Annotated in this window: 47 protein-coding genes and 1 pseudogene; 29 read left to right on the forward strand and 19 right to left on the reverse strand. The window is 62.9% G+C overall.

Features of this window, described 5'->3' with window-relative positions; genetic code table 11:
• Window positions 1-295 precede the first annotated feature (295 nt).
• Window positions 296-3,340: an excinuclease ABC subunit UvrB gene (uvrB, locus tag AC1Q6J_RS20690; RefSeq protein WP_492281029.1), complete on the reverse strand. Its 3,045-nt coding sequence runs from the start codon at window positions 3,338-3,340 to the stop codon at window positions 296-298.
• A 143-nt stretch (window positions 3,341-3,483) separates the two neighbouring features.
• Between uvrB and AC1Q6J_RS20695 the strand changes: the two genes are divergently transcribed.
• Entirely contained in the window at window positions 3,484-5,466 is a 1,983-nt protein-coding gene (locus tag AC1Q6J_RS20695) for an alkyl/aryl-sulfatase (protein ID WP_492281030.1), read from the forward strand.
• A 19-nt stretch (window positions 5,467-5,485) separates the two neighbouring features.
• Window positions 5,486-5,881: a SecDF P1 head subdomain-containing protein gene (locus AC1Q6J_RS20700; protein ID WP_492281031.1), complete on the forward strand. Its 396-nt coding sequence runs from the start codon at window positions 5,486-5,488 to the stop codon at window positions 5,879-5,881.
• Window positions 5,882-5,931: 50 nt separating this feature from the next.
• Here AC1Q6J_RS20700 and AC1Q6J_RS20705 read toward each other — a convergent pair whose 3' ends face one another.
• Complete coding sequence (locus tag AC1Q6J_RS20705; RefSeq protein WP_492281032.1) at window positions 5,932-6,534, reverse strand: SCO family protein; 603 nt, start codon at window positions 6,532-6,534, stop codon at window positions 5,932-5,934.
• Window positions 6,535-6,581: 47 nt separating this feature from the next.
• Window positions 6,582-7,694, reverse strand: coding sequence for an MBL fold metallo-hydrolase (locus AC1Q6J_RS20710; protein ID WP_492281075.1), 1,113 nt, complete (start codon window positions 7,692-7,694; stop codon window positions 6,582-6,584).
• 239 nt (window positions 7,695-7,933) lie between these two features.
• Here AC1Q6J_RS20710 and AC1Q6J_RS20715 point away from each other — a divergent pair, with 239 nt between their 5' ends.
• Together AC1Q6J_RS20715 and AC1Q6J_RS20720 are read left to right on the forward strand one after the other, a co-directional pair.
• Window positions 7,934-8,638, forward strand: a complete 705-nt coding sequence (locus AC1Q6J_RS20715) for a glutathione binding-like protein (RefSeq protein WP_492281033.1) — start codon at window positions 7,934-7,936, stop codon at window positions 8,636-8,638.
• 4 nt (window positions 8,639-8,642) lie between these two features.
• Window positions 8,643-9,344: a glutathione S-transferase family protein gene (locus AC1Q6J_RS20720; protein ID WP_492281034.1), complete on the forward strand. Its 702-nt coding sequence runs from the start codon at window positions 8,643-8,645 to the stop codon at window positions 9,342-9,344.
• Window positions 9,345-9,347: 3 nt separating this feature from the next.
• Here AC1Q6J_RS20720 and AC1Q6J_RS20725 read toward each other — a convergent pair whose 3' ends face one another.
• The 3 genes from AC1Q6J_RS20725 to AC1Q6J_RS20735 form a co-directional block, all read right to left on the reverse strand.
• Complete coding sequence (locus AC1Q6J_RS20725; RefSeq protein ID WP_492281035.1) at window positions 9,348-9,866, reverse strand: hypothetical protein; 519 nt, start codon at window positions 9,864-9,866, stop codon at window positions 9,348-9,350.
• Window positions 9,827-10,417, reverse strand: coding sequence for a hypothetical protein (locus AC1Q6J_RS20730; RefSeq protein WP_492281036.1), 591 nt, complete (start codon window positions 10,415-10,417; stop codon window positions 9,827-9,829). The genes AC1Q6J_RS20725 and AC1Q6J_RS20730 overlap by 40 nt, the downstream gene beginning before the upstream one ends.
• A gap of 127 nt (window positions 10,418-10,544) precedes the next feature.
• Window positions 10,545-10,751, reverse strand: a complete 207-nt coding sequence (locus tag AC1Q6J_RS20735) for a cysteine-rich CWC family protein (RefSeq protein WP_492281037.1) — start codon at window positions 10,749-10,751, stop codon at window positions 10,545-10,547.
• A gap of 108 nt (window positions 10,752-10,859) precedes the next feature.
• On the opposite strand from AC1Q6J_RS20735, the gene AC1Q6J_RS20740 reads away from it, so the two are divergent.
• Together AC1Q6J_RS20740 and AC1Q6J_RS20745 are read left to right on the forward strand one after the other, a co-directional pair.
• The gene (locus AC1Q6J_RS20740; protein WP_492281038.1) at window positions 10,860-12,407 is read left to right on the forward strand and encodes a DUF1800 domain-containing protein; all 1,548 of its coding nucleotides are present in this window, start codon (window positions 10,860-10,862) and stop codon (window positions 12,405-12,407) included.
• A gap of 2 nt (window positions 12,408-12,409) precedes the next feature.
• The gene (locus AC1Q6J_RS20745; protein WP_492281039.1) at window positions 12,410-13,651 is read left to right on the forward strand and encodes a DUF1501 domain-containing protein; all 1,242 of its coding nucleotides are present in this window, start codon (window positions 12,410-12,412) and stop codon (window positions 13,649-13,651) included.
• Between the two features lie 10 nt (window positions 13,652-13,661).
• Here AC1Q6J_RS20745 and AC1Q6J_RS20750 read toward each other — a convergent pair whose 3' ends face one another.
• From AC1Q6J_RS20750 to olsA, 3 genes are all read right to left on the reverse strand, one after another.
• Complete coding sequence (locus AC1Q6J_RS20750; protein WP_492281040.1) at window positions 13,662-14,048, reverse strand: endonuclease domain-containing protein; 387 nt, start codon at window positions 14,046-14,048, stop codon at window positions 13,662-13,664.
• An 89-nt stretch (window positions 14,049-14,137) separates the two neighbouring features.
• Window positions 14,138-15,079, reverse strand: a complete 942-nt coding sequence (locus AC1Q6J_RS20755; protein WP_492281041.1) for an aldo/keto reductase — start codon at window positions 15,077-15,079, stop codon at window positions 14,138-14,140.
• An 11-nt stretch (window positions 15,080-15,090) separates the two neighbouring features.
• A complete protein-coding gene (gene olsA / locus AC1Q6J_RS20760; RefSeq protein ID WP_492281042.1) occupies window positions 15,091-15,936 on the reverse strand; it encodes a lyso-ornithine lipid O-acyltransferase in 846 nt (281 codons plus the stop codon).
• Window positions 15,937-16,292: 356 nt separating this feature from the next.
• Between olsA and AC1Q6J_RS20765 the strand changes: the two genes are divergently transcribed.
• A complete protein-coding gene (locus AC1Q6J_RS20765) occupies window positions 16,293-16,649 on the forward strand; it encodes a DMT family protein (RefSeq protein WP_492281043.1) in 357 nt (118 codons plus the stop codon).
• 181 nt (window positions 16,650-16,830) lie between these two features.
• On the opposite strand, the gene AC1Q6J_RS20770 is transcribed toward AC1Q6J_RS20765, so the two are convergent.
• The 4 genes from AC1Q6J_RS20770 to AC1Q6J_RS20785 all read right to left on the reverse strand — a co-directional run bounded on the left by AC1Q6J_RS20770 (window position 16,831) and on the right by AC1Q6J_RS20785 (window position 20,446).
• Window positions 16,831-17,010 carry a hypothetical protein gene (locus AC1Q6J_RS20770; protein ID WP_492281044.1) on the reverse strand — a complete coding sequence of 60 codons (180 nt, stop codon included), beginning with the start codon at window positions 17,008-17,010 and terminating at the stop codon, window positions 16,831-16,833.
• A gap of 323 nt (window positions 17,011-17,333) precedes the next feature.
• On the reverse strand, window positions 17,334-18,005 hold the full coding sequence (locus tag AC1Q6J_RS20775) for a glutathione S-transferase family protein (protein ID WP_492281045.1): 672 nt from the start codon (window positions 18,003-18,005) through the stop codon (window positions 17,334-17,336).
• Between the two features lie 235 nt (window positions 18,006-18,240).
• On the reverse strand, window positions 18,241-19,230 hold the full coding sequence (locus tag AC1Q6J_RS20780; RefSeq protein WP_492281046.1) for a glycosyltransferase family 2 protein: 990 nt from the start codon (window positions 19,228-19,230) through the stop codon (window positions 18,241-18,243).
• Window positions 19,217-20,446, reverse strand: coding sequence for a glycosyltransferase family 87 protein (locus tag AC1Q6J_RS20785; protein ID WP_492281047.1), 1,230 nt, complete (start codon window positions 20,444-20,446; stop codon window positions 19,217-19,219). Before AC1Q6J_RS20785 ends, AC1Q6J_RS20780 begins: the two co-directional genes overlap by 14 nt.
• Before the next feature lie 211 nt (window positions 20,447-20,657).
• On the opposite strand from AC1Q6J_RS20785, the gene AC1Q6J_RS20790 reads away from it, so the two are divergent.
• The 8 genes from AC1Q6J_RS20790 to AC1Q6J_RS20825 all read left to right on the forward strand — a co-directional run bounded on the left by AC1Q6J_RS20790 (window position 20,658) and on the right by AC1Q6J_RS20825 (window position 29,152).
• Window positions 20,658-21,860, forward strand: coding sequence for a pyridoxal phosphate-dependent aminotransferase (locus tag AC1Q6J_RS20790; RefSeq protein WP_492281048.1), 1,203 nt, complete (start codon window positions 20,658-20,660; stop codon window positions 21,858-21,860).
• A gap of 122 nt (window positions 21,861-21,982) precedes the next feature.
• The gene (locus tag AC1Q6J_RS20795) at window positions 21,983-22,492 is read left to right on the forward strand and encodes a DUF992 domain-containing protein (RefSeq protein WP_492281049.1); all 510 of its coding nucleotides are present in this window, start codon (window positions 21,983-21,985) and stop codon (window positions 22,490-22,492) included.
• Window positions 22,493-22,660: 168 nt separating this feature from the next.
• Window positions 22,661-23,143 (forward strand): DUF992 domain-containing protein, encoded by a 483-nt coding sequence (locus AC1Q6J_RS20800; RefSeq protein WP_492281050.1) that lies wholly within the window; start codon window positions 22,661-22,663, stop codon window positions 23,141-23,143.
• A gap of 307 nt (window positions 23,144-23,450) precedes the next feature.
• Window positions 23,451-25,502, forward strand: coding sequence for an elongation factor G (locus tag AC1Q6J_RS20805; protein WP_492281051.1), 2,052 nt, complete (start codon window positions 23,451-23,453; stop codon window positions 25,500-25,502).
• Window positions 25,503-25,669: 167 nt separating this feature from the next.
• Window positions 25,670-25,927, forward strand: coding sequence for a helix-turn-helix domain-containing protein (locus tag AC1Q6J_RS20810; RefSeq protein ID WP_492281052.1), 258 nt, complete (start codon window positions 25,670-25,672; stop codon window positions 25,925-25,927).
• Window positions 25,928-26,132: 205 nt separating this feature from the next.
• On the forward strand, window positions 26,133-27,854 hold the full coding sequence (locus AC1Q6J_RS20815; RefSeq protein WP_492281053.1) for a SulP family inorganic anion transporter: 1,722 nt from the start codon (window positions 26,133-26,135) through the stop codon (window positions 27,852-27,854).
• A gap of 80 nt (window positions 27,855-27,934) precedes the next feature.
• On the forward strand, window positions 27,935-28,765 hold the full coding sequence (locus tag AC1Q6J_RS20820) for a shikimate dehydrogenase (protein ID WP_492281054.1): 831 nt from the start codon (window positions 27,935-27,937) through the stop codon (window positions 28,763-28,765).
• Between the two features lie 81 nt (window positions 28,766-28,846).
• A complete protein-coding gene (locus tag AC1Q6J_RS20825; protein WP_492281055.1) occupies window positions 28,847-29,152 on the forward strand; it encodes a hypothetical protein in 306 nt (101 codons plus the stop codon).
• Between the two features lie 207 nt (window positions 29,153-29,359).
• Here the strand turns inward: AC1Q6J_RS20825 and AC1Q6J_RS20830 are convergent, their stop codons facing one another.
• Window positions 29,360-30,517: an alpha-hydroxy acid oxidase gene (locus AC1Q6J_RS20830; RefSeq protein ID WP_492281056.1), complete on the reverse strand. Its 1,158-nt coding sequence runs from the start codon at window positions 30,515-30,517 to the stop codon at window positions 29,360-29,362.
• 336 nt (window positions 30,518-30,853) lie between these two features.
• On the opposite strand from AC1Q6J_RS20830, the gene AC1Q6J_RS20835 reads away from it, so the two are divergent.
• The 11 genes from AC1Q6J_RS20835 to AC1Q6J_RS20885 all read left to right on the forward strand — a co-directional run bounded on the left by AC1Q6J_RS20835 (window position 30,854) and on the right by AC1Q6J_RS20885 (window position 42,953).
• Window positions 30,854-31,021: a hypothetical protein gene (locus AC1Q6J_RS20835; protein WP_492281057.1), complete on the forward strand. Its 168-nt coding sequence runs from the start codon at window positions 30,854-30,856 to the stop codon at window positions 31,019-31,021.
• 59 nt (window positions 31,022-31,080) lie between these two features.
• Window positions 31,081-31,257: a hypothetical protein gene (locus AC1Q6J_RS20840; protein ID WP_492281058.1), complete on the forward strand. Its 177-nt coding sequence runs from the start codon at window positions 31,081-31,083 to the stop codon at window positions 31,255-31,257.
• Window positions 31,258-31,486: 229 nt separating this feature from the next.
• Window positions 31,487-32,836, forward strand: coding sequence for a phosphoglucosamine mutase (gene glmM, locus AC1Q6J_RS20845; protein WP_492281059.1), 1,350 nt, complete (start codon window positions 31,487-31,489; stop codon window positions 32,834-32,836).
• A 294-nt stretch (window positions 32,837-33,130) separates the two neighbouring features.
• A complete protein-coding gene (locus tag AC1Q6J_RS20850; RefSeq protein WP_492281060.1) occupies window positions 33,131-34,378 on the forward strand; it encodes an MFS transporter in 1,248 nt (415 codons plus the stop codon).
• 352 nt (window positions 34,379-34,730) lie between these two features.
• Entirely contained in the window at window positions 34,731-35,555 is an 825-nt protein-coding gene (locus tag AC1Q6J_RS20855; RefSeq protein ID WP_492281061.1) for an outer membrane protein, read from the forward strand.
• A 157-nt stretch (window positions 35,556-35,712) separates the two neighbouring features.
• Window positions 35,713-36,540, forward strand: coding sequence for an outer membrane protein (locus tag AC1Q6J_RS20860; protein ID WP_492281062.1), 828 nt, complete (start codon window positions 35,713-35,715; stop codon window positions 36,538-36,540).
• 114 nt (window positions 36,541-36,654) lie between these two features.
• Window positions 36,655-37,233 carry a glutathione S-transferase family protein gene (locus tag AC1Q6J_RS20865; protein ID WP_492281063.1) on the forward strand — a complete coding sequence of 193 codons (579 nt, stop codon included), beginning with the start codon at window positions 36,655-36,657 and terminating at the stop codon, window positions 37,231-37,233.
• A gap of 161 nt (window positions 37,234-37,394) precedes the next feature.
• Complete coding sequence (locus AC1Q6J_RS20870; protein ID WP_492281064.1) at window positions 37,395-38,021, forward strand: flavin reductase family protein; 627 nt, start codon at window positions 37,395-37,397, stop codon at window positions 38,019-38,021.
• 140 nt (window positions 38,022-38,161) lie between these two features.
• Window positions 38,162-39,334 carry a phosphoserine transaminase gene (locus AC1Q6J_RS20875; RefSeq protein WP_492281065.1) on the forward strand — a complete coding sequence of 391 codons (1,173 nt, stop codon included), beginning with the start codon at window positions 38,162-38,164 and terminating at the stop codon, window positions 39,332-39,334.
• 125 nt (window positions 39,335-39,459) lie between these two features.
• Window positions 39,460-41,049 carry a phosphoglycerate dehydrogenase gene (gene serA, locus AC1Q6J_RS20880; protein WP_492281066.1) on the forward strand — a complete coding sequence of 530 codons (1,590 nt, stop codon included), beginning with the start codon at window positions 39,460-39,462 and terminating at the stop codon, window positions 41,047-41,049.
• Between the two features lie 215 nt (window positions 41,050-41,264).
• A complete protein-coding gene (locus AC1Q6J_RS20885) occupies window positions 41,265-42,953 on the forward strand; it encodes a methyl-accepting chemotaxis protein (RefSeq protein ID WP_492281067.1) in 1,689 nt (562 codons plus the stop codon).
• A 66-nt stretch (window positions 42,954-43,019) separates the two neighbouring features.
• On the opposite strand, the gene AC1Q6J_RS20890 is transcribed toward AC1Q6J_RS20885, so the two are convergent.
• The 4 genes from AC1Q6J_RS20890 to AC1Q6J_RS20905 form a co-directional block, all read right to left on the reverse strand.
• Window positions 43,020-43,316, reverse strand: a complete 297-nt coding sequence (locus AC1Q6J_RS20890; protein WP_492281068.1) for a GIY-YIG nuclease family protein — start codon at window positions 43,314-43,316, stop codon at window positions 43,020-43,022.
• A gap of 88 nt (window positions 43,317-43,404) precedes the next feature.
• Entirely contained in the window at window positions 43,405-44,397 is a 993-nt protein-coding gene (locus AC1Q6J_RS20895; RefSeq protein ID WP_492281069.1) for a Bug family tripartite tricarboxylate transporter substrate binding protein, read from the reverse strand.
• 135 nt (window positions 44,398-44,532) lie between these two features.
• Window positions 44,533-45,480: a DMT family transporter gene (locus AC1Q6J_RS20900; RefSeq protein WP_492281070.1), complete on the reverse strand. Its 948-nt coding sequence runs from the start codon at window positions 45,478-45,480 to the stop codon at window positions 44,533-44,535.
• A gap of 311 nt (window positions 45,481-45,791) precedes the next feature.
• Window positions 45,792-46,253 (reverse strand): ester cyclase, encoded by a 462-nt coding sequence (locus AC1Q6J_RS20905; protein WP_492281071.1) that lies wholly within the window; start codon window positions 46,251-46,253, stop codon window positions 45,792-45,794.
• 50 nt (window positions 46,254-46,303) lie between these two features.
• Between AC1Q6J_RS20905 and AC1Q6J_RS20910 the strand changes: the two genes are divergently transcribed.
• The gene (locus AC1Q6J_RS20910) at window positions 46,304-46,792 is read left to right on the forward strand and encodes a MarR family winged helix-turn-helix transcriptional regulator (RefSeq protein ID WP_492281072.1); all 489 of its coding nucleotides are present in this window, start codon (window positions 46,304-46,306) and stop codon (window positions 46,790-46,792) included.
• A 19-nt stretch (window positions 46,793-46,811) separates the two neighbouring features.
• Here the strand turns inward: AC1Q6J_RS20910 and AC1Q6J_RS20915 are convergent, their stop codons facing one another.
• A complete protein-coding gene (locus AC1Q6J_RS20915) occupies window positions 46,812-47,741 on the reverse strand; it encodes a DMT family transporter (protein WP_492281073.1) in 930 nt (309 codons plus the stop codon).
• Window positions 47,742-47,962: 221 nt separating this feature from the next.
• Between AC1Q6J_RS20915 and AC1Q6J_RS20920 the strand changes: the two genes are divergently transcribed.
• On the forward strand, window positions 47,963-49,255 hold the full coding sequence (locus tag AC1Q6J_RS20920) for an adenylosuccinate synthase (RefSeq protein WP_492281074.1): 1,293 nt from the start codon (window positions 47,963-47,965) through the stop codon (window positions 49,253-49,255).
• Window positions 49,256-49,346: 91 nt separating this feature from the next.
• Window positions 49,347-49,615: pseudogene (locus AC1Q6J_RS20925) on the forward strand (hypothetical protein); the annotation flags it as partial.

Consider the following 49,615-nt stretch of genomic DNA (forward strand, 5'->3'; position numbering starts at 1 on the left):
TTACGCATCGTCCGTCTCCTCGATTGGAGAACAGAACCCTAACTTATAATCGGGGGCGTTTCAGGGGAGCAGGTCAGGATGACCGAGCGCTTGCGATGAATGGCAGAATAACTAGCGGAAAAATCGAGACGAGCGCGACGACTAAAACTTCTTCGAATGCGCGTCTATGAAATCCGCCATTCGAGAAAAACTGTCCAAACCAAAATCGCATCTGTCAAATTAGCCCGCCCCAGATGAGCGTATTCTAGGTAGAAATTTGCAATAGTAAATGGTGTAGGTTGCGTGCTTCCGGTATTCACCTCTTCTTCCATCCGCCGCGCTTGCCCGGCGCGCCGCCGGTGGAGCGGCCCGAGAACTCCGGGCCGGACTGGCGCGAGTTGGTCGGCTGGAAAATCTTGCTTTCCGGGCCCGGGCCCATTTCATCGAGAGTGGGTTTACGAACACGAGATGATGCACCCGTGGTCCCCCCACCCCGACCCTCCCCCGCAAGGGGGGAGGGAGAAGAAGAGTCCAGCGTCGGCTTGCGTGCGCGGGATTTGTTGCGCGCGGCGGCCTTGTCCAGTTGCGCCGGGAGGTTCGCGGCGTCGCCGTACTTCTTCTTGCCTGCGTAAGCGCCGGCTTTCGCCGCGACGCCCCGCTGCTTGATGGTCGGATCGTCCACCACGGCCAGTTCGGTGGCGCGCAGACGCTTCACCTCGTCGCGCAGCCGTGCGGCTTCCTCGAAGTTGAGATCGGCGGCGGCCTCGCGCATCCGGGTTTCGAGATCGGCCAGCACCGCCTCGAAATTGTGCCCGATGGCGACCGCGTCGTCGGCCATGCCGCCGTCGCCGATTTCCACCAGCACATGGTCGCGCTCATAGACGCTGCCGAGAATGTCGCCGATGTCGCGCTTGATGCTTTCCGGCGTGATGCCGTGGGCGGTGTTGTATTCGACCTGCTTCTCGCGGCGGCGGTCGGTTTCGGCGATGGCGCGCTCCATCGAGCCGGTGATCTGGTCGGCATAGAGAATGACTTTGCCGTCGACGTTGCGCGCGGCGCGGCCGATGGTCTGGATCAGCGATGTCTCCGAACGCAGGAAACCTTCCTTGTCGGCGTCGAGAATGGCAACCAGCGCGCATTCGGGAATGTCGAGGCCTTCGCGCAGCAGGTTGATGCCGACCAGTGCATCGAATGCGCCAAGCCGCAGGTCACGAATGATCTCGATGCGTTCGATGGTGTCGATGTCCGAATGCATGTAGCGCACGCGGATGCCCTGCTCGTGCAGGTATTCGGTGAGGTCTTCCGCCATCCGTTTGGTGAGCACCGTGATGAGCGAGCGATAGCCGTTGCGCGCGGTCTCGCGGACCTCGCCGACCAGATCGTCGACCTGGGTGCGGGCCGGGCGGATGTTCACCGGCGGATCAATCAGTCCTGTCGGGCGGATGACCTGCTCGACGAATACGCCGCCGCTCTCGTTCAACTCCCAGCCGCCCGGCGTCGCCGACACCGCGACCGATTGCGGGCGCATCATGTCCCACTCTTCAAAGCGCAGCGGACGGTTGTCCATGCAGGACGGCAGGCGGAAACCGTATTCCGCCAGCGTCGCCTTGCGGCGGAAGTCGCCTTTGAACATCGCGCCGATCTGCGGCACGCTGACGTGGCTTTCGTCCGCGAACACCAGCGCATTGTCGGGGACATATTCGAACAGCGTCGGGGGCGGTTCGCCCGGCTTGCGGCCGGTGAGATAGCGCGAATAGTTCTCGATGCCGGCGCAGCTTCCGGTCGCTTCCATCATTTCGAGATCGAAGGTGGTGCGCTGTTCGAGGCGCTGCGCTTCGAGCAGGCGGCCCTGCGCGTTCAGCTGGTCGAGCCGCCACTTCAACTCGCTCTTGATGCCCTTGATGGCCTGGATCAGCGTCGGCCGGGGCGTCACATAGTGCGAGTTGGCGTAGATCTTGATGAATTCAAGCTCGTCCTGCTTGTGGCCGGTGAGCGGATCGAACTCCTCGATGGTCTCGATGGTGTCGCCGAACATGTTGACTCGCCAGGCGCGGTCTTCATAGTGCGCCGGGAAGATATCGATGACGTCGCCGCGCACGCGGAAGGTGCCGCGGGTGAAGTCCGCCGAGGTGCGCTTGTATTGCAGCGCGACCAGGTCGGCGATCAGCTGGCGCTGGTCGATGCGTTCGCCGCGCTTCATCGCGAATGTCATCGCGGTATAGGTTTCCACCGAGCCGATACCGTAGATGCACGATACCGAGGCCACGATGATGACGTCGTCGCGCTCCAAGAGCGCACGCGTCGCCGAGTGGCGCATCCGGTCGATCTGCTCGTTGATCGAGGAATCCTTCTCGATATAGGTGTCGGTGCGCGGCACGTAGGCTTCGGGCTGGTAGTAGTCGTAATACGAGACGAAATACTCCACCGCGTTGTCGGGGAAGAAATTCTTGAACTCGCCGTAGAGCTGCGCCGCCAAGGTCTTGTTCGGCGCGAGAATGATCGCGGGTCTTTGGGTGGCCTCGATCACCTGCGCCATGGTGTAGGTCTTGCCGGAGCCGGTGACGCCGAGCAGCACCTGGGTGCGGTCGTTGCGCTGGATGCCCTCGACAAGCTCCTTGATCGCCGTCGGCTGGTCGCCCTTTGGCTCGTAATCGGATTTCAGTTCAAAGCGCACGCCGCCTTCGGACTTCTCCGGGCGGGGCGGGCGGTGCGGCGCCCAGACCTTGACCTCGCCGCCTTCGCCGCGGAATTCCGGACGGCCATCGCGGATCAGGTTTTCCAGCGCGTCAGCGGTCGCCTGCACGCCCAGCGATTCCATCCTGTTGCGCGCGGGACGGAATGAGTCGTCATCGTCGACATCATAGCCGAGCTGTTTCGCCAGTTCCGGATCGAGCGTCGGGATCGGTGCGCTGGTGCCGTAGTTGGCTTGATAGTTTCCTTGCGGCGCTTCGGCGAAGCCCTCTTGCTTCACCTCCCCCTTGAGGGGGGAGGCGGTGCTTTCTACTCCCTCCCCCCTTGCGGGGGAGGGTTGGGGAGGGGGGTAAGCTGCGTTTTCAGATTTCGCATTTCCCCCCACCCCCGACCCCTCCCCGCGAGGGGGAGGGGAGGAAGAAGCATCGAATTTCTTCGGCGTCGATTTTCGCGCGCGATGGATCGCGGCCTCGCCGCCGGAGCGGCGGTCCTTCGAATTGTCCGGCGGCTGCTGCAGGCCGGTACCAGAGCCCATGCCTGCATCGCCGCGATTGATCGCCGGATTCAAAAGCTCCGCCAGCGCGGGGCCGATCGGCTGCACATCGGGACGATGTGCTTTCGATTTCGGAGTTTTGGGAGGCTTCTTCGGGGAATCGGGGTTCTTCGCCATGGCCGGAATATGGGGCGCGGAGTGCGGAGAGAAAAGGGCATTTTCTCAGTGAAGTTTGCTGTGAAGTTTACGCATTTGTCCTGATAGGCTGGAACCAACGCGTGGCGATTGCCGAGGACCACGCGGCAGTCCGGGAGTGTTTCATGTCGTCATTGCGCATCGCCAGCCTGCTGGCTGCCAGTCTTTTTGCCATCGCGCCATTTTCGTCCGCATTTGCTCAATCGAAGGACGCCGAGCCCGCCAGCCGCGCGGTCAACGACGCCTTTCTCAAGACACTGCCGTTCAACGACCGCGCCGATTTCGAAGATGCGAGGCGCGGCTTCATCGCCACGCTGCCGGATGGAATCGTCCCCGGCCTGGATGACAAACCGGCGTTCGATACCAGGCAATACGACTTCCTGAAGAACGATCAGGTGCCGGCGACGGTGAATCCCAGCTTGTGGCGGCAGGCGCAGCTCAATGCCATCAACGGCCTCTTCAAGGTCACTGAGCGCGTCTATCAGGTGCGCGGCATAGATCTCTCGAACCTCACCATCATCGAGGGCGACAGTGGCCTGATCCTGATCGATCCGCTGCTGTCCAACGAGACGGCGAAGGCGGCGCTCGATCTGTATCTCAAGAACCGGCCCGCCAGACCCGTTGCCGCGGTAATCTACACCCACAGCCATGCGGATCATTTCGGCGGCGCCAAGGGTGTCATCACCGAAGACGACGCCAGGCAAGGCAAAGTGAAAGTGATCGCGCCGGACGGCTTCATGGAGCATGCGGTGGCCGAGAACGTCATCGCAGGTAACGCGATGTCACGCCGTGCGCAGTATCAGTTCGGTAGCGCGCTGCCGGTCGGCGACCGGGCGCAGATCGACACTGGCCTGGGCAAGGCGCTGGCGCGGGGCTCCATCTCGCTGATTCCGCCGAACGACGTGATCAAGCAGTCCTACGAGACGCGCAATGTCGACGGCGTCGAGATCGAGTTTCATCTGGTGCCGGGCTCCGAAGCGCCCTCCGAGATGATCATGTACTTCCCGCAGTTCAAACTGCTGAACATGGCGGAAGACGCCACTCACAACATGCACAATCTTTACACGCTGCGCGGAGCGGAGATCCGCGATGGCCGTCTCTGGTCGAAATACATCGGCGAGGCGATCGAACGCTACGGCGACAGGACCGACGCCGTGATCGCGCAGCATCACTGGCCGATCTGGGGCAACGCGCGCATCGTTTCGTTTCTGAAGAAGCAGCGCGATCTCTACAAGTTCATCCACGACCAGACCGTGCGGCTGCTCAACCATGGCCTGACATCGACCGAAATCGCCGAGCGGCTGAAGCTGCCGCCGTCGCTGGCCAATGACTGGGCCGCGCGCGGCTATTACGGAACGCTGAGCCATAACGCCAAGGCGGTCTATCAGTTCTATCTCGGCTGGTACGACGCCAATCCAGCCGATCTCAACCCGCTGCCGCGCACGGAATATGCGAAGAAGCAGGTCGAGTACATGGGCGGCGCGGACGCCACGATCAAGCGCGCGCGCGACGACTTCAAGGCCGGGCAGTATCGCTGGGTCGCCAGTGTGATGAGCCAGGTGGTGTTTGCCGATCCGGCAAATAAAGAGGCGCGCGAGCTTGGCGCCGATGCGCTCGAACAGCTCGGCTATCAGAGCGAGGCCGCGACATGGCGCAACGCCTATCTGCTCGGAGCGCTGGAATTGCGAAGCGGCGTCGGCCCGCAGCCGCCTGCGCTGGTGAACGCGGAATTGCTGAAAGGCATTTCCATCGATCTCGCGTTCGATTTCCTCGGCGTGCGGCTCAATGCGGCGAAGGCGGAAGGCAAGACCATCGTCATCAACTGGACCTTCACCGATCTCAATCAGACCTATGTGATGAACCTGGAGAACTCCGCACTGACCCACACCGCAGGCAAGCTCTCCGACAAGGCGAACGCCAGCGTGACGCTGACCCGCGCCGCGTTCGACGCCATCACGCTGAAGCAGCGGACGTTCCTAGGTAGCGTTGTGACCGGCGACGTCTCGGTTGGGGGCAATCCGCTGAAGCTGCGCGAACTGTTCGGCTTGCTCGATGAATTCTCGACCGGATTCGAGGTCGTGGAGCCGAAGAAGGCGGCGGTGGAGTAGGGATGACAATACTGATCAAATGGTGATTGCTTTGAAGTTCGTAAAAACCCGGACGTTGTTAGTGTTGGCTTCGAGTTTGTTCTTTGTTTCGCCAGGCGTCGCTGAGCCTCTTTCTCTTGAGGTTGCCAGCGCTCAGGCAAGCCGTGATCCAAGGACCGAAGCACCTATTGTTAAAGTGACATTCACTGACGCATCGAGGAAGGCTTTTGGCGATTTCAGCAACAGCAACTTGGGCTATCGCGTGGAGATTCGCCTCGACGGCGAGTCTCTCATGAAGGCAGTCATTCGCGATCCGATAACGGGCGGTGTCATCCATATCGCGAACGACCGGTGGCCACCGGGAAAGGCAAATGATCTTGCTGCCAGGCTCTCTAAAGCAGGAGCAAGGGTGGAGGTGGAACGCGCGCCCAATTGATGTCAGAAGAAGCTGGAGTCGGTGAGTTCGACCGAGGCGAGTCCTGTTATCTACCGCTCCGCGCCGCCCTTCAGATGCGGCCTGATCATCCCGACCATCTTCGCGGCGTCGGTGCCGGGTGGAAAGAAGCCGAGATATTTTCCGTCGCGGCCGATCAGATAGATGAACGCCGAGTGGTCCACGGTGTAGTCGTCCGGTTTTGAACCTGTTGAGACCCGTTTGTAATAGACCCTGTAGGCATCCGCGGCTTGTGACACGTCCTTGATGTTGCCGGTGAGGCCGAGCAGTCGCGGATGAAACAGCGGTACATATTGCGCGAGGTGTTCCACCGTGTCGCGCTCCGGATCGAGCGTGACAAACAGCGGCTGAACCTTCGCCGCGTTCGCACCGAGTTGCTCCATCGCCAGCCCGATTTGCTGGAGATCGGTCGGGCAGATGTCGGGGCAATAGGTGAAGCCGAAATAGACCAGCATGAGCTGGCCGCGGAAATCGGCATCGGTGCGGGTCTTGCCGGTCTGGTCCTTGAGCGCGAACGCGCCGCCGATCGGCTCGCGATTCCACATCACCGCGTCCATCAGTTCGGCGGCGGAGCGGGATGAGCTTTGTGCAGATGCGGGAGTCGCGATCCAAAGACCGAACAGCAGCGCGGACATGACGGCCGCGCCGCCCATGTGGCAAGTTGCACGGAATCCGCGCGTGCTCACGCGCTGAAGATCAGCTTGCTGCCGGTCGAGACGTTGATGACGTTGTCCGGCATCTGCGCGCGCGCTTCGAGCAGGAAGTTCAGTCCGCTGCAATGCATCGGGATCACCACATCCGGCTGGAGCGCCTTGATCTCCCCGACGATCTGCTTGAGGTAATCGGCCGGCGCTGGCCCCAGATGGAAGCCGCCGACCACGGCGTGAACCTTCTGCACACCGGAGATTTCCTGCGCCTGCCGCACCGAATTGACGATGCCGACATGGCCGCAGGAACTGATGACGACAAGCCCCTTGCCGCGGATGTTGAAGCAGGTCGCGTGCTCGTGGACATGCTCGTCCGGAACGAAGTTGCCTTGCAATTCGGCGGCGGTGTAGTGGCCGTAGTCGCAGCCTGCGCTTTCCGGTTTGTAGTCGACGAAGGTGTTCGGCAGGATCTTCTCGACGCTGTTCCGCTTGATCTTGCCGGTGGTGAAGGCATGGCCCTCGATCACGGTTGGGGTTTCGCAGAGTACGGTCTGGACTTTTTGCGCCGTGATCTGCTTGCGATCCAGCACGCCGCCTTCGCCGAACTGGCCGGTGGAGGCGCGGCCGACGCGGTGACAGAAATTGTCCTCGCCGCCGGCATAGAGCTTCACGTCGGCGGGAAGCACGCTGCGATATTTTTCGAGGAAGCCGATCAGGCCGCCGTAGTGATCGATATGGCCGTGGCTGACGATCAGTGCGTTCAGTTTCGCCGGATCGACCTTGAGCAGGCCGATATTGTTGATGATGGCGGGTGAGGTGTAGCCGAAATCCAGCAGGATGTTGCGCTGTTCCTGTTCGCGCTGCGATTCCAGAAACAGCGACAGGCCCCATTCGTTATGCAGGACGTTGCGCGCATCGGCGCTGCGGCCGCCGCCGGGCCCTTCGTGAACGACGCCGTTCACGGTCGAGCCCTTCAGGAACTGGTCATGCTGCTGATCGACCAGCACGCGGATCGACAGCTTGTCGATGGTCGGCACCTGAATCGGCGCGGCACTGGCAACGCCGATGCAGGAGAAGCCGCCGGTCGCGGCCAGCCCCATGGCGGTGGAGAGTTTGAGGAAATCGCGCCGTGCAAATTCTTTTGTCATCATCGACCTTTCCTGACCCTGAGCGCGGGTTTGCCGGAACTCTATCTTCGGGATGCGAGAGGGACTGTTCTTAGTTTTGGCAGGAGCGATGAAAATCTTTCACGATCATGCGTTCTGAACGAATGAAATATATTTGATATGCATCGCGCGGCATTGACTTCGCACGCGCGAAGCGCAAGGTTCATGCAATCGCATTGACTTTGCGACCTCTGCCAGATGCCCAATTCAAGGATAGCAAGATGATCGATCTCTATTATTGGCCGACGCCGAATGGCCACAAGATCACGATGTTTCTCGAAGAGACCGGCCTCGCTTACACAATTCACCCGATCAACATCGGCACCGGCGACCAGTTCAAGCCGGAGTTCCTGGCGTTCTCGCCGAACAATCGCATGCCCGCGATGATTGACCAGTCGCCTGCGGATGGTGGCGCGCCGGTGAAGATCTTCGAATCCGGTGCGATCCTGATCTATCTCGCGGAAAAGACCGGCAAGTTCATGCCGTCCGACCTGCGCAAGCGCTTCGATGTGCTGCAATGGCTGATGTGGCAGATGGGCGGCCTCGGCCCGATGGCCGGACAGAATCATCACTTCAGCGCCTATGCGCCCGAGAAAATTCCCTACGCGATCAACCGCTACGTTAGCGAGACCAACCGGCTCTATGGCGTGCTCAACAAGCGGCTCGCGGATCGCGAGTATGTCGCCGGCGATTATTCCATCGCGGACATGGCGGCCTATCCGTGGATCGTGCCTTATGAGCGGCAGGGTCAGAAACTCGAAGACTTCCCGCATCTCAAGCGCTGGTTCGAGGCGATCAAGGCGAAACCCGCCACCGTGCGCGCTTATGAGATCGGACCGAGGATCAATTCCAACCTCGGAAAGACCTTCACCGACGAGCAGAAGAAGGTGCTGTTCGGGCAGACCGCCGCGGTTGTGAAGGGCTGACGCGATGACCGCGACCCGTAAACTTTTCGAACTGTGCGGCACGGAATCCGACCGCGTGTTCAGTCCCTATTGCTGGCGCACGCGCATGGCGCTGGCGCACAAGGACATCAAGGCGGAAACCATTCCGTGGCGTTTCACCGAAAAAGACGCCATCGCGCCGCATCAGTCGGACAAGGTGCCGGTGCTGATCGACGGCGACACGTCGGTCGCCGACTCGTGGGCGATCGCGAACTATCTCGAAGACACCTATCCCGATCGTCCCTCGCTGTTCGGCGGCGAGGGCGGCCGCGCCATGGGCCGGATGCTGAACTGGTGGGGCGATACGGTCGTCCTCGGCGGCATCTTCCCGATGATCGCGGTGGACATTCACGGTCTGCTGCGTCCCGCCGATCAGGCCTATTTCCGCAAAACCCGCGAAGCGCGTCTCGGCAAAACGCTCGAGCAGGCGGCGGCCAATCGCGATGAGGCGGTCGAGGCGTTTCGCCAGAGCCTCAACCCGATGCGGCTGACACTGAAGACGCAGCCCTACATCGGCGGCGCGTCGCCGAACTACGCCGACTATATCGTGTTCGGCCCGTTCCAGTGGGCGCGCGCGACCAGCCCGTTCAAGCTGCTAACGGAAGACGATCCGATTTACGCCTGGCGCGAAAAGCTGCTCGATGCGTTCGGCGGCATGGCGCGGAAGTCGCCGGGTTATGCGGTGTAGGCTCTAGCGTGCGCAGCCTTTGCCGGTGACGCGCTCGTTTTTCACGACAGCGACGATCAGCTTGCGCGCCACAGCCTCGAAATCGTCAGGCTTGAGATAGCCGCGCGCGTAAGCTTCCTGCGTCAACCGATCGATGCGCCGGTCATCGGTGCTCGACCACTGCTGCGCGATATATGCCGCGCCGGACTTGCCGAAATTTTCCGGATAACGCTCCATCTGGTTTTGCCGATGGTAGTAATAGTGACCAAGGCCGCCTGCAAACTCCTTGCGGCCTTCCTCGGTACAGATGCGGCTCCACGGAATCTCGAGCGCGCGCAGGCCATCCTGCCTCTGCTTGTTGCGCCCCTCGACGGTGTATTTTTCAGTCGAATTGGTACGCGGATCGATTTCCGGCGGCTTCGGAGGCGGTGCTGGCGCTTGTCCAAATGTCCATCCCGCGATCTGCCAGATCACGATGGCCCACAAAATGAACCACGCGCGCTTCAATTCGGCGGCCTGCCCGTTGCGGCGAGACGGGCGCACACCGGAGATTCACCGGACCAGAAATTCGGTCCTGCAAATTGAAGCAAGTCGAACTGAACCGAGGGCGGGAAGTCGGCTTTCACGATACCTTTTTGTTCGAAGGCGCTGTCCAGCGCTTCCTTGACCCGCTTGTCGAGCGATGTCGAGAAAGTCGATGTCGCTCGGAGCATATCAGCATCCTTGCAAAACATCCGGGGACCCGAACAGTTGAGCGTGCGCTGCCAGGCCTGTGTGTAGGCTGTGAGCGCGGCGACCAGGTTAGCCTTGATGGTTTTGTCGCAGGGCGAGAGCGAATAGGCATTTGCCGCCTGCAAGGTATCGAGACGCAATTTGTCGAGAGCGGGATTGGCGATCTTCTCTGCGAGATTGATCGCCCCCTTGCGATTGCGGTCTTCCTCTGTTTCCCGGGTGTCTCCGAACGTCGACGTGATGGTCGGCTGCAATTGTGTGACCGGGCGGTGCGACCACATCGGAAACCCGCGCACGCCCCAAGACACACCGACGAACGCGGTGACAAACGCCATGCCTACATAAAGTATGAACCGGCTCATGGGACATTCCGGACTGCGACAGGCCGCAACCTATCCGCGTGTCCGTTAACGCGCCGCGTATCGTCAGGTGCCCGGAACAGGCAGGGTAACGAGCCGGTCAATTTCGCCGCGACAATTTTTTCTAATTTTACGGCTCAGCGTTCGCGGCCGCCGCCCGCAGGCACGCCTGACACAGACAATCCCCGCCCTCAGTGGGCATCGGCAGCTTCGCGGTCTCGTCCATGCACCAGCAATGCCCGGACAGGTCGCAGGTGAACGCCGTTCCGCAACGCGGACAGGTCAGGGCGCGTTGCGCTGCGGGACTTTCTGACAGTTTTGTCACGATGCCGTTCACTTTCTTGCCGAATCCTTCATGTGACGTTCAGGCGCTTGGGGCGCATAGTCCATTCCGTCGATTCATATGTGGCCAACCCGTTGGCGAGATCAACCGTGAGACCCGGCAATGGCGCGTGATCCGCAAGGCGCTCTCATCGCACTCAACCGGTTCGGCTTCGGCGCGCGCGGCGGCGCAGCCAGCGATTTTTCCAGCGCAGCCTCCGATCCGCGCGGCTTTGTGAAGGCGGAACTGGGCCGGCCCAACGCGGCGCTGCTCGATGCGCCGGGTTTGCAGCCGACACCGGCGCTGGCGCAGGCGGTGTTCGATTATCAGAAAGACGTGAAGCAGCAGCGCGAGGCCGCCGCGAAAACGGCGCAGGCGATGGCGTCCTCGCCGGGGGGCATGCCGGAGGCGAAAGCCGCCGAAGCCAAACCGGATATGAAGGCGGATGCGACATCCGGCCCGGCGGCCAAGGCAATGACGCCGCCCGACGCCATGCAGCCGGCGATGCAGAACGCTTCGCCCGCCAAGGAATCGCCCAAGGAGCCGCCGAAGCCGCTCAACATCATCCAGAAGACCTTCCGCGCCGAAGCGCTGGCGCGGCTCCAGCGCGCCACCATGGCGGAGAGTGGATTTGTCGAGCGGCTGGTGACGTTCTGGTCGAACCATTTCTGCACCTCCGCCAACAAGGGCGAACTGGCGCGGATGTGGTCCGGCGCATTCGAGCGCGAAGCGATCCGCCCGCACGTGCTGGGCAACTTCGGCGAGATGCTGCGCGCGGTCGAGCAGCATCCGGCGATGATCTTTTTTCTCGACAACCAGCAGTCGATCGGGCCGGACTCGCGCGCCGGACAGAATCGCAGGAAGGGCCTGAACGAAAATCTCGCCCGCGAGATCATGGAACTGCATACGCTCGGCGTGAACGGCGGCTACACCCAGGCCGACGTGACGGCGCTGGCGCGCATCATCACCGGCTGGACCTTCGCCGGGCGGCAGGCAAAGCTGGGAGCGCCCGGCACTTTCATTTTCTTCGCCAACGCCCATGAGCCCGGGCCGCAAAAGCTGCTCGGCAAGGTCTATGAAGACACCGGCCTTGCACAGGGCGAGGCAGCGCTGGCCGACATCGCGCGGCATCCGGCGACCGCGAAATTCATCGCGACAAAATTCGTGCGCCATTTCATCGCTGACGACCCGCCGCCGGCGCTGGTGGCGAAGCTCGAAAGCACGTTCCGCAAGTCCGGCGGCGATCTGCATGCGATGACGCTGGCGCTTGTCGATGCCGACGAGGCGTGGCGCGCGCCAATGACCAAGATCCGGATGCCGTATGAATATCTGGTGGCGGCCGGACGGATGATGGGGCGCATCCCCGAGGACCCGCAGCGCTATCTCGGCGGTCTCAATGTGCTCGGCCAGCCGCTGTGGACGCCGGCCGGACCTAACGGATTCGCCGACACCAACGCAGCCTGGGCCGCGCCGGAAGGCATCAAGCTCCGGCTCGACATCGCGTCGCAGATTTCGTCGCGCGCCGCCGACAGTTTCGATCCGCGCGCGCTGCTCGATGTCGTGGCGGGCGAGGCTGCGTCAACCGAGACGCGGCAAACCATCGAGCGCGCGGAATCCAAGCAGCAGGCCTTTGCGCTGCTGCTGATGTCGCCCGAGTTCCAGAGGAGATGAGCATGTCCAGCTTTTCGTCCGGCTGCTGCGAAAGCCATACCGTGCGCGGGCTGACGCGCCGCTCGTTGCTGCTCGGATCGGCGACCTTCGCGGCCTGGGCCTACCTGCCGAAATTCGCGCGCGCCAAGGATGGCCGCGATCCGCGCTTTGTCACCATCATCCTGCGCGGCGCGCTCGATGGTCTTGCCACCGTCGCGCCGGTCGGCGATCCCGATTATGCCGGGCTGCATGGATCGATCGCGCTGTCGCTCGATGGCCCACATGCCGCGACCGCGCTCGATTCATTCTTCGCGCTGCATCCGTCAATGCCGGAGTTCGCGCGGATGTACAGGGACAGGAAAGCCGCGGTGGTTCACGCGGTGGCGACGCCGTATCGCGAGCGCTCGCATTTCGACGGGCAGGATGTGCTGGAAAGCGGCCTCAGTGGCCCGGGCCGCGTGCAAAGCGGTTGGCTCAATCGCGCGCTGGAGGCGTTGCCGCGCGGCGAGCGCGTGATGAGCGGACTTGCGGTCGGCCCCACCACGCCGCTGGTGCTGCGCGGGGCCGCGCCGACGGTCGGCTGGGTGCCGCCGTATCTGCCGCAAGCCGCCGACGACACCGCGATGCGCCTTGTCAATCTCTATACCCACCGCGATCCGGCATTGGCGGCGGCGCTGTCGCAGGGCTTGCAGATCGGCAGGATCGCGGCGCGCGACGATGCCATGAAGCCGAAGCCCGGCATGAACGGCGCGGGCGCGATGCGGCTCGCTGCCAAGGGCGCGGCGCGCCTGATGGCAGCGGATGACGGCCCGCGTATCGCTGCGCTGGCGTTCGACGGCTGGGACACCCACGCCAATGAAGGCGGGGCGGTGGGACGGCTGGCGCAGTTGCTCGCGGGTCTCGACGGTGCGCTGGCGGAATTCGAGACTGGTCTCGGCGAGCGCTGGCGCGACACGGTGATCGTGGTCGCCACCGAGTTCGGCCGCACCGCGCGGATCAACGGCACCGACGGCACCGATCACGGCACCGGCACCGTGGCGCTGCTCGCGGGCGGCGCGGTCAACGGCGGTCGGATGATTTCGGACTGGCCAGGACTGAAGATGGCCAATCTCTATGAGAACCGCGATCTCAAGCCGACGGCCGATCTGCGCGGCGTCATCAAGGGCGTGCTGCGCGATCACCTCGGGCTCGGCGAGCGCGTGCTGGCGGATGCGGTGTTTCCGGATAGCGGCGCGGTCAAGGCAATGCAGGGGCTGGTGGTGTAACAACCGCCTGTTATCCCTCCCCCTTGTGGGGAGGGTCGGCCGGCGTTAGCCGGTCGGGGTGGGGGTTCTTTAGCTCAGCAACGATAGTCTCAACAACTCCATCAAGGTGATGATCTATGTCGGAGTTCCAGAATCGCAGAATCTGAAAGCCGTAAGATTTCAGAAAATCATCGCGATGTGAATCTTTTGAAATATGCGGGGCCATGCCGTGCTGTCCGCCATCTGCTTCAACAATCAGATGACACCGAAAACAAACGAAGTCGACGATGAAGGGACCGATGGGCGCTTGTCTGCGGAAATGAAGGCCCAGAGGCTTTAGACCGCGGAGCCTTACCCAAAGCTTCACCTCTTGCGGCGTTAGCCGCTTTCGGAGTTCTCTGGCCCGCTCATTCGGCATTTTTATCGGTCACCCCACCCGGCTGACCTTCGGTCAGCAACCCTCCCCATCGAGGGGAGGGATGTCCCTGCGGATCGATCGCAACTCATTCACCCCATCGTAATCCCGTCGATCTCCGCCATCTCCTCCGGCGTCAGCTTCCAGCCGATGGCCTTGACGTTCTGTTCGATCTGCTCGACGCGGGTGGCGCCGGCAATCACGCTCGACACCTGCGGCCGCGCCGCCAGCCACGAGAACGCCAGCTCCAGCATGGTCTTGCCGCGCGCGTTCACGAAGTCCTGAAGCTTCTGCACGATGTCGAGATTTTTGTCGGTCATGTAGCGGTCGCTGAGATACTTCATCTTGGCGAAGCGCGTATCGGCGGGCGCAGTTTCGCCGCGTTTGTATTTTCCGGTCAGCAGTCCGCTCGCCAGCGGGAAGAACGGCAGCAGCCCGAGATTGTAGGCCTGCGCCGCCGGAAACAGATCCTTCTCGTTGTCGCGCACGATCAGGCTGTACTCGTCCTGGCACGACACGAAGGCATGGGTGTTGATGCCACGCGCGGTGAATTGCGCCTCGGCGATGCGCCAGGCCGGAAAGTTCGAGCAGCCGATGTAACGCACCTTGCCCTGACGGATCAGGTCTTCCAGCGCGCGGAGGGTCTCTTCGATGGGGGTCAGCGGATCGAAATCGTGCTGCTGATAGAGATCGATGTAATCGGTCTTCAGGCGGCGCAGGCTGTCCTCCACCGCGCTCATGATGTAGCGGCGCGATGCACCCTGTTTGGTGCCGTCGTCGGCCATTGCCTTGGAGTACTTCGTCGCCAGCACGATGTCCTTGCGGCGATCGCCGAGCACTTCGCCCAGCACGGTCTCCGAGCCACCGCGCCCGGCATAGATATCGGCGGTGTCGAACAGCGTGATGCCGAGATCGATGGCCTTGTGGATCACCTTGCGCGAGGTTTCGAGGTCGGTGCGCTGGCCGAAATTGTTGCAGCCGAGGCCAACGGCGGACACACGCAGGCCGGAGCCGCCGAGATTTCGTATTTCCATGATCGTACCCGTCAGGTCTGGTCGAAAGCCGGAACGGCCGGACGCAGCCCTTCTTCCGTATCTGACGGCTGCGCCGGAGGCGAGCGCAAAGCGCGTGCCGTCATCCGCCGCACCGCGGTTTCGGCGTCCCGCGCGATCTCCTTGCGGTTCGCGGTCATGCCGTAGCCGACGGCTTCGCCCCAGCTCACCGTGACGTCGACTGCGCCGGTCGCCAGAATGTTCAGCAGGTGCGGCACCAGTTCGGCCTCGCCGTACCACGCCACCTTGTCGCGTAGCGCGCGGCCGACCGGCACGCCGCCATAGCGGACATAGGCGATCGACACCGGCTGCACGGTGACGCGATCGTGATGGGTGGAATCGCCGATGGCGTGATGCACAGCGCCGATCAGCGCGGAGCGAAACGGCAGGATGCGGATGCCATCGCTCGAGGTGCCTTCGGGAAACAGCACCACGGCGTCGCCGCCGAGCAGGCGGTCGCCCATCGCGCGCGCGGCATCGCCGGTCTTGTGGCGGCGTTCGCGCTCGACGAAAACCGTGCGCTGCAATTTCGCCAACTGGCCGAACAGCGGCCAGTTCGCGACTTCGGATTTTGCGACGAATACCACCGGCGCGACCGCGCCGAGCACGGTGATGTCGAGCCACGAGGCATGGTTCGACAGGATCAGCACCGGGCTTTCGCGTGTGCGCTCGCCGGTCTGCGTGATGCGGATGCCGATGATGGCGCAGGCGGCGCGATGAAACAGGTTCGGCACGATGCGCTGGATTCTGCTGTTGAGCAGGATGCCGGCCAGTTGAAACGGCAACAGCACGAGGGCGACGAGAAACAGCAGGGCGCTGGTGGTGACGGTGCGGATCATGAAGTGCGTGTCGGTCTCTGGGAACGTGGCGTCATGGTTGAAGCATCGAACCGTATCATACCGGATGCATCGCAACCCGCGAAAGCGGAACGGACCAGCACAGGTGCGGATGAAAAAAAGGCGCGGCCCCGGCCGGATACAGCGCAGAGGGGATTTACGCGGCCGGGGACCGCTCGAACGCACGATCTGTGACGGGGCGGATCGTGCGCATCCAGGAGGCTAGGGACCGGACGTAACAGGGTTGTGACAGGATGAGTTGTCCACAGGGCGATTCCTGCTATGGGGCGGCGTCGCGGCCTTGTTGCCTTCAACATCACGGGCCAGAATCCGGTAAATCGCCGCCCGAAAGGATACCCATGCCCATTGCCATCTCTCCCGCGTTGCAGCCGTTCATCCTGCTTCTGATGTCCAATGTCTTCATGACGTTCGCCTGGTACGGGCATCTGAAATACAAGGAACACTCGCTGCCGCTGGTCATCATGGTGAGCTGGGGCATCGCTTTCTTCGAGTACTGCATCGCCGTGCCGGCCAACCGCTGGGGCAGCGCGGTCTATTCCGCGGCACAGCTCAAGACGATGCAGGAGGTGATCACGCTCATTGTGTTCGCCGGATTCTCGGTGCTGTATCTGAAGGAGCCGCTGGGCTGGAATCACGCGATCGGCTTTGCCTTCATCGCCGCCGGCGCGTTCTTCATTTTCCATAAATGGTCGTGAGTGCCGTCGTCGTAAGAGTTATGGCCGCGCGCCTGTGTCGCGATCAGAAATCCTGCGACGAGGATGATCGCGAGCGTCAGCGACGCTGAAACCACAACGAGAGACGTTTTCATCCGTGTATCTCCACCGCGCGCGTCAGCGCGCGGCCGCGGGGTAATCTCGGTGCGCAGGGAAAAGTGGCTCAGCCAGCAATCGGCATGGCAGCCACGACCTTGATCGACAGCGCCGTGACGGTGACGAGCAGGCACAATGACAGCGACGCCACCGCGAGCGAGGCGGCGATGGCGTTCGTCAGTCGGGACGATGCAACACGCGCGGACCGCAGTCCGAAACCAATTCCTGAAACGGGCGACCGGATCATGGTCGGGCATCCTCAAATCGGGCGGCGAATCACCGCTGCCGGAATGTGTCAGGAATCGCTGTCGAGATTGCGGCACGCCCCGGTCAAACGTGGCGGAAGCGAGGCAAGATAAGGAAAATCAGCGGGTTATGCCCGCTATCCCGCTCCGAACTAGTGTCCCAAATCCGAAGTTCGCTTCATTTTGCAGCCCGCTCCACAGCGAACTTCGGATTCGAAAAAGGACACTAGAAAACTATAATTCTAGCGTGGTTTTGGCTCGCAAGTCCGCAAAAGACCGTGCCATGGAAATGATGCGGACTTGCGAGCCACCACGCTAGGCTGACTCAGGCCTCGGCGGTCAGGCCGGTCTCGGTTCCCGGGGCGGTTTCAGGAGCCATGACCTCGGCCGGCTTCCAGGCCATCGACACGAAGCGCGGCTCGCTTTCGACCCGCTTCAGCCAGGCCTTCACCGACGGATAGCCGGAGAGGTCGAAGTCGCACTGGTTGGCGACATGGGTGTAGCCGTACATCGCGATGTCCGCGACGGTCAGGTGTCCCGCCGCGAAATAGTCGTGGGTCTTGAGGTGATTTTCCATCACTCGCAGCGCGGCGTAGCCCCGCTCCATCCAGTCTTCCAGCGAGTGGGTTTGCAGGTCGCGGCCGCCGCGCACCAGCACCAGCCAGAAATACGCGGCGCCGACGCTCGGCTCCAGCGCATGCTGCTCGAAGAACATCCATTGCAGCGCCTGTGCGCGATCGATGCGGTCTTCGGGCGCCAGCGATGTGCCGATCGCGACATACCAGAGGATCGCGTTGGACTCGGCGAGATAGCGGCCGTCAGCAACTTCGAGCAGCGGCACCTGTCCTGAAGGATTGCGCGCGAGAAATTCCGGCGTGCGGCTTTCGCCGCGCAGAATGTCGATCTCGATGGCTTTGTACGGCGCATTCAACAGCGCCAGCGCAAGGCGGACCTTGTAGCTGTTGCCGGAGCGCTGCATCGAGTAAAGTTTGTACATACGGGCCTTCGAAAGTACCGCCAGGGACATGCGGCGCGAACCGGACTGCCACCCCTGCCTGCCCCCAGGCCGATGTAACAATGAGGTTCCGGGACCCCTGCCGCAAGGCCTTTGCGTTAGAAAAAGTCAAATCGCGCACAGCTATGCAGCCACACGAGATTTTATTCTGCGAGGCACGTGTGAGGGCGTCAATTTCACGCAAATCGGCGTGAGAAATGCCGGTTTTTCGTGATCGTCAAAGTTTGTTCGCAACTGCGTCAAGATCGAGATAGCGCATGCGTTTGGCTTCGCGGCGGCCCTGCGCGATGGCTTCGAGGACGAGGCCGATGGCGAAGGAGAGGAAGCCGAGCTGCGCGATGGCGGCGGCGAGAATCGCGGTCGGAAAACGCGGCACGAGGCCGGTTTCCAGATACGTCACGATCAGCGGCGCACCGAGACCGAGGCAGATCAGCAGCAGCATGGCGCCGATCGCACTGAAGAAGCGCAGCGGGCGCGTTTCCTTGTAGAGCTTGATCAGCGTCAGCAGAATCCGGGCGCCGTCGCGATAGGTCCGCAGCTTGCTCTGCGATCCTTCTGGCCGCGTCGCGTAAGGCAGCGGCATCTCGCCGGTGGCGATCTTGAGATCGAGCGCATGAACCGACAACTCCGCCTCGATTTCAAATCCGCTCGATGTCACCGGAAACGATTTCGCGAAGCGCCGCGACAGCACACGGTAGCCCGAGAGAATATCGGTGAACCCATCGCCGAACATATGCGCGAGGATGCGGTTGAAGAGCTGGTTGCCGAAACGGTGTCCGCGCGGAAACGCGCCGTCGCCGCCGTTGCGGGTGCCGACCATCATGTCGAGATTGCGCGTTACCAGCGCCTCGATCAGCGCGCCGGCGGCGGTCGGATCGTAGGTCGCATCGCCATCGGCGAGGATGTAGATGTCGGCTTCGATGTCGGCCAGCATGCGGCGGACCACATTGCCTTTGCCTTGCAGTGTTTCGCGGCGGACGATGGCGCCTGCGGCGACCGCGGCCCCATAGGTGCCGTCGGTGGAATTGTTGTCGTAGACGTAAATCCGCGCGCCGGGCAGCGCGCGCTTGAAGCCGCCGATCACGGCGGCGATGGCGGTCTCTTCGTTGTAGCAGGGCAGCAGCACCGCGATCGAGCGGTTGCGCACCATGGCGCTCTGCGGAAACAGGTCATCGATTTCGTCGCGGACGCGATCAAGCTTTGACAAGACGGCTGCTCCCGATTGCATGAATGCCGAAATCGCTCGCCGCGCGCCGCAGCGTCATGACGTACAGCGCGATCATGACGAGGAGGCCGAGCGGAATGCCGCTCAGGCCCGCGATGCTGCGGGTCAGGAACGGCGCGGCCCAGGCCAGCGCGAGCAGCGAGATGTCGTATGGATGAAAGCCGCGTGCGAATCCGTGACGGACGAGGAACGCAATGGCGATGCCGAGTACGACGAGGTCATAGTCCAGCACATAGGGCGTCGCCAGCAGGCTCGCGATGGCGAGCGCCGCGGCCTTCAGTTCGAACGCCGCCTGCGAGCGCCACAGCCGGACGATGGTGACCGCCAGCACCAGCGCGAGCGCGGCTTGCGCGGCGTAAGCGAGATCGATGCCGCCGCCCCACATCCGCACCGCGGAGAACAGCGACTGGATCTTCTCCCAGCCGGTGCCGCCGGCTTCCAGCACGATCGTGCGTGTGAAGGTCGCGGATTCGGCGAAGGCATGCCAGACATTGATGCCGAACAGCAGCGTCGAGATCACGATCAGCACGATCACGGTCGCGGCGGCGCTGAGGATCGTGGTCCAGCGGCCGGTCGCGAGCAGCACCAGCGGAATCAGGATTCCGAATTGCGGCTTGTAGGACAGGAGGCCGAGACAAAGGCCTGCCAGCGCGGGCCGCCGGTCCAGCAGGGTGAGAAATCCGCCGAGCAGGGCCGTGGTGAAGAATCCGTTCTGGCCGTGGCCGACATTGACGAACACCGCCGGAAACGCCGCCGTGACCAGCAGCGTCTCGCGCCTTGGCACGATGGCGTGAATGGCTGCCATGAATGCGGGGAGGGACACCGCGAGCCAGCACGCCAGCGCGAGAGCGTAGGGCATCAGCGCCAGCGTTGCTGCGACCATCAGGAAGAACGGCGGATAGTGCCAGCCGAAGAACGGCACATCGCGGCCCTCGAACACCGCGATCTCGGCGGCGTGCTGGAGCTTCGGGTCGTAGGCGTCCGGCGCCTTGCCGGACAGGGTCAGGACACCGGCGGCATAGACGTTGGAAAAATCGGTTCCGATCGGCTTGCCGTTGCGGTCGATCATATGATCCGACGTCGCGACCAGCCCGATCAGGCCGGCCAGCGAGATGCCGAGCACCAGCAGGGCATAGCCGCGGATGCGGCCTGGCGTGAGCCAGCCCCCGGTTCGCAGCGCTTGCCAGAAATGATTCATTTGCCCGTCTGGATTTACGAATGTTGCAGCGGTCATGTCGCGCGCCGACGGTAGGGCGCGCGCTTTAAGGTTTCCTTAGTCCCGCGCGCAATTTCGTGTGTTTTTGGCGAAGTTTCTTGCGATGCAGCGTCGCCCGTTTTAGGGTGCCCCGCCCCGCTAAATCCGCGAATCCGGGCCTTCGCGATCCACCAACATCCTTTAGGAGAACACGATGCCGTTTCTGTCCGCTGCGCTTGACCGTGTGAAGCCGTCCGCGACCATCGCGGTCACGGATAAAGCACGTCAGCTCAAAGCCGCGGGCCGCAATGTCATCGGGCTTGGCGCAGGCGAGCCGGATTTCGACACGCCGGCCAACATCAAGCTGGCAGCGATTCACGCCATCGAGGCCGGCAAGACCAAGTACACCGCGGTGGACGGCATTCCCGAACTGAAGGAGGCGATCATCGCCAAGTTTCAGCGCGAGAACGGCCTGACCTACAAGCCGAACCAGATCACGGTCGGCACCGGCGGCAAGCAGGTGCTGTACAACGCGCTGATGGCGACGCTGAACCCCGGCGACGAGGTCATCATCCCGGCGCCGTACTGGGTGAGCTATCCGGAGATGGTGGCGCTCGCGGGCGGCGAAAGCGTGCCGGTGGTCTGCACGGCGGAGTTCGGCTTCAAATTGCAGCCGGACGCGCTGGAGAAGGCGATCACGCCGAAGACCAAGTGGATCATCCTCAACTCGCCGTCGAACCCGACGGGCTCGGCCTATACGCGCGCCGAACTCAAGGCGCTTACCGATGTGCTGGTGAAGCATCCGCACGTGTGGGTGATGACCGACGACATGTACGAACATCTTGTCTACGACGACTTCGAGTTCACCACGCCGGCGCAGGTCGAGCCGAAACTGTTCGACCGCACGCTGACGGTGAACGGGGTGTCGAAAGCCTACTGCATGACCGGCTGGCGTATCGGCTACGCGGGCGGGCCGCAGCAGCTCATCTCGGCGATGGCGACCATCCAGTCGCAATCGACCTCGAACCCGTCGTCGGTTTCGCAGTGGGCGGCAGTGGAGGCGCTGACGGGTCCGCAGGACTTCATCGCGGCGAACAACAAGGTGTTCAAGGAGCGCCGCGATCTCGTCGTCGCGATGCTCAACCAGGCGAGCGGCATCGACTGCCCGCGGCCCGAAGGCGCGTTCTATGTCTATCCGTCCTGCGCGGGCACCATGGGCAAGACCGCGCCGTCGGGCAAGAAGCTCGCGACCGATGAAGATTTCGTGACCGAGCTTCTGGAGACCGAAGGCGTCGCGGTGGTGCAGGGGTCCGCATTCGGGCTCGGCCCGGCGTTTCGTATCTCCTACGCCACGAAAACGTCGGATCTCGAAGACGCCTGCAAGCGCATCCAGCGCTTCTGCGGCAACTTGCGATAAGGCAACACTGCCGGAATAACGTCGGCAGTTTGATAGGAAATAAGGGAAGCGCCATGTTTTTGACACGGCGCTTCCCTTTTGTCCGGCCGCCAATCAAAACAAGCAATCCGGAGTTCAATTCCATGCGTCTTTCAACAGTTCTCGGTACCGCGTTCGCGGCACTCGTCGCCTCCTTCGCCACGGCGAATGCACAGCAGGCCGTTCAGGTCGGCGTGCTGGAATGCCGGGGCGGCCAGAATGTCGGCATGGTCGTCGCGTCCAAGACCACCTTTGAGTGTGTTTTCCGCAGCGAAGGCCGCCGTCCCGAGCCCTATCTGGCGCATGTCACCCGCGTCGGCGTTGACCTCGGCGTCACCGAAAACACCAGCTTCGCGTGGGCGGTACACGCGCCGACCCAGCGTATCGGCCGCGGCGATCTCGCCGGCAACTACGGCGGCGTCGGCGGCAACGTCTCCATCGGTCTCGGCGGCGGCGGCAACCTGATGTGGGGCGGTTCGGCCAATTCCTACGCGCTCCAGCCGCTCAGCCTGCAGGGCCAGACCGGCCTGAACGTGGCCGGCGGCGTCGTCGGCCTCGACCTTGAGCCGGCGGGTCTGGTGAAGCGCAAGCATCGCCGCCACCATCGCGGTTGAGTTAACGAAACGGAATGAAAAAGGCCCGCACATGCGGGCCTTTTTTGTTGCTCTTTAAATGTTGTTGGCGGGCCAGCGATTGAACATTGCCGCACGGTATGTATGACTGGATGGGTCGTATTCCTTTCGCATCAAATTCAATTCGCGCCATTCAGCCGGAGATATCCCATGCGCCGCCTTTCCACCGTCCTGTCCATTGCCTCGGCAGCCCTCGTTGCGACGGCCGTCCTCGTTCATGCGCAGTCGGGGCGCACCCAGGTCGGCGTGCTGGAATGCCGTGGCGGTCCGAATATCGGCATGATCGTCGGCTCGGTGACCAATCTCGGATGCGTGTTCCGTTCCGACGGCCGCCCGGATGATCTTTATACCGCGCGTATCACCAAGATCGGCGTCGATATCGGCATCACGACGGAGACCGCGTTGTCATGGGCGGTGTTCGCCCCGACCGCACGTCTCGGCATGGGCGACCTGTCGGGCAACTACGCCGGTGTCGATGCCAGCGCGGCGGTTGGCGTCGGTCTTGGCGGCAACGTCATGCTCGGCGGATCGGCCAATTCCTTCGCCCTGCAACCGCTGAGCGTGCAGGGACAAACCGGCTTGAGCGTCGCCGGCGGCGTGCAGAGCATGGAACTGCGTCCAGGCCGGTTCTAAGGTTCGTACAGAATATTTTTTGCAAAGGCCCGCCGTCACGGCGGGCCTTTTGATTTCAATAATGTCTCCAACGGGACAGCAACTTTAGGTGATCGACGTATGCTGCGCAGCGGGATGTTTCCCGCTTGCCAACCGCACCGCTCCTTGAGACGATCACATCGCCGACCCGCATGAGCGCATTCAGCAGAAGTGGGATTGGCGCGAGCGGAATGCGCGCAACATGAAGTAAGAGTGTTCCGGCGGCGACCGGATTGCACTTCGCCGGAACTCGCTCGATGCGGGCCGTGCTCCAGACAGGAGGCGGCAAATGGGACAAGACAACCTGAGAAGTCCCCATGGTCCCCGGTGCATCGCGCTGGTGGGCCCATTCCAGAGTGGCAAGACCACGTTACTTGAAGCGATCCTGGCCCGGACCGGGGCCATTCCCAAAGCAGGCACCGTTGAAGCATGCACCACCGTCGGGGATCAGTCTCCGGAGGCGCGTAACCACCGCATGAGCGTCGGACTGACAGCCGCCACCACCACCTTCATGGGCGACAGCTACACCTTTATCGACTGTCCGGGCTCCGTCGAATTCGCGCACGACATGCGTGGGGCGCTGCCGGCTGTCGATGCCGCCGTCATCGTGTGCGAGGCCGACGAGCGCAAACTGCCGCAATTGCAGATCATCATGCGCGAACTCGAAGATCTCGGGATTCCGCGCTTCCTGTTTCTCAACAAGATCGACAAGGCGAACAAGCGCGTCCGCGAAACGCTGGCGACATTGCAGCCGGCGTCGCGCACGCCGCTGGTGCTGCGGCAGATTCCGATCTGGAAGGGCGATCTCATCGCAGGTTTCGTCGATCTCGCGCTGGAGCGCGCCTTCGTCTATCGCGAACACATGCCGTCCGAGGTGATCGGCCTCGAGGCCGGCGACCTCGACCGCGAGAAGGAAGCCCGGCTCACCATGCTGGAGAAGCTCGCCGATCATGACGACCGGCTGCTCGAGCAGTTGCTTGAGGACATTCCGCCGCCGCGCGACGCGGTGTTCGACGATCTCGCCAGCGAATTGCGCGAAGGCCAGATCTGTCCGGTGCTGCTCGGCTGCGCGACGCGCGAGAACGGTGTGCTGCGGCTGATGAAGGCGCTGCGCCACGAAGCCCCCAATGTCACGGCGACCGCGAAGCGCCTCGGCGTTGACGATGAGAAGACGGGGCTCGCCTACGTCATGAAGACCACGCATCTTCAGCATGGCGGCAAGCTGTCGCTGGCCCGCATCCTGCGCGGGCACATCGCCGACGGCGACACCGTGCAGTCGTCAAGCGGCGGCAGCGGGCGGGTCTCGGGTATAGCCGTGCCGAATGGAGGCGCGGACGGCAAGCGTGCGTCGGCGGCTGCCGGCGAGACGGTTTCGCTCGGCAAGCTCGATCCGGTCCATACCGGCGAGACGCTGACGACGGGCAAGACCACGCCCGCCGCGCTGGCCGATGTCGCGGCGACGCCGCCCGTTCTGGCGACGGCATTGTCCGCGCTGGATCGCAAGGACGACGTCAAGCTGGGGCAGGCGCTGACGCGTCTGGTCGAGGAAGATCCGTCGCTGAGCGTGGTCCACAATCCTCTCACGCACGAGATGGTGCTGTGGGGACAGGGCGAGATGCATCTGCGCGTCGCGGTCGAACGGTTGAAGGACCGCTTTGGCGTCACCGTGAAGCAGCACGCGCCGCCGGTCGGCTATCAGGAGACCATCCGCAAGACCATCACCCAGCGCGGGCGGCACAAGAAACAGTCCGGCGGCCACGGCCAGTTCGGCGACGTGGTGCTCGACATCAAGCCGTTGCCGCGCGGCAGCGGCGTGGTGTTCCGTGAAAAGATCGTCGGCGGCGCCGTGCCGAAGAACTATATCGGCGCGGTGGAAGAGGGCGTCGGCGACGGCATGTCGCGCGGGCCGCTCGGATTTCCGGTGATCGATCTCGAAGTGACGCTGACCGACGGCTCGTATCACAGCGTCGACTCGTCCGATCAGGCGTTCCGCACGGCGGCGCGTATCGGCGTCACTGAAGCATTGCCGCAATGCGCGCCGGTGTTGCTGGAGCCGATCCATGTGGTCGAGATCGTCTGTCCGACCGACGCGACCGCGAAAATCAACTCCATCCTGTCGGGGCGGCGCGGCCAGATTCTCGGCTTCGACACCCGCGAAGGCTGGACCGGCTGGGATAGGGTGCGGGCGATGATGCCCGAAGCCGAGATCGGTGATCTGATCGTGGAGTTGCGTTCGGCGACAGCCGGGGCTGGCGGCTTTACCCGGCAGTTCGATCATATGTCCGAAGTGACCGGCCGGGCGGCGGAGCAGATCATCGCCGCGCATCGGGCCGCCGCATAGGCAAGCACTCGCCAGCAGGTCCTTCGCTCCAGGGTGAGGGGGAGATTTGCCGGCGGTATCGCCCTGTCGCATAAATTTGAACAGGACAAACGGCCCTAGTGATGTATAATACATCATTAGGGCCGTTTTTTACTTGCATACTGGTCTCTCAACATGGAATTTTGGTATTGATTACGTCATCGCAGATGCGGGCCGCGCGGGCACTTCTCGGCATCGACCAGAAGACTCTCGCGGAATTGTCAGGTGTGTCGCTTCCGACCATCCAGCGGATGGAAGCCAGCGGCGGCAACGTGCGCGGCATCGTGGATTCGCTGACCAAGGTCGTCGACGCGCTGAACCGCGCGGGTGTCGACCTGATCGGCGACAACATCAGAAGCGAGGGCGGGGGCCGGGGCGTGCGATTCAGGGAATCGCCCCGGAACTAGTGGAGTGGATCTGACATTCGCGCCTCCGCCGGCCGCGTATACGCCGCGCGAACGTCAAATCCAGAACTCCGCCAGAACTTATATTTGCGAATGGTCCTTCGATTCCAGCATTCGCAAAAATGCCTGCCGCGGCGGGATGCGAATGCTGGAATCGGACCACTCGAAAGCCGGCGGCGCGCCGGCGTGAGACGCAGGCGCAGAACACATGGACGCATTGAGTACACGGTCGAGGCAGCGGCAGCCGACATTCGCGGAACTGTACACGCCGAAATTCGTCACGGTCCTGCGCGAAGGTTACGGCCTCGATGTGTTTCGCGCCGATGTGGTCGCGGGCCTGACCGTCGCCATCGTCGCGCTGCCGCTGTCGATGGCCATCGCGATCGCCTCCGGCACCACGCCTGACCGCGGACTCTACGCCGCGATTTTCGGCGGCTTCCTGGTTTCGCTGCTTGGCGGCAGCCGGTTTCAGATCGGCGGCCCCGCCGGGGCATTCATCGTACTCGTCGCGGCATCGGTGACGCGTCACGGAATCGATGGCGTGCTGCTGGCGACGATGATCGCCGGGCTGATCCTGATCGCCGCCGGGTTCCTGCGGCTCGGCACTTACATCAAGTTCATTCCCTATCCGGTGACGGTGGGTTTCACCGCCGGAATCGCGGTCATCATTTTCGCCAGCCAGATCCGCGATCTGCTCGGCCTTACGCTGGCCGGCAAGGAGCCAGGTGAACTCATTCCAAAACTGGAAGTGCTTGGCCAGGCCATCGGTACCACGAATGTCGCGGCGGTGGCGATCTCGGTCGCGACTATCGCCATCATCGTGGGGCTGCGCAGGCTGCGCCCGGCATGGCCCGGCATGCTGATCGCGGTCGTCGTGACCGGCGTTGCGGCCGCGCTGCTGTCGCTGCCGGTGGAAACCATCGGCACGCGCTTTGGCGGCATTCCGCAGGCGTTTCCGGCTCCGTCGTTTCCCGCCGTCACGCTGGCGAAGATTCAGGCCGTGCTGCCCGACGCGATGGCTTTCGCGCTGCTCGGGGCCATCGAGTCGCTGTTGTCCGCCGTCGTCGCCGACGGCATGACCGGCCGCCGCCATCGCTCCAATTCCGAGCTGGTTGCGCAGGGCTTCGCCAATATCGGCTCGGCTGTTTTCGGCGGCATCTGCGTCACCGGCACCATCGCGCGCACTGCCACCAACGTCCGCGCCGGCGCACGCGGGCCGGTTGCCGGCATGCTGCATTCGGTGTTCCTGCTGGCGTTCATGCTGCTGGCCGCGCCCTGGGCGAGCTACATTCCGCTGGCGACGCTGGCAGGCGTACTCGCCGTTGTGGCATGGAACATGGCGGAGAAGCATGAGTTCGCGACACTCATTCGCTCATCGTGGGGCGATGCCGTCGTGCTGCTGGCGACGTTCCTGCTTACTGTGTTCCGCGATCTCACCGAAGGCATCGTGGTCGGCTTCGCGCTCGGCTCGTTGCTGTTCATCCACCGCATGTCGCAGATCACCGGCATTGACACCTACGCGCCGCTCACCGTCGACGACAAGGCCGACACGTCGAACGGCGACCGCGAGCGCTACGATCCCACCCTGGCTGCGGACCGCGACATCATGGTCTATCGCATCAGCGGCGCGTTCTTCTTCGGCGCGGTGGCTGCCGTGGCGTCGGTGCTTGATCGCCTGGCCGGCTTCAAGGCGCTGGTGATCGACTTCAAGGCGGTGCCGCTGCTGGACTCCACCGCGGCGAATGCCATCGCGCAGATCGCGGCCAAGGCGCGGCGTCACGGCGTGCGGGTGTTCATCACCGGCGCATCGCCAAATGTACGGCGAACGCTGCTGTCCTACGGCGCGCGGCCGCCGCAGGCGAAATACCGCTCGGACATCGCGAGTGCCGTCGCCGAGATCAAGCGATTGACAGCACCGGACGGCGCGTGATTTGACCAATCGGCATGCGAGATGATCCCGTATCCGGGATCAAATGCGTATGCGGGTTGATCGAACTGGAGCCCTGTTTCGTGAGTGTTACTCCCGCCGCATGTCTGATCGGCTGGCCGGCGGCGCATTCGCGCTCGCCGCTGATCCACAAATACTGGCTGAAATCCTTCGGCATCGACGGCGACTATCGCATCGAGGCAGTGGAGCCGGCGGCGTTCGCGGACTTTATCGGAAATCTTGCGGCGCGCGGCTACAAGGGCGCCAACGTCACCATTCCGCACAAGGAAAAGGCGCTCGCGCTCTCGATGCCCGATGCGCGCGCGCGCGCGGTGGGTGCGGCCAACACGCTCTACTTCAACGGCAGTGAACTGCATTCGACCAACACCGATGTCGAGGGCTTCATCGGCAATCTCGACGCCAGCGCGCCAGGCTGGGACCGCACGGAGGACGTGCTGGTGCTCGGCGCGGGCGGATCGGCGCGCGCGGTGATCTTCGGATTGATCGAGCGTGGCATCAGGCGCGTGCATCTTGCCAACCGCACCGCGTCGCGCGCGCAGTTGCTCGCAGATCAGTTCGGCGCGCGGGTGCAGCCGCTGGCATGGGAGCGGGCCGGCGATGTGCTGCCGCGCGCGGGGCTGCTGGTGAACACCACATCGCTCGGCATGAAGGGCCAGCCGCCGCTCGATATGAACGTCGGCGCGCTCCCGGCAGGCGCGGCCGTCGCCGATCTGGTTTATGTGCCGCTTGAAACCGGGTTGCTGAAAGCGGCGAAGGCGCGCGGCCTGAAAACCGCCGACGGTCTTGGCATGCTGCTGCATCAGGCCGTGCGCGGATTTGAATTGTGGTTCGGCAAGCGTCCCACCGTGACGCCGGAGCTGCGCGCGCTGGTCGAGGCCGATCTCATGAAGTAGTTGCTTGCAACAAACACAAATGCCGTCCCCCGCGAAGGCAGGGACGGCCTGAAATCCATTCAGAGCAATACAGGAATCGAAGTGAACAGGACCGGAAAATTCGTCGTGCTCGCCGCGCTCGTGCTGGTGATCTACAGCGCCACCACCGTTTATCAGGGCGCGCAGGGCTTCAGCCCGGCGTTCATCGAGGACGTCAAGAAGCGCATGCAGGATGACTTTGCTGCGAAGAACATCACTGTCACGGAAATCAACATGCTGCGCCGTGGTCCTCGGGAACTTGCCGGTGTCGTGAAGCTGAAGACGCCGGGCTCGAACGACATCCAGCAGAAGAGCTGCACGGCGGCCATGGCCGAGGACAAGGTGACGACGTCCTGGAGCTGTCAGTAGGGCTGGGCTTCTTCCCTCTCCCCTTGTGGGAGAGGGTGGCGAAATCGAGCGAAGCGAGATGAGCCGGGTGAGGGGTGCGCTTTAACGAGAGAGCCCGAAACCCCTCACCCGCCCTCGCTTTGCTCGGGCACCCTCTCCCACAAGGGGAGAGGGGAAGAAAGAGGCCACACGTTGACTGCAAACGCCCGCCTCAATTCCGCGGGCTGCTCACGCGTTGGTCTGTGTGTGGTCCGTCAGCACGCGGCGATCGATCTCGCCGATCCGGTTGATGCCGGTGAGGCCCATGGTCGTGCTCAGTTCCTTGCCGATCAGATCCAGCGCCAGCTCCACGCCCGCCTGCCCGCCCGCGCCGAGGCCGTAGATATAGGCGCGGCCGATCATGCAGGACTTCGCGCCGAGCGCGAGCGCGCGCATCACGTCCTGTCCCGAGCGGATGCCGCCGTCGAACATGATCTCGGTTTGCGAGCCGACATCCTGCACGATCTCCGGCAGCACCGAAATGGACGACGGTGCGCCGTCGAGCTGGCGGCCGCCATGGTTCGACACCACGATGGCTTCCGCGCCGGTCTTCACCGCCTCACGCGCATCGACCACATCGAGAATGCCCTTGATGATGAGCTTGCCGGGCCAGATCGAGCGGATCCACTCGACGTCCTTCCAGTTCAGCGACTGGTCGAACTGCGAGGCGACCCATTCTGATGTGGAGCCGAGATCGCCTGCGCCCTTCACATGGCCGGTGATGTTGCCGAAATTCCGGCTTTTCCCTTTGAGCATACCCAAGACCCAAGCCGGCTTGGTCGCGAAGTCGATGAGATTTCTCAGCGTCACCAGCTTTGGCGGCACCGACAGGCCGTTCTTGACGTCGGCATGACGCTGTCCCAACACCTGAAGATCGACGGTGAGTACCAGCGCGCTGCATTTCGCGGCGATGGCGCGTTCGATCAGCGATTTCGCGAAGCCGCGGTCCTTCATCACATAGAGCTGAAACCAGAATGGCTTGTCGGTATTCGCGGCAACGTCTTCGATCGAGCAGATCGACATGGTCGAAAGTGTGTAGGGAATACCCACCTTCTGCGCAGCACGGCATGCGTAGATCTCGCCGTCCTGATGCTGAAGTCCGCCCGAGCCGATCGGCGCGAGGATCAGCGGCATCGCCGCCGGTTCGCCGAGAATGGCCGTGTTGAGCTGCCGCTTTGAGATGTCGACGAGGATGCGCTGGCGGAATTTGAACTTTTGCATGTCGCTGATGTTGGCGCGCAGGGTTTCTTCCGCATAGGACCCGCCGTCCACGTAATCGAAAAATGGCTTCGGCACGCGGCGCTTGTGAATCTGCCGCAGGTCCTCGATGCAGGTAATGTTCTTCATGGACGCATCCTCGGGTCATTGAATTTTCTAGTGTGGTGGTTCGCACGTCCGCATCATTTCTACAGCGCGTTCTTTTGCGGACGTGCGAACCAAAACCACACTAGAACACTATAACTTCCAGTGTCCTTTTGAATCCGAAGTTCGCCATGTGCGCGCTGCAAAATGAAGCGAACTTCGGATTCAGGACACTGGCGCGTATTCCGCAAAAGTGGGCACCGGTTTTGCGACCAGAATACGCGCATTTAAAATGGGGCATTTTCTTGCGAAAATGCCCTCGGACGATCATCTATCATGGTTGAGGCGCACGCAAATAGCCGCTGCGCCGCGGAGAGGCTCATGAGCAAGAAAACCTCCAGCCCCAAATCAGCTAAATCGGCCAAAGAGGCGGAATCCGAAAAGCGCAAACTGGACGAAGAACTGAACGAAGCGCTTGAAGAGACCTTTCCCGCCTCCGATCCGGTCGAACTGACCCAGCCGGACCAGCATGTCGAGCCAGAGAACTAGCGTCCGGAACAGGCGGCGTTCCCGCACGTTATCCCTGCGAACCCACGCAGGAGCACATCATGGCTGAGGCCGGCACCAAGCCGAAAAAACCCAACAGGCCGAAAGACCCTGAAAAAAAGAAGCTCGACGACGAACTCGAGACGGGGCTGGAAGAATCATTTCCGGGCTCCGATCCGGTCAGCGTGACCCAGCCGTCGCCGTCGAGGTTTGATGAGGACAGCAGGCGGAAAGGCTGACGCCCCGGGCGGATTCCGGCAAGGTGCCCGGTTTCCGAATAATATCTTTATGAATCAAATAGATAAAAGCCGCCGCCGGTTCCGGGCGGCGGTAATGATTCATCATATTATTTGAAGAAATCCCGGCTCCAGAGGCTTTATAACGGCCTTTCCGCTAGAATGGGGCGTTCGCCAGAGCCAACAGGTACTTTCGAAGCCTGGCCAGAGACTCGGCGGAACAGGGGAATTCATGGTGCGCAAATATTTCGGGACCGACGGTATCCGCGGTCGTGCCAACAGCCTGATCACGCCGGAACTGGCGCTCAAGGTCGGGCAGGCGGCCGGGCTGGTGTTTCAGCGCGGCGACCATCGCCATCGCGTGGTGATCGGCAAGGACACCCGGCTGTCCGGTTACATGATTGAAAACGCCATGGTGGCGGGCTTCACCTCGGTGGGCATGGACGTGCTGTTGCTTGGCCCGATGCCGACGCCGGCGGTCGCCATGCTGACCAAGTCGATGCGCGCCGATCTCGGTGTGATGATCTCGGCCTCGCACAACCTGTTCGACGACAACGGCATCAAGCTGTTCGGCCCCGCCGGATTCAAGCTGTCCGACGACGTCGAGGCGCAGATCGAACTGCTGATGGGCGAGAACCTCGACAAGCGCCTTGCGCAGAGCGCCAGTCTCGGGCGTGCCCGCCGTATCGACGGCGTGCATGATCGCTACATCGAATTCGCCAAGCGCACGCTGCCGCGCGATCTCAGCCTCGACGGTCTTCGCGTCGTGGTCGATTGCGCCAATGGCGCGGCCTACAAGGTGGTGCCGGAAGCGCTGTGGGAGCTGGGCGCGGACGTCATCGCCATCGGCGTCGAGCCGGATGGCTTCAACATCAACAAGGATTGCGGTTCGACCTCGCCGGAAGCGCTGTCGCGCAAGGTGCGCGAGATGCGCGCCGATATCGGCATCGCGCTCGATGGCGACGCCGATCGTGTCATCATCACCGACGAACGCGGCCACGTGGTCGATGGCGATCAGCTTCTCGCGGTGATCGCGCAGAGCTGGAAGGACGACGGGCGGCTGGCGAAGCCCGGCATCGTCGCCACCGTGATGTCCAATCTCGGCCTCGAGCGTTATCTGAAACAGCAGGGCATCGAACTGCTGCGCACGCCGGTCGGCGACCGCTACGTACTCGAGCAGATGCAGAAGGGCGGCTACAATCTCGGCGGCGAGCCGTCGGGTCACATCATCATGTCCGACTTCGCAACCACCGGCGACGGCTTCGTCGCGGCGTTGCAGGTTCTCGCGGTGGTGCAGCGCCTCGGCCGTCCGGTCTCGGAAGTCTGCCATCGCTTCGAGCCGATGCCGCAGATTCTCAAGAACGTGCGCTACCGCGCCGGCAAGCCGCTCGACAATCCGGGCGTGAAATCGGCGATCGTCGATGCGGAGAAACGCCTGAACGGCAGCGGCCGGCTGCTGATCCGCCCGTCGGGGACCGAGCCGGTCATCCGCGTGATGGGCGAGGGCGACAACCGCGACCTGGTCGAGGAGGCCGTGGACATGATCGTCTCGGCTCTCGGCACGGCATCGGCTGCGGCTTAAAATCTCCGGTCGTCCCCGCGAAAGCGGGGACCCATATGGTACGTTGCCGCGTCATCCTGAGGTGCGAGCCGCGTTTGCGGCGAGCCTCGAAGGATGCGTGGCGGTCGAATGCCGACTTTCGCCGCCACCCTTCGAGGCTCGCAAGTGCTCGCACCTCAGGGTCCGGGGTGCTGTTACCTCTCCCCGCAAGGAGATGCCAATCCGGCACATCAGCCATGGTCAATCGCGACTGGTGGGGTCGCCGCTGAATTTGTATGCCACACCCATTCGCTGTGACATTTGCCGGAAGCTGCCGTGAACAAGCCCGTTATCCTGTCGGAAGATACCCTCGTTGCGCCCATCGTCGTGGATGCGCCGCGGACGCCGCCTGTCGCGACAGGCCCGGCCTTCGCCGTCATCGGCGCCATCAGCTTCTCGCATCTTCTCAACGACCTGATGCAGTCGCTGATCCCGTCGGTCTATCCGATCCTGAAGGACAACTACGCACTCGACTTTGGCCAGATCGGCATGATCACCCTGGCCTTCATGTTCACGTCGTCGCTGTTGCAGCCGTTCGTCGGCGCCTACACCGACAAGTATCCGAAGCCGTTCTCGCTCGCGCTCGGCATGGGCTTCACCTTCGCGGGGCTGATCCTGCTCAGCGTGGCTAATCATTACTGGGTCATCCTGCTGGCGGCCGGTCTGGTCGGCACCGGCTCGGCGGTGTTCCATCCGGAATCCTCGCGCATCGCGCGGATGGCGTCGGGTGGCCGCGTCGGCTTCGCGCAATCGGTGTTTCAGGTCGGCGGCAATGTCGGCACCGCGATAGGCCCCGTGCTCGCGGCGCTGATCATCGTGCCGTTCGGGCAGGGCAGCATCGCATGGTTCTCGCTGGTGGCGGCGCTCGCCATCGCCGTGCTGTGGCAGATCGGCCGCTGGTACAAGCCGCGCGTCGCGCAGCGCAAGAGCGCTCACACATCCTTGCCGGAAGACGGGCCGTCGTCGGCGCGCACTATGGTCGCGCTCGGCGTTTTGATGGTGCTGCTGTTCTCGAAGACGTTCTACACCGCGAGCATCTCAAGCTATTACACGTTCTTCCTGATGCAGAAATTCGGCGTCACGACGCAGGCATCGCAGATCTATCTGTTCCTGTTTTTGGGGGCGAGCGCGGTCGGCGTGTTCTTCGGCGGCCCGCTCGGTGACCGCTTCGGCCGCAAGTACGTGATCTGGTTTTCGATCATCGGCGCGCTGCCGTTCACGCTGGCGCTGCCCTACGTCGATCTTTATTGGAACGCGGTGCTGAGCATCATCATCGGCTTCATCATTTCGTCGGCGACGCCTGCGATCATCGTCTACGCGCAGGAGCTGATGCCGCATCGTCTCGGCATGATCTCGGGACTGTTCTACGGCATGACGTTCGGCTTCGGCGGCATCGGCGCCGCCGTACTCGGCCAGCTCGCGGACTGGAAGGACATTACGTTCGTCTATCAGGTCTGCGCATTGCTGCCGGCCATCGGCCTGCTCGCGGTCTTCCTGCCGCAGATCAAGCGCCACAAGCTCTGACAAAATGGGACGTCATTCCGGACGGACCGCGAAGCGGGCCGATCCGGAATCCAGATGTGCGAGACAATGGATTCCGGGTTCGCTCGTCTCACTCGCGCCCCGGAATGACGCTGGCGTAATTCGGTCGACGCCATCCCGTCAGTATCCCTGACTTATCTCTCAACACATCATTAGGATTTGTGGCGCGCGATACGTCGCGCGTTATGTAAACATTTACCGTCTCGCTTAAGCCGGATTAAAAATCACGGTTAAGAATTAGGGTTAAGTGCCGCTTAAGCATTTGGTGCCATCGTCCGCCTGTGAGTTTTGTGTGTGAGGCCGCGTTGCCTCACCGGACGAAAGGACCGGACCAATGCGTACTCTCAAGAACCTGATTGCCGCAGGAGCGGCGTCATTGATTTCCTCGGCCGCGCTCGCGGCTGACCTGCCGCCACCGCCGCCCATGTATGTCCCGCCTCCGGTCGAGGACTTCGGCGGCTGGTATCTGCGCGGCGACATCGGCTTCAGCAATCAGCAGGTCAAGCGCCTCGACAATGCGCTCTACTACACGCCCGGAACGACCGTGCAGAACACCGGCCTCGGCTTCGACAGCGCAGGCATCTTCGGCCTCGGCGTCGGCTATCGTTTCAACAACTGGTTCCGCGCCGACGTCACGGGTGAGTATCGCGGCAAGTCGAACTTCCACGGCGCCGACATCGTGTCGTTCAACGGCGTGCCGACAAGCACCAACACCTACACCGGCAGCAAGTCCGAGTGGCTGGTTCTGGCGAACGTCTATGCAGACCTCGGCACCTGGTGGTGCATCACGCCGTTCGTTGGCGTCGGTATCGGCGGCTCCGCCAACACCATCTCGGGCTTCACGGATACCGGCCAACCCGCCCCAAGCCTCGCGTTCGGTCCGACCGCGACCAAATGGAATTTCGCGTGGGCCGTTCACGCCGGTCTTGCCTATAAGATCAATCCAAGCCTGACCATGGAACTGGCGTATCGCTACGTCGATCTTGGCGATGGCATCACCGGCGACATGTACGCCTTCGATGGCACCAACAACGTCTACAACCCGATGCACTTCAAGAACATCACGTCGCACGACCTGAAGTTCGGCGTGCGTTGGGCAATCGATCCGGTGCCGGCTTACGCTCCGCCGATGCTGCCTCCGCTGATCCGCAAGGGCTGATCGGATTTCTTCTCTCTTCGTCTCTCCTGCCAAACTTCAACGGCGCGGATTTTTCCGCGCCGTTTTTCTTTTGCGCGACAAGCGCGGCGATAACGAATGATTAGGGTTAACGCGGCATGATCGAACGTAGTTAAGCGTTTATGACGGGAGTTTTGTGATGCGTCGGATCGTGTTGGCAGTGATGATGGCGGCAGCCGTGCAGGGTGCGCAGGCCGCCGACTATCCCGAAGATCTGCCGGTCCTGCGCGGAATGCTCCGCGAGAGCCCGCGCTACGTCAGATGGCAGGGCTTCTACGTCGGCGGCCAGGTCGGCTACGGCGCGTCCGACATGAACTTCACCGGCTCGAACAAGGCGATGACCGAGCGGCTGCTCGCCAACACCATCATCGAGAACGAGATGCAGGTGTCGCAGTGGCCGCTGTTTATCGGCAAGGCATCGGAAAAGCGGTCTGTGTTCGGCGGATTCCTCGGTTACAATTCCCAATGGGGCGATGTCGTGCTCGGCGTCGAGGCCAGCTACATCCATGCCAAGTTCAACGGAAATTCGACGGCCTCGGCCTCGCGCATTTCCGGTGCCGCGTTGAGTGACGGCAATTTCCATGTCGCCAGCGCGACCTCCACTGGAGCGATGGAAATCACCGACATGGGTACGATCCGTGGCCGCGCCGGTTACGTTTACGGAAACTTCCTGCCATATCTGTTCGGCGGCGTCGCGCTTGGCAACGCCAATATCACGCGCTCCGTCACGGTTTCGGATCGCTGGGGTCTCACCCAGGCCGATGCGCTGGCGGCCGCGCCAGTCACGCTTAGTGCGAAGGATACCCAGGGTAACCATCTGCTCGTCGGCTATTCGGCGGGCGCCGGCGTCGACATGATGCTGTTCGGCAATATCTTCGCGCGCGCCGAATACGAGTATGTCCGCTTCTCGGGTTCGATCGACACCAATGTCAGCACCGTGCGCGGCGGTCTCGGCTACAAGTTCTGATCGCGCCGCCCCCTGAAATTTTCTTTTGCGGCCCCTGTCGTTGACAGGGGCCGTTTTGCCTGTTGGGCTATCCTCCGGTTCAGGGAGGCAGCAGCCATCGGGAAGGGCGCGGTCATGAAGGTCTATGGCGATCTGAAATCCGGCAATTGCCTGAAAGTGAAGTGGGTGTGCGACAAGCTTTCGCGCCGTTACACCTGGGTCGATGTCGACACCATGAAAAATGAAAGCCGCACGCCCGAGTTTCTCAAACTGAGCGGGGCGGGGCAGGTGCCGGTACTCGAACTCGACGACGGCCGCACGCTGGCGCAGTCCAATGCCATCATCCGCTATCTGGCACGGGGCACCGACCTGATCCCCGCGGAAGCGTTCCTGTCGGCGAAGATGGATGAATGGCTGTTCTGGGAGCAGTACAGCCACGAGCCGTATATCGCCGTCTGCCGGTTTCAGATGGTTTATCTCGGCAAGTCGCTGGGCGATCTCGATCCGGAAAAGGTGAAGCGGGGTTACGCCGCGCTGGCGCTGATGGAGCACCAGCTTCAGAAAACAAAGTTCTTTGTCGATGATGTGTTCTCGCTCGCCGATGTGGCGCTGCTGGCCTACACCCGCGCGGCCCACGAGGGCGGCTTTCATCTCGACGGCTACGACGCGGTCAAGCGCTGGATCGGCGAGTCGGAGAAGCGGTTGGGGCTCTAGGGAAAAGCGTCGCAGACCCCCCATGCAAAGTGTGAAGCCGGGCTTCGCGGCGTTGTAAGTTCTAAAAAAGCATTTAGTGTCCCCTCCGCATGACTTGCGAACTGCAAGTCGATTGAGAGCGCAGCGGCGTTGCCTGTCACGGCTTCGCGCGAGGGGGATTCATGCAATTCGATTTTGAAGCGATGAAGCCGGGCGAGCGTTACAAGCTGCTGCTGGCCACCGTGCTGCCGCGGCCGATCGCATGGATCACCACGCATGACAGCAACGGCGCCGTGAACGCCGCGCCGTTCTCGTTCTTCAATGTGTTCGGGTCCGATCCGGCAACGGTCGGGATCGGGATCGGCAGCAAGGGACTCGGCGAGCCGAAGGACACCCGTGCCAATATCCGCGCCAACGAACAGTTTGTGGTCAATCTCGTGCCCTATAGTCTCGCGCAGCAGATGCGGATCACGTCGATCGCATTTCCGAAGGGCGTCGAGGAGCCGGCCGAGGCTGACCTGAAACTCGTTCCGTCTGAGAAGGTCGCTGTGCCGCGGATCGCGGCGTCGCCGGTCTCGATGGAATGCACGTTCATGCAGGAGGTCGTGCTCGGCGGATTCAGCCTGGTGCTCGGCCGCATCCTGATGGTCCATGTGCAGGATCATGCGGTGATCGATGCCGCACGGCAGTATGTTGACGCGGATAAACTCGATCTGATCGGGCGCATGGAAGGCGGCTGGTACACCCGCACGACGCAGCGTTTCGAGATGCCCAATATCCCGCTGGAGGAATGGCGCAAACCTGCCTGATCGGGCTGGGGCGGGCGTCTGCATCCCAGCTTTGTGATTTTCGTCCAGCGATGTTCCTTGACGAAATCCCAAACCTTCCATATTGACGGCGGCGGGACACCTCCCCCCAACGGGAGGCTAGCTATCTGGAAGGATAGATTATGACTGTAGCGAAGCCCGGCTCAAAGCCGAACGTGCCGCATTTTTCCTCCGGCCCCTGCGCCAAGCGCCCCGGCTGGACCCCCCAAAATCTCAAGGACGCAGCCCTCGGCCGTTCGCATCGCGCGAAGACCGGCAAGGCCAAACTCAAGCTCGCGATCGATCTGACGCGCGAAGTGCTTGAGGTGCCAGCCGATTACAGGATCGGCATTGTGCCTGCGTCCGATACCGGCGCCGTTGAAATGGCGCTGTGGTCGCTGCTCGGGCCGCGCCCGGTCACCACCATCGCATGGGAATCCTTCGGCGAAGGCTGGGTCGGCGATATCGTCAAGGAATTGAAGCTCAAGGACGTGGTCAAGCTCCACGCCGGTTATGGCGAGATTCCCGATCTGTCGAAGGCCGACAAGAACTCGGACATCGTCTTCACCTGGAACGGCACCACGTCCGGCGTGCGCGTGCCGAATGCCGACTGGATCAGGGCCGACCGCGAAGGCCTGACCATCTGCGACGCCACCTCCGCCGCGTTCGCGCAGCCGCTCGACTGGCCGAAGCTCGATGTCGTGACCTTCTCCTGGCAGAAGGCGCTGGGCGGTGAGGCCGCGCATGGCATGCTGATCCTGTCGCCGCGTGCCGTCGCACGGCTCGAGAGCTATACGCCGCCGTGGCCGCTGCCGAAAATCTTCCGCATGACCAAGGGCGGCAAGCTCAATGAAGGCATCTTTGTCGGCGAAACCATCAACACGCCGTCGATGCTTTGCGTCGAGGACTATCTCGATGCGCTGAACTGGGCGAAGTCGGTTGGCGGTCTCAAGGCGCTGATCGCGCGTGCCGACGCCAACACCAAGGTGCTGGCCGACTGGAAGGCGAAGACGCCGTGGGTCGACTTCCTTGCCGCCGATCCCGCGATCCGCTCCAACACCTCGGTATGCCTGAAGGTGATCGATCCGGCGATCACGGCGCTCTCCGCCGACGCGCAGGCTGACTTCGCCAAGAAGCTCGTGGCTGCGGTTGAGAAGGAAGGCGCCGGTTACGACTTCGCGCACTACCGCGATGCCCCTGCGGGTCTTCGCATCTGGTGCGGCGCGACGGTTGAGGCCAAGGACGTCGCGATCCTGACGCAGTGGATCGACTGGGCGTTCGCCGAGACCAAGGCTTCGCTCGCCAAGGCGGCTTAACTCGTCATTCCGGGGCGCGCGAAGCGCGAACCCGGAATCCAATCACAAATCACATAAACCTCGTCTGGATTCCGGGTTCGCTCGCAAAGGCTCGCGCCCCGGAATGACGAAGATGGATCAACATCATGACCAAACCCAAAGTTCTTATTTCCGATGCGCTGTCCCCTGCCGCCGTGCAGATCTTCAAGGATCGCGGCGTCGAGGTCGATTTCCAGCCGGATCTCGGCAAGGACAAGGACAAGCTCGCCGAGATCATCGGTAACTATGACGGCCTCGCCATCCGCTCCGCCACCAAGGCGACCGCGAAGATTCTGGAGAAGGCCAAGAACCTCAAGGTCATCGGCCGCGCCGGCATCGGCGTCGACAACGTCGAGATCCCCGCCGCCACGGCGAAGGGCATCATCGTGATGAACACGCCGTTCGGCAATTCGATCACCACCGCCGAGCATGCCATTACGCTGATGCTGGCGCTGGCCCGCGAAATTCCCGCCGCCGACGCCTCGACCCAGGCCGGCAAGTGGGAGAAGAACCGCTTCATGGGCGTTGAAATCACCGGCAAGACGCTCGGGATCATCGGCGCGGGCAACATCGGTTCGATCGTCGCCGACCGTGCGCTCGGCCTGCGCATGAAGGTGATCGCGTTCGATCCGTTCCTGTCGCCGGAGCGCGCCAAGGACATCGGCATCGAGAAGGTCGAGCTTGAGGATCTGTTCAAGCGCGCCGACTTCATCACGCTGCATACTCCGCTCACCGACAAGACCAAGAACATCATCGACGCGGTCTCGATCGCCAAGATGAAGAAGGGCGTGCGCATCATCAACTGCGCGCGCGGCGGTCTGGTGGACGAAGCGGCGCTGGTCGATGCCCTGAATTCCAAGCAGGTCGCGGGCGCGGCCTTCGACGTGTTCGTGGAAGAGCCGGCCAAGAGCAACGTGCTGTTCGGCCATCCCAATGTCATCTGCACGCCGCATCTCGGCGCCTCCACCACGGAAGCGCAGGAAAATGTCGCGTTGCAGGTCGCCGAGCAGATGTCGGATTACCTTTTGACCGGGGCGATCTCCAACGCCGTCAACTTCCCCTCGATCACCGCGGAAGAAGCGCCGAAGCTGAAGCCGTTCATCGAACTCGCCGAAAAGCTCGGCTCGTTCGCCGGCCAGCTCACCGAAACCGGCATCGCCAAGGTCACGATCACTTATGAAGGCGTGGTCGCGGACATGAAGATCAAGGCGCTGACCTCGGCGGCGCTGACCGGCATGCTGCGGCCGATGCTGGGCGACGTCAACGTCGTCTCCGCGCCGGTGGTGGCGAAGGAGCGCGGCATGGTGGTGGATGAGGTGACCCGTGCGGCGCGGAGCGACTATGAGAGCCTGATTACGGTGACGGTGACGACCGAGCGGCAGGAGCGTTCGGTGTCCGGAACGGTCTATCATGACGGCAAGCCGCGCCTGGTCGACATCAAGGGCATCCGGGTCGATGCCGAGTTCGGCAAGTCGATGATCTACATCACCAACGAGGACAAGCCGGGTTTCATCGGCAAGTTCGCCTCGCTGCTCGGCGATGCCAAGATCAACATCGCGACCTTCCATCTTGGCCGCAACGAGCAGGGCGGCGACGCCATCGCGCTGGTCGAGGTCGACGGCGCGGTGCCGGCCGATGTTCTCGCCAAGGTGGCGGCGCTGCCGCAGGTCAAGCAGGCCAAGGTGTTGACGTTCTAGAGCGCGAGGGACGTCTGTCATTCTCGCCGTTCCGGCCTTCGCCGGGACGGCTCTGAAAATCAGATTTCGAATCACGGGCCGGAGTTTCTCCGGCCCGTTTTGTTTTCCGGCGAGCCGGAGCCGCGAGGGCGCTTGGGTAACCAACCCGAAAGGAAGTTTCGATAATTGATTGAGACGAAACCGTGCAGAAGCGCGGCCCGCCCCGGAGTCTCATCGTGAAATTTCTGAACAACCTGCCCATCGCCGCCAAGCTCGGTATCTTGGTCGGTGTGACCCTGCTTGGCCTCAGCGCAGCGGGCCTCTACTCCGCCTTCATGATGCAACGGGAAATGGTGAGTGCGCGCGAGGCGCAGACTCATGCGCTGGTGGAAACCGCGCGCAACATGGCGATCGGGCTGCAAAAGCAGGTTGAAGCCGGGAAGATGACCAAGGATGCGGCGATCGCGGAATTCGGCCGCAGCGCCCGGACGCTGACGTATGACAACGGCAGCGGTTACATGTTCGCCTACACCATGGACGGCGTCACCGTGGCGACCCCGGACCTGAAGCAGATCGGCAGCAACCGCCTCGAAGTCGAAACCAACGGCCGCAAGCTGGCGCGCGAACTGCGCGACGGTGTCGCCGCCAAGGGCGAGGTGACGCTGCGCTACGAATACATGAAGCCGGGCGAGGACAAGCCGATCCGCAAGCTGTCCTATGCGGTCGGCATTCCCGGCTGGAACATGTTCGTTGGCACCGGCGTGTATCTCGATGATCTCGATGCCAAGCTGATGCCGATCATCATGGCGCTGGTTGTGGCTACTCTCATGATCGGCGCGGTCTCCGGCGCGATTGCCTGGATGATCGGCCGCAGCATCACCCGTCCGCTCAGCCAGCTCGGCGCGCGCATGCAGTCGCTGGCCGACGGCCAGCTTGAGGAGAGCATCCCCGGCAGCGATCGCCGCGACGAAATCGGCGCGATGGCTGCGACGGTGCAGGTCTTCAAGGACAACGCGGTGCGCATCCGCGGTCTCGAAAAGGTCGAAGCGGAAGCCCAGCAGCGCGCCGCGGAAGAGCGGAAGGCGGTCATGAACAGCATCGCCAGCAACTTCGAGAGCAGCGTCAACGGTATCGTCCGCTCGGTGGCGACATCGGCGGCCGGCATGCAGTCGACGGCGGAATCCATGACCGCGTCGGCGCGGGATGCCAGCGCACGCGCAGCCACCGTGGGTTCGGCGTCCGAACGGGCATCGAGTAACGTCGGTACGGTCGCGGCGGCGGCGGAAGAGCTGTCGAGCTCGGTCGCCGAGATCGCCCGCCAGGTCAACCAGTCGAACGAGATCGCCAGCAAGGCGGTCAGCGACGCCGAGCGCACCAACGCGACGGTGCAGGTTCTCTCCAGCGGCGCCGAGAAGATCGGCGAGGTGGTGCAGCTCATTCACTCGATCGCGGCGCAGACCAACTTGCTCGCTCTGAACGCGACCATCGAGGCCGCGCGCGCCGGCGAGGCGGGCCGCGGCTTCGCCGTGGTGGCGTCCGAGGTCAAGGCGCTGGCCAACCAGACCGCCAAGGCCACCGAGGAAATCTCGGCCCAGGTCGCGGCGATGCAGGCGACCACCAGCGACGCCGTGGTGTCGATCGGCGGCATCACCGAGACGATCGCGCGGATGAGCGAGATCACGATGAACATCTCCAGCGCCGTCGAAGAGCAGGGCGCCGCGACCCGCGAGATCGCGCGCAACATCCAGTCGGTGGCGGCGGGATCGACCGAGATCAGCGATCACATCGGCGGCGTCAGCGCGGCCGCGGCTGCGACCGGCACGGCGGCGACGGATGTTCTCTCCAGCGCCCGCGATCTCGACCAGCAGTCGGGCATGCTGCGTTCGGCGGTGGAGGAATTCCTCGGCAAGGTGCGGGCGGCGTAACGCTCGCTGTGCGGAATATCGCTACATGCAGGGTGTCGTCCCCGCGAAAGCGGGGACCCACGCTTCCTAGGAAATTCCGGAGACGGCGAAGTCAGACAGGTCTCGCCATTCCGGATTGTCCTTTTCAATGAGCTCGATTTTCCAGGCCCTGTTCCATTTCTTGAGCTGCTTCTCCCGTAGGATTGCATCTGAAGGCCTGTCGTAGCTTTCAACATGCACCAGACGACTAATGCTGTAGCGCCGCGCGAATTCCGATCCGTGGCCACCCTTATGCTGAGATAGCCGCAAGGCAAGATTATTTTTGATGCCGATGTAAAGCGTGCCATTGGGCCGGCTCGCGAGAATGTAGACGTGGTACGTCACACCCATCTTCCGTCATCATGAGCTTGCTTCGAGCAATGGGTCCCCGCTTTCGCGGGGACGACATCGTGGGTTGCTCGAGGATCAGCACTCACTGCTTCTCGATCTTGGCTTCCCGGATCAGCTTTTCCCACACCACGAGCTGCTCTTTCAGGAACTTGTCGAAACTCTCCGGCGTGCCGGAGAACGCTTCCATGCCGCGGCCGGCCAGTTCCTTCTGCATGTCGGGCCGCTCGATGACCTTGCGGATCTCCGCATTCAGCTTTGTCACGATATCCTTCGGCACGTTGGCCGGGCCGAGATAGCCCTGCCAGGAGGTGATATCGAAACCCTTGACGCCGGCTTCGTCCATGGTGGGCAGGTTCGGCAGCAGCGCGGAGCGCTTGATCGTCGTCACCGCCAGCGCCTTCAGCGCCTTGCCGTTGACGTGGGGCAGACCCGTCGGAACGTCGATGAACATCATGGACACCCGGCCGGCGATCACGTCGGTCAGCGCCGGCGGTGAGCTCTTGTAGGGAACGTGAAGCAGATCGAGGCCCGCAAGGGTGGCGAAGGTCGCGCCGGACACGATCGCCGACGAACTGCCGCTGGCGTAGGAGTACTTGCCGGGGTCCTTCTTCGCGAGCGCGACCAGTTCGGCGACCGAATTGGCCGGGATCTCCGGATTGATGACCAGCATGAACGGCAGGTCGCCGGTGCGCGCGACCGGCGTGAAATCCTTGATCGGATCGTAGGTCATGTTCTTCAGCAGATACGGATTGGCCGAATGCGACGTATTGGTCGTGACGAAAATCGTGTAGCCGTCCGGCTCGGAGCGGGCGACGTAGCTCGCCGCGATCGATCCGTTGGCGCCCGGCTTGTTCTCGATCACGATGTTGGTGCCGAGCCCGACGGCGAGTTCTTTCGAGATCAGGCGGGTCGTGCTGTCGGTGCCGCTGCCCGCCGCGAACGGAAGCACCAGCGTGATGTTCTTGCCCGGTGCGGGCCAGGCCGTCTGGGCGGCCGATGGTCCGGCAGCCAGAATGCCGGCCGCGATGGCGAGCGCCAAGGTCATTGGCGATATCGTCGATTTCAGAAAATTCATTGATGGTGTCTCCGCCCTGATCTTTTTTTACGTTGCGGTCGTCAGGCCACCGAAGCGGTGACCTGCGCCGTTCGCTTGGCGCGTATGAGCGCCTCAGGGAGAGACTGCGCGAAGTCGCGGCGAAAATCCACTCCACTAGGAAGCGGGACGTTTCCCGGCCGATCCGCGCCGCGATGCGGTGATAACGCCCGCCAGTACAAGCAGGTAGCCGACCAGATGGAACAGCTCCGGCTTCTCGCCGAGCAGTACGATCGCCATCGCCGAACCGAACACCGGCACCAGATGGAAGAACGGCGCGGCCCGGTTGGGCCCGATCAGTTCGATGCCGCGGTTGAAGAAGATGTAGGCCAGTGTCGAGGGAAAGATCACGACAAAGACGACGGTGGCGGCCGTCAGCGTATCGAGCGTCAGCCTGTCGCCGATCGAGACTTCCCATCCCACCAGCGGCACCAGCATCAGCGCTCCGGCTCCGGTGGTGAACGCGATCAGCGAGAGCGGATTGATCTTCGGGCGTTTCGTCATGAGAGCGGAGTACAGTCCGAACACGAACAGTGCGCCGGCGAAACTGATGTCACCGGCGTTGACCTGGATCGCCGCCAGTGCGGCAAGATCTCCGCGCAGAACGATGACGAGTACGCCGAGCAGCGAGACGAGGATGCCGGCGGCCTGCATCCATGACAGCCGCACGTCGAACAGCACCAGCGCCCACAGCGCCACGAACAGTGGTCCCGACGACTGGATCAGCAGCGCGTTCAGCGCCTGGGTGTGTTGCAGTCCCCAGTAGGACAGCGCGTTGTTGAGGGCGAAGCCGGTCAGCGCCAGAACCAGCAGCAGCGGCATGTGCCGGCGCATCGTCGGCCAGTCGCGTTGCAGATGGGGCCACGCGAAAGGGCCTACGACGAGGAATGTTCCGGCCCAGCGCAGGAATGTCAGTGTGAACGGCGGAACGTGGCCGGCGACGTAGCGCCCGAGCACGATATTGGCGGCCCAGAACAGCGCCATCAGACTGAGCAGCAGGTAGGGCTGGTTCGCCAGCCGTGAGGCAAGCGAAGACTGGCGCAAGGGCGGATCGGCGACGGTCATGGGTCTTTGGGAAAGAGGATGCATCAGGTTGTGGGGATATTTGGCACCCTTCACAACCGCCAATCCCGGATTGCTCCGTTGCGCTACGCGGGCATCGCGCTTGTTTTACCTCTCCCCGTTTTACGGGGAGAGGTCGGCATGCCATCAGCGCGTTTACGCGCGTCTTCGACGCGCTATGGCATGTCGGGTGAGGGGCTATTGCAGCAGGTAGCGAAGCGAGCCCCTCACCCCAACCCTCTCCCCGCAAGCGGGGAGAGGGAGCAAATCGCAATTTTGACGAGGCTTCAGCGAAGGTCGACGCTTCTTGGGCGTCATGCCGCTATCGTGCTGTAAGGCAGGCTGACGATGTCGGGCACCACATCGCTGCCGATCTGGCGAAGCAGCGAAGCGAGATCGTAATGGAAGCGCTCGCTGGTCATCAGTCCGTCGCGAAAGCCGACGACCACCACGAAGCGTTGCAATATCTCACGCCCGCTCGCGGCGATTCCGAGAAAATCCCCGACATGACGGCCGCTCCATGTCGCTTCCGCGATGAACGTGTTGTCGTCCGGCCAGCCCGCGGATTGATCCGCCGACCGTTTCACCGTCACGTCGAAGGTCGTCCACCATTGCCGGTAATGATCCGCCGCGCCGCCGTGCCCGCGCCACACCTGCCCCGTCGCGTGATCCTGGAAGACGCAGTCCGGATGAAGGGTTGCGAGCGTGCCCTCGAGATCCTGCGCGTTCTCGGCTTCGAGATGCTGCTGGAGAAGTCTGACATGCCGGCCGTTCATGTTGTGCTCCGTATAATATTCGAGTACTGATATGTTGTAAGAGGTCTGATATGATTCGCAAGAGCCTGAAACCACATTCCGCGCAGGTTCCGCAGATCGGCGAAGCGATGCGCGGCGAAGAGGGGCATCTGCCCTACCTGCTGTCGCAGGCTCAGGCCGCGATGCGCCTGGCGCTGGAGCGGGCGCTGGCCGACCTCGGCGTGACGCCGCCGCAGTTTTCGATCCTGACCATGATCGATTCCTATCCGGGCCTGTCCGGCGCCGATCTCGCCCGGCTGACCATGCTGACACCGCAGACCATCAACCTGATCGTCAAGAATCTCGAGCGGGATGGTTTGATCGAAAAGTCGCCCGATGCTGTGCATGGCCGGATTCTCCGGTTGCAGACCACGGCTGCGGGACATGGATTGCGGATGAAGTGCCGCGAGCGCGCTGGCCGGGTCGAGAAGCGGGTGAGCGCGGGTCTCACCGCATCCGACGAAAAGGCCGTCAGGCGGTGGCTTGTGCAATTGGCGAAGGATATGCGTCCGGCCGCATGAGCCGGATCGGCCGGATGATTTACGCGCTCGCGCGCCGGGCGCTTTTCCGCGCGGCGATAACGACGCCGGTCAGCACCAGCGCGTAGCCGGCGAGATGGTACAGGTGCGGCCGCTCGCCGAGGAAGGCGATGGCGAGCACCGATCCGAACACCGGGATCAGATGGAAGAACGGCGCGGCGCGGTTGGCGCCAATCAGCTCGACGCCGCGGTTGAAGAACAGGTAGGCGAGGATCGATGGGAAGATCGCGACATAGGCCAGCGTGAGTGCGTTGTTCACGCTCAGCGCCGGATGATGACCGCTCAGGGCTTCCACGATCACGGCGGGAATCAGCAGCAGGGTGCCATAACCCGACGTGAAGGCGACGAAGGCGAGCGGATGAATGGCCGGGCGTTTCATCGCCAGCACGGAGTAGATTCCGAACACGACCATCCCGAGAGTGACGAGCAGATCGCCCCTGTTCAGATGAATCGCGGTCAGTATTTCCGGCTGGCCGCGCGACAGGATGGTGAGAACGCCCAGCAGCGAAATGCCGATGCCGATGGTCTGCGGCCAGGTAAGCCGGATGCCGAGCAGAATGAGCGACCACAGCGCCACGAACAGAGGCCCCGAGGACTGAATCAGAAGCGCGTTCAGCGCCTGCGTCGATTGCAGGCCGAGATAGGCGATGGCGTTATATCCGGCGAGGCCGGTGAGGGAGAGCAGCGTGAGCAGCGGCAGGTGCTTGCGGATCATCGGCCAGTCAGCCCGCAGATGAGGCCAGGCGAATGGCAGAACGATCAGGCAGGCGCAGCCCCAGCGCAGGAAGGAGAGCGCCATTGGCGGAAAATCCGCGGCGATGAAGCGGCCCAGCACGATGTTGCCGGCCCAGAACAGCGGGGCCAGCGACAGCAGCAGATATGGCCTGTTCATGAGCCAGGATGTCGCGGATCGCAGGGCGGGATCGTTCATGTCAGTGACGGATTATGGGCTTTGCAAGGAAGGCCGGGACTGGCGGGAATTATTTGGGGATATCAATGATTTGCGCCCTATCCTGCATGGGCGTCAACTGCCGTTGGCGCTTGCGTCCCATGCGCGCATCCGTTATCCGGTGACATGCCTCGCAAGCGCTACCCTGGCTGCAAGGCGCTGGGTTTCCAGCGAATTTGCGGGTTGCGGGAGATTGTCTGGAAATGGCTAATGTTGTCGTCGTCGGCGCCCAGTGGGGCGACGAAGGAAAGGGCAAGATCGTCGACTGGCTGTCGGAGCAGGCGGACATCGTCGTTCGCTTTCAGGGCGGCCACAATGCCGGCCATACGCTCGTCATCAATGGAAACACCTACAAGCTCGCGCTGCTTCCCTCGGGCGTGCTGCGGCCCTCGAAGCTGTCGGTGATCGGCAATGGCGTGGTGTTCGACGCGCAGGCGTTCCTGACCGAACTCGACAAGCTGCAAGGGCAGGGCGTGAAGATCTCGCCCGACAATCTGCGCGTCGCCGAGAACGTCACGCTGATCCTGCCGCTGCATCGCGAACTCGATGCGGTGCGCGAGAACGCCAGCAAGGCCAACGCCATCGGCACCACCCAGCGCGGCATCGGCCCGGCCTATGAGGACAAGGTCGGCCGCCGCGCGATCCGGCTGATGGATCTCGCCGATCCGCAGACGCTGCCGCACAAGATCGATCGTCTGCTGGCGCATCACAACGCCCTGCGCCGCGGCCTCAATCTGCCGGAGATCGACGGCGCGGACATTTTGAAAGAGCTGACGGCGATCGCGCCGCGCGTGCTGCCGTTCGCGGACTCGGTGTGGAATCTGCTCGATCACAAGCGCCGCGAGGGCAAGCGCATCCTGTTCGAGGGCGCGCAGGGCGCGCTGCTCGACGTCGATCACGGCACCTATCCCTACGTCACCTCGTCCAACACCGTGGCGGCGCAGGCCGCGACCGGCACCGGCATGGGCCCGAGTTCGGTCGGCTATGTGCTCGGCATCTGCAAGGCCTACACCACGCGCGTCGGACAGGGGCCGTTCCCCACCGAGCTGACCGACGAGATCGGCGAACTGATCGGCCAGCGCGGCAAGGAGTTCGGCGTCAACACCGGGCGCAAGCGGCGCTGCGGCTGGTTCGACGCCGTGCTGGTGCGGCAGACCGCGCGGACCTGCGGTATCCACGGCCTCGCGCTGACCAAGCTCGATATCCTCGACGGCTTCGACGAGATCCAGGTCTGCGTCGGCTACAAGCTCGACGGCAAGGAGATCGACCATCTGCCCGCGGGCGAGGGCGCGCAGGCGCGGGTCGAGCCGATCTATGAGACCATCGAAGGCTGGAAGGAGCCGACGGCCAATGCCCGGTCGTGGGCGGATCTGCCGGCGCAGGCCATCAAATATGTGCGGCGGGTCGAGGAACTGGTCGGCTGCCCGATCGCGCTGCTTTCCACCAGCCCGGAACGCGAGGATACTATCCTCGTGCAAAACCCATTCGAGGCCTGAGCAGGAGACGGAAAGGCGGCGACGTTTTTCCGGGGATGTGACGATATTTTAAGTAACAGGATGGCGTTAGAATCCTGCAAACTGGATCAGAATGGCTGATTACTACCCGCTCATAGCCCGCGCCATCGCCGGACTGGACCCCAGTGCCCCCGGCGAGCAACGGCGCGCGCTCTATGAGCGGGCGCGGACGGCGCTGATTTCCCAGTTGCGCGGCGTGCAGCCTGCCTTGAGCGAAGCCGAAATCACGCGCGAGCGCCTGGCGCTCGAGGACGCGGTGCGCCGGGTCGAGGCCGATGCGGTTCGCCGCGCCGCCGCGCATCAGGCCGCCTCTGGCGATGCACCACCGCCCGAGCGCCCCGC

Source organism: Afipia sp. MLSD5-FHT05B12, assembly GCF_058793355.1.

Bases quoted from the DNA above. Each gene is read 5' to 3' on its own strand.
- uvrB (WP_492281029.1), bottom strand. From the start codon at position 3,340: ATGGCGAAGAACCCCGATTCCCCGAAGAAGCCTCCCAAAACTCCGAAA.
- AC1Q6J_RS20695 (WP_492281030.1), top strand. From the start codon at position 3,484: ATGTCGTCATTGCGCATCGCCAGCCTGCTGGCTGCCAGTCTTTTTGCC.
- AC1Q6J_RS20700 (WP_492281031.1), top strand. From the start codon at position 5,486: ATGGTGATTGCTTTGAAGTTCGTAAAAACCCGGACGTTGTTAGTGTTG.
- AC1Q6J_RS20705 (WP_492281032.1), bottom strand. From the start codon at position 6,534: ATGTCCGCGCTGCTGTTCGGTCTTTGGATCGCGACTCCCGCATCTGCA.
- AC1Q6J_RS20710 (WP_492281075.1), bottom strand. From the start codon at position 7,694: ATGACAAAAGAATTTGCACGGCGCGATTTCCTCAAACTCTCCACCGCC.
- AC1Q6J_RS20715 (WP_492281033.1), top strand. From the start codon at position 7,934: ATGATCGATCTCTATTATTGGCCGACGCCGAATGGCCACAAGATCACG.
- AC1Q6J_RS20720 (WP_492281034.1), top strand. From the start codon at position 8,643: ATGACCGCGACCCGTAAACTTTTCGAACTGTGCGGCACGGAATCCGAC.
- AC1Q6J_RS20730 (WP_492281036.1), bottom strand. From the start codon at position 10,417: ATGAGCCGGTTCATACTTTATGTAGGCATGGCGTTTGTCACCGCGTTC.
- AC1Q6J_RS20740 (WP_492281038.1), top strand. From the start codon at position 10,860: ATGGCGCGTGATCCGCAAGGCGCTCTCATCGCACTCAACCGGTTCGGC.
- AC1Q6J_RS20745 (WP_492281039.1), top strand. From the start codon at position 12,410: ATGTCCAGCTTTTCGTCCGGCTGCTGCGAAAGCCATACCGTGCGCGGG.
- AC1Q6J_RS20750 (WP_492281040.1), bottom strand. From the start codon at position 14,048: ATGCCGAATGAGCGGGCCAGAGAACTCCGAAAGCGGCTAACGCCGCAA.
- AC1Q6J_RS20755 (WP_492281041.1), bottom strand. From the start codon at position 15,079: ATGGAAATACGAAATCTCGGCGGCTCCGGCCTGCGTGTGTCCGCCGTT.
- olsA (WP_492281042.1), bottom strand. From the start codon at position 15,936: ATGATCCGCACCGTCACCACCAGCGCCCTGCTGTTTCTCGTCGCCCTC.
- AC1Q6J_RS20765 (WP_492281043.1), top strand. From the start codon at position 16,293: ATGCCCATTGCCATCTCTCCCGCGTTGCAGCCGTTCATCCTGCTTCTG.
- AC1Q6J_RS20770 (WP_492281044.1), bottom strand. From the start codon at position 17,010: ATGATCCGGTCGCCCGTTTCAGGAATTGGTTTCGGACTGCGGTCCGCG.
- AC1Q6J_RS20775 (WP_492281045.1), bottom strand. From the start codon at position 18,005: ATGTACAAACTTTACTCGATGCAGCGCTCCGGCAACAGCTACAAGGTC.
- AC1Q6J_RS20785 (WP_492281047.1), bottom strand. From the start codon at position 20,446: ATGAATCATTTCTGGCAAGCGCTGCGAACCGGGGGCTGGCTCACGCCA.
- AC1Q6J_RS20790 (WP_492281048.1), top strand. From the start codon at position 20,658: ATGCCGTTTCTGTCCGCTGCGCTTGACCGTGTGAAGCCGTCCGCGACC.
- AC1Q6J_RS20795 (WP_492281049.1), top strand. From the start codon at position 21,983: ATGCGTCTTTCAACAGTTCTCGGTACCGCGTTCGCGGCACTCGTCGCC.
- AC1Q6J_RS20800 (WP_492281050.1), top strand. From the start codon at position 22,661: ATGCGCCGCCTTTCCACCGTCCTGTCCATTGCCTCGGCAGCCCTCGTT.
- AC1Q6J_RS20805 (WP_492281051.1), top strand. From the start codon at position 23,451: ATGGGACAAGACAACCTGAGAAGTCCCCATGGTCCCCGGTGCATCGCG.
- AC1Q6J_RS20815 (WP_492281053.1), top strand. From the start codon at position 26,133: ATGGACGCATTGAGTACACGGTCGAGGCAGCGGCAGCCGACATTCGCG.
- AC1Q6J_RS20830 (WP_492281056.1), bottom strand. From the start codon at position 30,517: ATGAAGAACATTACCTGCATCGAGGACCTGCGGCAGATTCACAAGCGC.
- AC1Q6J_RS20835 (WP_492281057.1), top strand. From the start codon at position 30,854: ATGAGCAAGAAAACCTCCAGCCCCAAATCAGCTAAATCGGCCAAAGAG.
- AC1Q6J_RS20840 (WP_492281058.1), top strand. From the start codon at position 31,081: ATGGCTGAGGCCGGCACCAAGCCGAAAAAACCCAACAGGCCGAAAGAC.
- glmM (WP_492281059.1), top strand. From the start codon at position 31,487: ATGGTGCGCAAATATTTCGGGACCGACGGTATCCGCGGTCGTGCCAAC.
- AC1Q6J_RS20855 (WP_492281061.1), top strand. From the start codon at position 34,731: ATGCGTACTCTCAAGAACCTGATTGCCGCAGGAGCGGCGTCATTGATT.
- AC1Q6J_RS20860 (WP_492281062.1), top strand. From the start codon at position 35,713: ATGCGTCGGATCGTGTTGGCAGTGATGATGGCGGCAGCCGTGCAGGGT.
- AC1Q6J_RS20865 (WP_492281063.1), top strand. From the start codon at position 36,655: ATGAAGGTCTATGGCGATCTGAAATCCGGCAATTGCCTGAAAGTGAAG.
- AC1Q6J_RS20870 (WP_492281064.1), top strand. From the start codon at position 37,395: ATGCAATTCGATTTTGAAGCGATGAAGCCGGGCGAGCGTTACAAGCTG.
- AC1Q6J_RS20875 (WP_492281065.1), top strand. From the start codon at position 38,162: ATGACTGTAGCGAAGCCCGGCTCAAAGCCGAACGTGCCGCATTTTTCC.
- serA (WP_492281066.1), top strand. From the start codon at position 39,460: ATGACCAAACCCAAAGTTCTTATTTCCGATGCGCTGTCCCCTGCCGCC.
- AC1Q6J_RS20895 (WP_492281069.1), bottom strand. From the start codon at position 44,397: ATGAATTTTCTGAAATCGACGATATCGCCAATGACCTTGGCGCTCGCC.
- AC1Q6J_RS20900 (WP_492281070.1), bottom strand. From the start codon at position 45,480: ATGACCGTCGCCGATCCGCCCTTGCGCCAGTCTTCGCTTGCCTCACGG.
- AC1Q6J_RS20905 (WP_492281071.1), bottom strand. From the start codon at position 46,253: ATGAACGGCCGGCATGTCAGACTTCTCCAGCAGCATCTCGAAGCCGAG.
- AC1Q6J_RS20910 (WP_492281072.1), top strand. From the start codon at position 46,304: ATGATTCGCAAGAGCCTGAAACCACATTCCGCGCAGGTTCCGCAGATC.
- AC1Q6J_RS20915 (WP_492281073.1), bottom strand. From the start codon at position 47,741: ATGAACGATCCCGCCCTGCGATCCGCGACATCCTGGCTCATGAACAGG.
- AC1Q6J_RS20920 (WP_492281074.1), top strand. From the start codon at position 47,963: ATGGCTAATGTTGTCGTCGTCGGCGCCCAGTGGGGCGACGAAGGAAAG.